This is a genomic window from Myxococcota bacterium (genome assembly GCA_041389495.1).
Classification (GTDB): domain Bacteria; phylum Myxococcota_A; class UBA9160; order UBA9160; family UBA4427; genus JAWKRT01.
The window spans coordinates 2171842-2229387 of sequence record JAWKRT010000001.1 but is presented as its reverse complement, the minus strand read 5'-3'; the positions used below and the strand labels follow the sequence as shown (position 1 = coordinate 2229387).

The 57546-nt window shown below is 73.4% G+C and carries 53 protein-coding genes (2 of these 53 cut by a window edge); 29 read left to right on the top strand and 24 right to left on the bottom strand.

The window, feature by feature from the left end:
• The 4 genes from R3E88_09875 to R3E88_09860 form a co-directional block, all read right to left on the bottom strand.
• Nucleotides 1-349 carry the beginning of a PilT/PilU family type 4a pilus ATPase gene (locus R3E88_09875; GenBank protein MEZ4216771.1) on the bottom strand. Its footprint begins 749 nt before the window's first position, so the window shows 349 of its 1098 coding nt (coding positions 1-349); it begins with the start codon at nt 347-349; the stop codon falls past the left edge of the window.
• A gap of 26 nt (nt 350-375) precedes the next feature.
• Nucleotides 376-2073, bottom strand: coding sequence for a type IV-A pilus assembly ATPase PilB (gene pilB, locus R3E88_09870; protein ID MEZ4216770.1), 1698 nt, complete (start codon nt 2071-2073; stop codon nt 376-378).
• A 95-nt stretch (nt 2074-2168) separates the two neighbouring features.
• Entirely contained in the window at nt 2169-3257 is a 1089-nt protein-coding gene (locus R3E88_09865) for a lysylphosphatidylglycerol synthase transmembrane domain-containing protein (protein MEZ4216769.1), read from the bottom strand.
• Entirely contained in the window at nt 3254-4204 is a 951-nt protein-coding gene (locus R3E88_09860) for a bifunctional riboflavin kinase/FAD synthetase (protein ID MEZ4216768.1), read from the bottom strand. Before R3E88_09860 ends, R3E88_09865 begins: the two co-directional genes overlap by 4 nt.
• A gap of 16 nt (nt 4205-4220) precedes the next feature.
• On the opposite strand from R3E88_09860, the gene R3E88_09855 reads away from it, so the two are divergent.
• Nucleotides 4221-5297, top strand: a complete 1077-nt coding sequence (locus R3E88_09855) for an LptF/LptG family permease (GenBank protein ID MEZ4216767.1) — start codon at nt 4221-4223, stop codon at nt 5295-5297.
• 26 nt (nt 5298-5323) lie between these two features.
• Here the strand turns inward: R3E88_09855 and R3E88_09850 are convergent, their stop codons facing one another.
• The 7 genes from R3E88_09850 to rsmD all read right to left on the bottom strand — a co-directional run bounded on the left by R3E88_09850 (nt 5324) and on the right by rsmD (nt 12014).
• A complete protein-coding gene (locus tag R3E88_09850) occupies nt 5324-6247 on the bottom strand; it encodes a protease modulator HflC (protein ID MEZ4216766.1) in 924 nt (307 codons plus the stop codon).
• Nucleotides 6247-7299 (bottom strand): FtsH protease activity modulator HflK, encoded by a 1053-nt coding sequence (gene hflK / locus R3E88_09845; protein MEZ4216765.1) that lies wholly within the window; start codon nt 7297-7299, stop codon nt 6247-6249. Before hflK ends, R3E88_09850 begins: the two co-directional genes overlap by 1 nt.
• Before the next feature lie 3 nt (nt 7300-7302).
• Nucleotides 7303-8088: a slipin family protein gene (locus R3E88_09840; protein MEZ4216764.1), complete on the bottom strand. Its 786-nt coding sequence runs from the start codon at nt 8086-8088 to the stop codon at nt 7303-7305.
• Nucleotides 8089-8135: 47 nt separating this feature from the next.
• Nucleotides 8136-9491, bottom strand: coding sequence for a nodulation protein NfeD (locus R3E88_09835; protein ID MEZ4216763.1), 1356 nt, complete (start codon nt 9489-9491; stop codon nt 8136-8138).
• Nucleotides 9488-10705 carry a bifunctional phosphopantothenoylcysteine decarboxylase/phosphopantothenate--cysteine ligase CoaBC gene (coaBC, locus tag R3E88_09830; protein ID MEZ4216762.1) on the bottom strand — a complete coding sequence of 406 codons (1218 nt, stop codon included), beginning with the start codon at nt 10703-10705 and terminating at the stop codon, nt 9488-9490. The genes R3E88_09835 and coaBC overlap by 4 nt, the downstream gene beginning before the upstream one ends.
• A 206-nt stretch (nt 10706-10911) precedes the next feature.
• Nucleotides 10912-11412, bottom strand: a complete 501-nt coding sequence (gene coaD / locus R3E88_09825; protein MEZ4216761.1) for a pantetheine-phosphate adenylyltransferase — start codon at nt 11410-11412, stop codon at nt 10912-10914.
• 8 nt (nt 11413-11420) lie between these two features.
• Entirely contained in the window at nt 11421-12014 is a 594-nt protein-coding gene (gene rsmD, locus R3E88_09820; protein MEZ4216760.1) for a 16S rRNA (guanine(966)-N(2))-methyltransferase RsmD, read from the bottom strand.
• 386 nt (nt 12015-12400) lie between these two features.
• Between rsmD and R3E88_09815 the strand changes: the two genes are divergently transcribed.
• From R3E88_09815 to R3E88_09805, 3 genes are all read left to right on the top strand, one after another.
• A complete protein-coding gene (locus R3E88_09815) occupies nt 12401-12640 on the top strand; it encodes a helix-turn-helix domain-containing protein (protein ID MEZ4216759.1) in 240 nt (79 codons plus the stop codon).
• A 274-nt stretch (nt 12641-12914) separates the two neighbouring features.
• The gene (locus R3E88_09810; GenBank protein ID MEZ4216758.1) at nt 12915-13256 is read left to right on the top strand and encodes a DUF5658 family protein; all 342 of its coding nucleotides are present in this window, start codon (nt 12915-12917) and stop codon (nt 13254-13256) included.
• Between the two features lie 4 nt (nt 13257-13260).
• Nucleotides 13261-13935, top strand: a complete 675-nt coding sequence (locus tag R3E88_09805; GenBank protein ID MEZ4216757.1) for a lytic transglycosylase domain-containing protein — start codon at nt 13261-13263, stop codon at nt 13933-13935.
• Between the two features lie 34 nt (nt 13936-13969).
• Here R3E88_09805 and dacB read toward each other — a convergent pair whose 3' ends face one another.
• On the bottom strand, nt 13970-15529 hold the full coding sequence (gene dacB / locus R3E88_09800; protein MEZ4216756.1) for a D-alanyl-D-alanine carboxypeptidase/D-alanyl-D-alanine-endopeptidase: 1560 nt from the start codon (nt 15527-15529) through the stop codon (nt 13970-13972).
• Nucleotides 15530-15833: 304 nt separating this feature from the next.
• Here dacB and R3E88_09795 point away from each other — a divergent pair, with 304 nt between their 5' ends.
• The 4 genes from R3E88_09795 to R3E88_09780 are packed head-to-tail and all read left to right on the top strand — an operon-like array spanning nt 15834 to nt 19868.
• Nucleotides 15834-17147, top strand: a complete 1314-nt coding sequence (locus R3E88_09795) for a nucleoside recognition domain-containing protein (GenBank protein ID MEZ4216755.1) — start codon at nt 15834-15836, stop codon at nt 17145-17147.
• A complete protein-coding gene (locus R3E88_09790; GenBank protein ID MEZ4216754.1) occupies nt 17144-18202 on the top strand; it encodes a phosphotransferase in 1059 nt (352 codons plus the stop codon). The genes R3E88_09795 and R3E88_09790 overlap by 4 nt, the downstream gene beginning before the upstream one ends.
• Nucleotides 18199-19137 carry an NDP-sugar synthase gene (locus R3E88_09785; protein MEZ4216753.1) on the top strand — a complete coding sequence of 313 codons (939 nt, stop codon included), beginning with the start codon at nt 18199-18201 and terminating at the stop codon, nt 19135-19137. The genes R3E88_09790 and R3E88_09785 overlap by 4 nt, the downstream gene beginning before the upstream one ends.
• A complete protein-coding gene (locus R3E88_09780; protein MEZ4216752.1) occupies nt 19134-19868 on the top strand; it encodes an MBL fold metallo-hydrolase in 735 nt (244 codons plus the stop codon). The genes R3E88_09785 and R3E88_09780 overlap by 4 nt, the downstream gene beginning before the upstream one ends.
• Before the next feature lie 16 nt (nt 19869-19884).
• Here the strand turns inward: R3E88_09780 and R3E88_09775 are convergent, their stop codons facing one another.
• Nucleotides 19885-21036 (bottom strand): anhydro-N-acetylmuramic acid kinase, encoded by a 1152-nt coding sequence (locus tag R3E88_09775; GenBank protein MEZ4216751.1) that lies wholly within the window; start codon nt 21034-21036, stop codon nt 19885-19887.
• A gap of 331 nt (nt 21037-21367) precedes the next feature.
• Here R3E88_09775 and R3E88_09770 point away from each other — a divergent pair, with 331 nt between their 5' ends.
• From R3E88_09770 to R3E88_09755, 4 genes are read left to right on the top strand one after another with little or no spacing between them, the layout of a single operon-like run.
• Nucleotides 21368-21631, top strand: coding sequence for a hypothetical protein (locus R3E88_09770; GenBank protein ID MEZ4216750.1), 264 nt, complete (start codon nt 21368-21370; stop codon nt 21629-21631).
• An 18-nt stretch (nt 21632-21649) separates the two neighbouring features.
• Entirely contained in the window at nt 21650-22909 is a 1260-nt protein-coding gene (locus R3E88_09765; GenBank protein MEZ4216749.1) for a glycosyltransferase family 4 protein, read from the top strand.
• Nucleotides 22878-23606 carry a methyltransferase domain-containing protein gene (locus R3E88_09760; GenBank protein ID MEZ4216748.1) on the top strand — a complete coding sequence of 243 codons (729 nt, stop codon included), beginning with the start codon at nt 22878-22880 and terminating at the stop codon, nt 23604-23606. Before R3E88_09765 ends, R3E88_09760 begins: the two co-directional genes overlap by 32 nt.
• A gap of 13 nt (nt 23607-23619) precedes the next feature.
• On the top strand, nt 23620-24954 hold the full coding sequence (locus R3E88_09755) for a glycosyltransferase family 4 protein (protein MEZ4216747.1): 1335 nt from the start codon (nt 23620-23622) through the stop codon (nt 24952-24954).
• On the opposite strand, the gene R3E88_09750 is transcribed toward R3E88_09755, so the two are convergent.
• Nucleotides 24858-25652: a methyltransferase domain-containing protein gene (locus R3E88_09750; GenBank protein MEZ4216746.1), complete on the bottom strand. Its 795-nt coding sequence runs from the start codon at nt 25650-25652 to the stop codon at nt 24858-24860. The genes R3E88_09755 and R3E88_09750 overlap by 97 nt on opposite strands.
• A gap of 73 nt (nt 25653-25725) precedes the next feature.
• Here R3E88_09750 and R3E88_09745 point away from each other — a divergent pair, with 73 nt between their 5' ends.
• On the top strand, nt 25726-26985 hold the full coding sequence (locus R3E88_09745) for a hypothetical protein (GenBank protein ID MEZ4216745.1): 1260 nt from the start codon (nt 25726-25728) through the stop codon (nt 26983-26985).
• Between the two features lie 19 nt (nt 26986-27004).
• On the opposite strand, the gene R3E88_09740 is transcribed toward R3E88_09745, so the two are convergent.
• From R3E88_09740 to R3E88_09730, 3 genes are all read right to left on the bottom strand, one after another.
• Complete coding sequence (locus tag R3E88_09740) at nt 27005-27373, bottom strand: response regulator (protein MEZ4216744.1); 369 nt, start codon at nt 27371-27373, stop codon at nt 27005-27007.
• Nucleotides 27370-29028, bottom strand: a complete 1659-nt coding sequence (locus R3E88_09735) for an ATP-binding protein (protein MEZ4216743.1) — start codon at nt 29026-29028, stop codon at nt 27370-27372. Before R3E88_09735 ends, R3E88_09740 begins: the two co-directional genes overlap by 4 nt.
• A 99-nt stretch (nt 29029-29127) precedes the next feature.
• Complete coding sequence (locus R3E88_09730) at nt 29128-29832, bottom strand: response regulator (GenBank protein ID MEZ4216742.1); 705 nt, start codon at nt 29830-29832, stop codon at nt 29128-29130.
• Nucleotides 29833-29910: 78 nt separating this feature from the next.
• On the opposite strand from R3E88_09730, the gene R3E88_09725 reads away from it, so the two are divergent.
• On the top strand, nt 29911-31392 hold the full coding sequence (locus R3E88_09725; protein ID MEZ4216741.1) for a sigma-54 dependent transcriptional regulator: 1482 nt from the start codon (nt 29911-29913) through the stop codon (nt 31390-31392).
• A 443-nt stretch (nt 31393-31835) separates the two neighbouring features.
• Nucleotides 31836-32600 carry a FliA/WhiG family RNA polymerase sigma factor gene (locus R3E88_09720; protein ID MEZ4216740.1) on the top strand — a complete coding sequence of 255 codons (765 nt, stop codon included), beginning with the start codon at nt 31836-31838 and terminating at the stop codon, nt 32598-32600.
• 37 nt (nt 32601-32637) lie between these two features.
• Here the strand turns inward: R3E88_09720 and R3E88_09715 are convergent, their stop codons facing one another.
• Complete coding sequence (locus tag R3E88_09715) at nt 32638-33378, bottom strand: Stp1/IreP family PP2C-type Ser/Thr phosphatase (GenBank protein MEZ4216739.1); 741 nt, start codon at nt 33376-33378, stop codon at nt 32638-32640.
• 328 nt (nt 33379-33706) lie between these two features.
• On the opposite strand from R3E88_09715, the gene R3E88_09710 reads away from it, so the two are divergent.
• The 12 genes from R3E88_09710 (at nt 33707) to R3E88_09655 (ending at nt 49074) form a co-directional block, all read left to right on the top strand.
• The gene (locus R3E88_09710) at nt 33707-35287 is read left to right on the top strand and encodes a response regulator (protein ID MEZ4216738.1); all 1581 of its coding nucleotides are present in this window, start codon (nt 33707-33709) and stop codon (nt 35285-35287) included.
• 169 nt (nt 35288-35456) lie between these two features.
• Nucleotides 35457-36368, top strand: coding sequence for a carboxylating nicotinate-nucleotide diphosphorylase (nadC, locus tag R3E88_09705; protein ID MEZ4216737.1), 912 nt, complete (start codon nt 35457-35459; stop codon nt 36366-36368).
• A complete protein-coding gene (locus tag R3E88_09700; protein ID MEZ4216736.1) occupies nt 36365-37378 on the top strand; it encodes a biotin--[acetyl-CoA-carboxylase] ligase in 1014 nt (337 codons plus the stop codon). Before nadC ends, R3E88_09700 begins: the two co-directional genes overlap by 4 nt.
• The gene (locus R3E88_09695) at nt 37375-38193 is read left to right on the top strand and encodes a type III pantothenate kinase (GenBank protein MEZ4216735.1); all 819 of its coding nucleotides are present in this window, start codon (nt 37375-37377) and stop codon (nt 38191-38193) included. The genes R3E88_09700 and R3E88_09695 overlap by 4 nt, the downstream gene beginning before the upstream one ends.
• Nucleotides 38194-38196: 3 nt before the next feature.
• Nucleotides 38197-40257: an elongation factor G gene (gene fusA / locus R3E88_09690; protein MEZ4216734.1), complete on the top strand. Its 2061-nt coding sequence runs from the start codon at nt 38197-38199 to the stop codon at nt 40255-40257.
• 75 nt (nt 40258-40332) lie between these two features.
• The gene (locus R3E88_09685) at nt 40333-41421 is read left to right on the top strand and encodes a hypothetical protein (GenBank protein MEZ4216733.1); all 1089 of its coding nucleotides are present in this window, start codon (nt 40333-40335) and stop codon (nt 41419-41421) included.
• Nucleotides 41421-42482 (top strand): ADP-ribosylation factor-like protein, encoded by a 1062-nt coding sequence (locus R3E88_09680; GenBank protein MEZ4216732.1) that lies wholly within the window; start codon nt 41421-41423, stop codon nt 42480-42482. The genes R3E88_09685 and R3E88_09680 overlap by 1 nt, the downstream gene beginning before the upstream one ends.
• Nucleotides 42479-44767, top strand: a complete 2289-nt coding sequence (locus R3E88_09675) for a GAF domain-containing protein (GenBank protein MEZ4216731.1) — start codon at nt 42479-42481, stop codon at nt 44765-44767. Before R3E88_09680 ends, R3E88_09675 begins: the two co-directional genes overlap by 4 nt.
• A gap of 89 nt (nt 44768-44856) precedes the next feature.
• Entirely contained in the window at nt 44857-45321 is a 465-nt protein-coding gene (locus R3E88_09670; GenBank protein MEZ4216730.1) for a nuclear transport factor 2 family protein, read from the top strand.
• A gap of 13 nt (nt 45322-45334) precedes the next feature.
• The gene (locus R3E88_09665; protein ID MEZ4216729.1) at nt 45335-46498 is read left to right on the top strand and encodes a sulfotransferase; all 1164 of its coding nucleotides are present in this window, start codon (nt 45335-45337) and stop codon (nt 46496-46498) included.
• 42 nt (nt 46499-46540) lie between these two features.
• Nucleotides 46541-47914, top strand: coding sequence for a hypothetical protein (locus R3E88_09660; protein MEZ4216728.1), 1374 nt, complete (start codon nt 46541-46543; stop codon nt 47912-47914).
• Between the two features lie 134 nt (nt 47915-48048).
• Nucleotides 48049-49074, top strand: a complete 1026-nt coding sequence (locus R3E88_09655; GenBank protein ID MEZ4216727.1) for an alcohol dehydrogenase catalytic domain-containing protein — start codon at nt 48049-48051, stop codon at nt 49072-49074.
• Here R3E88_09655 and R3E88_09650 read toward each other — a convergent pair.
• The 5 genes from R3E88_09650 to R3E88_09630 all read right to left on the bottom strand — a co-directional run bounded on the left by R3E88_09650 (nt 49071) and on the right by R3E88_09630 (nt 52998).
• The gene (locus R3E88_09650; protein ID MEZ4216726.1) at nt 49071-49325 is read right to left on the bottom strand and encodes a hypothetical protein; all 255 of its coding nucleotides are present in this window, start codon (nt 49323-49325) and stop codon (nt 49071-49073) included. The genes R3E88_09655 and R3E88_09650 overlap by 4 nt on opposite strands.
• Nucleotides 49326-49352: 27 nt before the next feature.
• Complete coding sequence (locus R3E88_09645) at nt 49353-50615, bottom strand: sulfate adenylyltransferase (GenBank protein MEZ4216725.1); 1263 nt, start codon at nt 50613-50615, stop codon at nt 49353-49355.
• A 69-nt stretch (nt 50616-50684) separates the two neighbouring features.
• Nucleotides 50685-51740, bottom strand: coding sequence for a hypothetical protein (locus tag R3E88_09640; GenBank protein MEZ4216724.1), 1056 nt, complete (start codon nt 51738-51740; stop codon nt 50685-50687).
• Nucleotides 51741-52313: a Mov34/MPN/PAD-1 family protein gene (locus tag R3E88_09635; protein MEZ4216723.1), complete on the bottom strand. Its 573-nt coding sequence runs from the start codon at nt 52311-52313 to the stop codon at nt 51741-51743. It lies immediately after the preceding gene.
• Between the two features lie 196 nt (nt 52314-52509).
• Nucleotides 52510-52998, bottom strand: a complete 489-nt coding sequence (locus R3E88_09630; GenBank protein ID MEZ4216722.1) for an Rrf2 family transcriptional regulator — start codon at nt 52996-52998, stop codon at nt 52510-52512.
• Nucleotides 52999-53097: 99 nt separating this feature from the next.
• Here R3E88_09630 and R3E88_09625 point away from each other — a divergent pair, with 99 nt between their 5' ends.
• Nucleotides 53098-53517 carry a hypothetical protein gene (locus tag R3E88_09625; protein MEZ4216721.1) on the top strand — a complete coding sequence of 140 codons (420 nt, stop codon included), beginning with the start codon at nt 53098-53100 and terminating at the stop codon, nt 53515-53517.
• A 1-nt stretch (nt 53518) separates the two neighbouring features.
• Entirely contained in the window at nt 53519-55582 is a 2064-nt protein-coding gene (locus R3E88_09620) for an ABC-F family ATP-binding cassette domain-containing protein (protein ID MEZ4216720.1), read from the top strand.
• Here the strand turns inward: R3E88_09620 and R3E88_09615 are convergent.
• A protein-coding gene (locus R3E88_09615; protein ID MEZ4216719.1) for a VacB/RNase II family 3'-5' exoribonuclease crosses the window boundary here: on the bottom strand, nt 55579-57546 show its 3' portion. It continues 123 nt past the right edge of the window; 1968 of the gene's 2091 nt are visible here — the last part of the coding sequence; the start codon falls outside the window, past its right edge — the gene reads right to left on this strand; the stop codon is at nt 55579-55581. The genes R3E88_09620 and R3E88_09615 overlap by 4 nt on opposite strands.

Below are 57546 nucleotides of genomic sequence, written 5' to 3'. Positions count from 1 at the left end.
TGACGATCGGCGGCAGATTGAGCTCTTCGAAGGTCTTGATCTTGAACGGGATCGCGCGGAAGGCGCCGGCGACGTTGCCGCGCTGCACGAAGATGTTCCCGCGGAAGCGCGACAGGCGCTGAACGCTGAACGAGAGGTCGAGCTCGTTCGTCTCCTCGAACCGGTGCTTCTGCGCGTCCGTCAGCACCGAGTAGGTGAGCTGCTTCGTCTCCTGGGGCGACAGCGGCGGCATCTTGAGCGGATGCAGCTTGCCGTCGATCCGCAGCTGCGGCGGCGACCCCGTCGTGATGTGCAGGTCGGACGCGCCCTTCTCGATCATCGCCTTCAGCAGCTGATGCATGTTCGCCATGCAGCGATCCCTTCCTCGTCGTCCGGCTAGTCCGCGCTCGAGACGCGGTAGACCTCGCCGAGGGTGGTCACCCCCTCGGCGAGCTTGTTGAGCGAGCTCCGGCGCAGGGTCAGCATCCCGCCCCGGATCGCCTCGCGCTTCAGCTCGAGGGCAGACGCCCCGTTCAGCACGAACTCCTTGAGCTCCTCGGTGAGCTCCATGACCTCGTACACGGCGACGCGCCCCTTGAAGCCGGTCTCGCTGCAGTTTCCGCAGCCGGCTCCCTTCATGGGCGTGATGCTGTTCGCCTCCTCCTCGGTCATGCCCGCCTCGACGAGCTCCTCCTTCGTCGTGACGTCGTCGACCTCCTTGCACTCCGGACAGACCCGACGCGCGAGGCGCTGGGCGACGATGCAGTTGACGGACGAAGCGACGAGGAACGGCTCGATACCCATGTTCAGGAGGCGGTTCACGGTCGAGGGCGCGTCGTTCGTGTGCAGCGTGGAGAGCACCATGTGGCCGGTGAGCGCGGCCTTGACGGCGATCTCCGCCGTTTCGAAGTCGCGGATCTCACCGACCATGATGATGTCGGGGTCCTGGCGCAGGAACGACCGCAGGGCGGCGGCGAAGTTGAGCCCGATGTCCTCGTGCATCTGGCACTGGTTGATGCCGGCGAGGTTGAACTCGACCGGGTCCTCGGCGGTCGAGATGTTCTCGGAGATCTTGTTCAGCTCGGACAGCGCCGAGTACAGCGTCGTCGTCTTTCCGGAGCCGGTCGGGCCCGTGACGAGCACCATTCCGAAGGGGCGGTGGATGCAGTCCTTGAAGACGTCGAGCTGCTGCTGCTCGAAGCCGAGCTTCGTCATGTCGAGCTGGAGGTTCGACTTGTCGAGCAGACGGAGCACCACCTTCTCGCCGAACAGCGTCGGAAGCACCGACACGCGGAAGTCCATCTCGCGGCCACGACCGAGCTTCAGCTTGATGCGGCCGTCCTGGGGAAGGCGCCGCTCCGCGATGTCGAGCTCGGACATGATCTTGATGCGCGAGATGATCGCGTTCTTGAGCTTCATCGGCGGCTTCATGATCTCGTAGAGCAGGCCGTCGATGCGGTAGCGAACGCGGAAGCTGTGCTCGTAGGGCTCGACGTGGATGTCCGACGCGTTGCGCTTGATCGCCTCGGTCAGGATCAGGTTCACGAGCTTGACGACGGGTGCGTCCTCGGCGGCACCCGCCGCCTCCGCGGCGTCGAACTCGTCGTCGTCGGTGACGACGTCGATATCCGAATCGTCGAAGTCCGCCATCACGTCGTCGAGCGACGTGCCGGCGTCGTAGTACTTGTCGAGCGTGCGCTTGATCGCGGTCTCGGACGCGACCACCGGCTGGATGTTGTAGCCGGTGAGGAACTTGATGTCGTCGAGCGCGAAGATGTTGGACGGGTCGGCGGTCGCGAGGATCAGCGTCGAGCCCGCACGGTTCACGGGGACGACGGTGTGCTTGAGGGCGACCTCTTCGGGGACGAGCGACAGGACCTCGCGATCGATGTCGAAGTCGTCGAGGTTGATCGAAGGGACGCCGTACTGCTTCGCGACGAAGTCGGTGAGCTCGGCTTCCTCGAGGAAGCCGAGCTCGGTGATCTCGGCGCCGAGTCGGCTCCCCTTCGCCGTGGCCTCGTCGCGCGCCTTCTTCAGCTGGTCCTTCGAGAGCAGGTTCTCTCGGACGAGGAGCTCACCGATCCGCTCGTTCACCGCCGACCTCTCCCAGCGCGCGGCGCGGTGCCGCCGCCCGTCCGTCGCTGCGGACACGGGCGGCGTCGCCACGAAAGCGGCGCAATCTCGGCGAGCTATCGGCGGTCGTTCGTGGGAGCTTTACCAGAGGCCGCGGTCAGCTCGGCGAAGGAGATGCCGCCGAGGCGCAGCACGACGAAGCCCTGGAGCGTGAAGCTCGCCCAGAAGACGAGCCACACGAGGAGGCCGAGCGCGAGCGACGTCGCATCGTCGACGCCGAGCGGCCGGAGCACGGCCGTGAACGCGAGCTGATAGACGCCGAAGAACCCCGGCGCAGAGGGGATCGCGACCGCGACGCCCACGGCCGCGAGCAGCAGCCACGAGACGTAGACGAGCCGGTCGGTGCTCGCGGTCACCTCGGGCGGGAGCTCGAACGCGACGAGCCCGGCGGTCATCGGGAGCGCGCCGACGAGCAGCCAGATCGTGATCGAGTGGAACAGGATCCACCACAGGTGCGTGCCGCCCGAGATCGCGGCCAGGCCCTCGGTGAAGCGCAGGAGATTCCCCGACACGAAATCGCGCGCGTCCTGCGGGAACGGTCGCATCGCCCATTCGACGCCGCGAAGGACCGCCGCCGGCGCGAAGCGCAGGGCGATCAGTCCCGCGAGCGGGACGAACCCCGTCGGAAGCAGGAGCACTGCGCCCTCGGCGAGCAGCCCATCGCCCGCGCGCGCACCGAGAAGACCGATCGACGCCCCCGCCATCAGCAGCACGCACACGATGTCGAGCACGCGCTCGAGCACCACCGTTCCGAGGATGGCCGCGCCGCGCGTGCCCGTCTCGCGCGCCAGGTACCACGAGCGGACGAACTCCCCCATTCGCAGCGGGACGAGGTTGTTCACGAGGAAGCCGACCGACTGCGCCTTGTAGAGCAGTCCGCGGGACATCGGCGCGATCGGGTTGGTGAGATGCCGCCAGCGGAGCGCGCGCAGGTAGATGCTGAGCACGTGAGCGGGAACGGAGACGACGAGCAACGTCCACAGGTCGGCGCGCCGCAGCGCGCTCGCGACCTCGCTCATCGGAACGTCCTTGGCGACGTACCAGATGCACCCGACCGTGATGGCGACGCCCAGCCACACGCGCCAGTCGGTCCAGCGCGAGCGCGGTGCTTCGGGGGCCTCGGTCGACGCGGTCGTCTCGCTCACGCGAGCCCCAGCAGCGCGCGCGCCTGCTCGACGTCGCGTGCGATCTGCGCGCGGAGCGCTTCGACGTCCTCGAAGCGCCGCTCGTCGCGGATGGCGTGCTCGAACGAGAGATCGACGCGGCGCCCGTAGAGGTCGCCGTCGAAGCCGAGTACGTGCGCCTCGGCCAGCAGCCCCTGCCCGTCGTCGAAGGTCGGACGCGTCCCCACGTTCGTCACCACGGGGAGGCGCGTCCCTCGCGCGGGCTCGCCCTCGTCGAGGAGTGCGACGTACCCCGCATACACGCCGTTGCGCGGGAGCACCTCGTTCTCGGGACGGAGGTTCGCGGTCGGGAAGCCGAGCCCGCGACCGCGTCGCTGACCCGGAAGGACGTTGCCGCGCACGCTGAAGGCGCGGCCGAGGAGCTCGCTCACCTCTTCCACCTCACCGCGCGCGAGCAGGTCGCGGATGCGCGTCGAGTTCACGTCGCGCTCTCCGACGGTCACCTCGGGAACGATCGTGACGGCAAAGCCGAGCCGCGGGCCCGTCTCCGTGAGCAGCCTCATCGACCCCTCGCGATCGCGCCCATAGTGGAAATCGTACCCGACGTAGACCTCGACCGGCCGGATCCGGGCGTGCACGTAGTCGCGCACGAACTCCTCGGGAGTGACGCGGGCGAAGCCCCGATCGAACGGCTCGAGGATGGTCACGTCGACGCCGAACGACGCCAGCAGCTCGAGCTTCTGGTCGAGCGTCGTGAGCAGGGCGGGCGCGCGCTCGGGAAAGAGCACCTTCCGCGGATGCGGGTCGAACGTGTAGACGACCGCCTCGCCCGCGTGGGCGCGCGCCCGATCGACGACGACCTCCATGATCGCGCGATGTCCGACGTGCAGACCGTCGAAGTTGCCGATCGTGAGTACGGGCCGGACGAGCACGCGCTCGAGCGCCGCCGTCCCGTGTACGACCTCCACTGCTAGACTCCCCGCCGTGCGAACCCTGTCGCGCCATCTCGCCGCGCGCTTCGTGCAGCTCTTCCTGGTCATCACCTGCATCGCCGCCCTCGCGATCGTCGTCGTCGAGCTGCTGCTCGATCTCGACGGCGTACTCGCGTGGGGCGACGGCTGGCGCGGAGCCTTCGCGTACCTCGGCCTGCGACTGGCGTCGGAGTATGCCAGCTACGTCGTTCCGGTCACGGCCTTCCTGGCGGCCTTCCTGGCGGCCGCGCAGCTCGCCTCGAGCAACGAGTGGACGGCGATGAAGGCGGGCGGCGTGTCGCTCGCGGCCGCCGCGACGCCCATCCTCGTGAGTGGCCTCGCGCTCGCAGTCGCGATGGCCGCCTTCCACGAGAGCGTCGGCCTGGAGGCGCGCCGCGCGTGGAATCGCCAACGCGACGACGCGCCGACCCTGCGCTTCCGCAACGGCGCGTTCTGGGTGCATCGCGGCCCCTGGATCTTCCGCGTCGCCGACGCGGACGAGGCCTCCGATGCACTCTTCGACGTCCGACTCTTCGAGCGCGACGCCGAGGGCGACCTCCGCCGCAGCATCGATGCGCGGAGCGCCGCCGTCGGCGAGGGCGATCGGTGGACGCTCCGGGATGCCGTCGTGCGCGAGTACCCGCCCGGCGACGCCGCGGCCCTCCCGACGGTACGGCGCGAGGATCGCCTCGAGCTCGCGATCGCAGACCCGCCCGGCCGCGCGGCGCTCCGCCCCGACGTGCGGGCGCTCTCGATCGCCGGGCTTCGCGAGTACATCGCCGCCCGCGAGGCGCGGGGCGCGGATGGATCGCGCCCGCGTGCCGCGCTCTACGGACGCGTCGCCGACTGGATCGCGATCGCGCTCCTGGTCGCGCTCGCGATCCCGATCGGCCTCGAGACGGAGCGGACGCGGAGCATCGGCCGCACGGCCTCGCTCGCGACGCTCGCGCTCGCGGTGTTCTTCGCGGTGCGGAGCGTCGGCGCGGTGCTCGCCGCACAGGCCCTCGTGCCGCCGGCCGTCGTCAGCGCGGGGCTCGTCGCCCTCCTCGCCGCCGGCGCCGGCTCGGCTCTCGCCCGCGCGCCGCGCTGACCCCGGCCCCCGGCCCTCTGCGCCGCCTAACGCCGCGCGCCCGCGTCGCGATCGAGGTAGCGGAAGAAGGAGTGATCGGGCGGCAGCACGAGCGTCGTCTCGGTGCCGAGCGTCTTGCGGTAGGCCTCGAGGCTCCGCACGAAGGCGTAGAACTCGGGGTCCTGGCCGAAGGCGTCGGCGTACGTGCGCGCGGCACCCGCGTCGCCCTCGCCCCTCGTCCGCTCGGAGAACGCGTTGGCCTCCGCGAGCGTGGCGCGCGCCTCCTTCTCGGCCTGCGCGCGCGCCTCTCGCGCGAGCCGCTCGCCGCGCACGCGCGACTCGCGCGCGATCGCGCGCTGCTGCTCGCGCATCTGCTCGTAGGCCGCCGTCAACGCCTGCGCGGGGAGATCCATCCTGTTGATCCGGACGTCCACGATCGCGACGCCCGTCTCCACGAGCTCCTCGTTCGCACGCTCGGCCATCGCGTCGAGCACCTCGGTGCGCTCGAGGAGCTGCGCGATGTCGAGGCTGCCGATCGTCTCGCCCACGAGGCCCTTGACGGACTCCTGGATGCGCGCGCGCGCCTTGTTCATGCCGTACTCCGCGTCCTCCTGGAACTGCGGGAACGCGCGGATGAACAGGCTCGGGTCGGCGATGCGCCAGACGGCGTAGTAATCGGTGCGGAGCGTCTGCCCGCCGGCGATCACGACGTCGATCGGCGTCGCGTTGAGGTGTTGCAGGCGCCGGTCCACGGTGATCACGCGGCTGAGTGGGACGGCGAGCTCCCACCCGGGCTCGGTCACGACCTTGTACTCCGTCGCCGTGACCGGCATGAGCAGCACGTTCTGCTCGAACTCGCGCGTCACGACGACGACGCTCGGGAGGTAGCCGCCGGGCAGGCGCACCTCGCTGGCCCAGATCGCGCCGACGGCCAGCGCGACCGTCGCGAGCACCAGCAGGATCGCGCGCATCACGGCGTGTCCTCCGCCGCCGCGGCGCTCGCCGCGGCGCCCGCGGTCGCGGCGGGCGCGCCGCTCCGCGCCCGCTCCGCCCCGATCGACAGCAAGGGCACGACCTGCGCGGCGCCCGGCTCGACGATCACCTTCTCCGCGGTCGGGAGGATCGACTCCATCGTCTCGAGATAGAGCCGCTCGCGCGTCACCTCGGGCGCGCGCTGGTACTCGGCGAGCAGCGCCGTGAAGCGCGCGGCCTCGCCCTCCGCCTCGACGAGCTTCGCGTCGCGGTACGCGATCGCCGCCTCCTGCACCTCGCGCGCCTGCGCCTGCGCGCGCTCGACGATCTCGCGCGCGTCGCCGCGCGCCTCCGCCTGCTTGCGCTGCTCGTCCTGGCGCGCCGCGACCACGTCGTCGAACGCGCCCTGCACGGGGGCCGGCGCCTTGGAGTCCTGGATCTCGATCTTGTCGATGCGGAACGCCGAGCGCTCGCTCGAGCCGAAGTACGCGTCGACGCGGTCCTGGAGCAGGATCTCCGCCTCGCGTTGGATCCCGGCGCGGTTCTCCCGCAGCGCCTCGTTGCCCGTGTGCTTGCCGACGACCTCGCGGAGCGCGCTCTGCGCCGCGTCGCGCAGCGTCGCCGTCGGATCGGCGAGGCCGTACACGAACGAGAACGCATCGTTCACGTAGTACTGAACCACGTAGCTCATGTTCACGATGTTGTTGTCGGCGGTCTGGATCGCGTTCTCGCCGGCCGCCGTCTCCTCGGTCAGCGCGGCGCGATCGGCGTCGAGGTACCCGAACTTCTCGCGCCGCAGCTCGCCGAGGCGGATCACCGCGTGCGACTGGATCGGACGCGGCACGTGCCAGCGCAGGCCGGCCGTCGCCTCGGTCCGCAGGTAGCGGCCGAAGCTCAACACGACGGCCGCCTCGCCGGGCGCGAGCCGATAGAAGCCCGTGTACGCCCAGCCGCCGATGACGCCGATGCTCGTGACCAGCACGAGCCAGCGGCGCACCGACCGCCCCGCCCTGCGCTCGATCTCGTCGGACGTGCCGCCCCCCCGCGCCACGGCCTACCCCTTCCCTTGCGAGTCGCCGCCGCCGCGCGTTCCGGAGAACGTGCCGTCGTAGAACGGTCGCAGGATGTCGATCGGGATCGGGAAGATCGTCGTCGAGTTGTTCTCGGTCGCGATCTCGGCGAGCGTCTGCAGGTAGCGCAGCTGCAGCGCGGACGGCTCCGTCGCGATCACGCGCGCCGCGTTCGCGAGCCGCTCCGCCGCCTGGAACTCGCCCTCCGCGTGGATGATCTTCGAGCGCTTCTCGCGCTCGGCCTCGGCCTGCCGCGCCATCGCGCGCTGCATCTCGACGGGCAGGTCGATCTGCTTCACTTCGACCGCGCGGACCTTGACGCCCCACGGCTCGGTCTGCAGATCGATGATCTCCTGCAGCTGCTGGTTGATGCGATCGCGCTCGGCGAGCAGGTCGTCGAGCTCGGCCTGGCCGCACACGCTCCGCAGCGTCGTCTGCGCGAGCTGGCTCGTGCCGTAGAGGTAGTTCTCGACCTGGATGACGGCCTTCTCGGGGTGGAGCACGCGGAAGTAGAGCACCGCGTTGACCTTCACCGAGACGTTGTCGCGCGTGATCACCTCCTGCGCCGGGATGTCCATGACGATCTCGCGCAGCGAGATGCGCACCATGCGGTCGACGCCGGGAATGATCCACTTGAGGCCGGCGGTCTTCACGCCCGCGAAGCGGCCGAGCCGGAACACGACGCCGCGTTCGTACTCGGCCAGCACCTTGAAGCCGGCGAACACGAGCGCCAGCAGCACGCCTGCAAAGATGATCGGAACCTGGATCATGCTCCCCTCCGTGGCCGCCCGTCGGGCGTCCGCCCTGCCTCGCCCCGCTACCGCTTCCGTGCGCGCCGGACCCGCAGCGCGAGCCCCTCGACGCCGACGATCTCGACCGCCTCGCCCTCGCCCACCGCGTCGTCCGACGACGCGTTCCAGTACTCGCCGCGCACGAACACCTTGCCCGTCGCGCCGACCGGCGTCGCCGCCTTGCCGACGAGCCCGATGAGTTCGTCGACGCCCGCCGTCTGCGCGGAGAACAGGCTGCGACTCAGCGCGAACACGGCGATGCCGCCAAACGCCGCGACGCCCGCCACCGCCGGCACGAGCACGGTCCAGAACGAGACGTTCAGGTCCGACTCCTCCGGCAGGTGGAAGAGCATCGAGCCTCCGAAGAGGAGGCACGCGATGCCCGCCGCGAAGAGCAGACCGAACGAAGTCACGAAGATCTCGGCGACGAGCAGCGCGATGCCGACCGCGATCAGCAGCAGGCCGGCCCACGAGAACGGCAGGATCTGCATCGCGATTCCCGTGAGCGCGAGGCACACGAGGCCCACCGCGCCGGGCACGATCAGCCCTGGATTGTTGAACTCGATGTAGAGGCCCGCGAGCCCGGCCATCAACAGGATGGCCGCGACGTTCGGGTCGACGAGGAAGGCGAAGAAGCGCTGCCCGAGCGTCATCTCGACCGGCGAGAAGCTCGCGTTCGCGAGCGAGAGCGTCACCTTCCCGCTCTTGAGCGTGACCTCGCGCCCCTCGATGCGCTCGAGGAGCTCGCGGCGCGAGTCGACCACGAGATCGATCACGTTCTTCTCGAGCGCCTCCTCGGAGTCGATCACGACGGAGTGCCGCACGGCCTCCTCGGCCCACTCGGTGTTGCGCCCGCGCTCCTTCGCGATCGTCTCGACGTACTTTGCGAGCATGTTCTCGGCCTTCTCGAGACCGTAGTCGGACGGGCCCTTGCTCTCTCCGTCCTCGTCGGTCGAGGGCTTCGGATTCGCTCCGCCGATCGAGACCGGATGCGCCGCGCCGATCGTCGTCCCCGGCGCCATCGCCGCGACGTGCGCCGCCATCGTGATGAAGACGCCGGCCGAGCCCGCCATCGCGCCGCGCGGGGTCACGTGCACGATCACGGGCACGTCGGCGTTCAGCATCCGGCCGACGATGTCCATCATCGAGGCGACGAGCCCGCCCGGCGTGTCGAGCTCGACGAGCACCGCGGCGGCGCCGCTCGCGTGCGCGTCGTCGATGGCGCCCATCAGGTAGTCGGCGGTCGCGGGGTTGATCGAAGCATCGATGCGGACGACGTGGACGACGCTCGCGGCCGCGGGGCGCGCATCCATCGCGAGCACGGCGGCCGCGCACAGGAGGATCGCGGACCGCACGCCCGCGGCGCGCACGCGACCTCTCACGCGCGGCTCCGCAGGAGCTTCTCGATGCGATCGAAGAGCTGCGCGGCCACGTCGCGCTTCGGCAGCAGCGGCAGCTCCTCGACGTCGCCCGACGGCCACACGAACGCGACCGCGTTGGTGTCGACGTCGAAGCCCGCGTCGGCGCGCGACACGTCGTTCGCGACGAGCAGGTCGCAGCCCTTGCGCGCGAGCTTGCGCTTCGCAGCGGGCAGGACGTCCTCGCTCTCGGCGGCGAAGCCCACGACGACGCGGCGCTCGCGCCCCGGCCCCGGCGCACTCACCTCGGCCAGGATGTCGGGATTGGGAACCAGCTCGAGCGTGAGCCCGGCGGCATCGCCGAGCACCTCCTTCTTGAGCTTGCGCTCCGCGCGCGCGGCCGGCCGGAAGTCGGCCACCGCCGCGGCCTTCACGACCACGTCGGCGTCGGCGAGCTCGGCGTGAACGGCGTCGCGCATGTCGAGCGCCGTGACGACGTCGACGCGCCGCACGCCCGCCGGCGTCGCGAGCGCGCACGGCGCCGCGACGAGCACGACGTCCGCCCCGCGCCGCGCCGCCTCGGCCGCGACCTCGAAGCCCATCTTTCCCGACGAGCTGTTCGAGAGGGAACGCACCGTATCGATCGGCTCGCGCGTGCCGCCCGCCGTCACGACGACGCGACGCCCCGCGAGCGAACGCGCGCCGAGCGCCCATTCCGCGTGCGCGGCGATCTCCGCGGGCTCGGCCATGCGGCCCTCGCCCTGCCAGCCGCACGCGAGCTCGCCCGAGGCGGGGCCGACGAAGCGCACGCCGCGCTCGCGCAGCACCGCGACGTTGCTCCGCGTGGCCGGATGGCTCCACATGTTCACGTTCATCGCAGGCGCGACGAGCACGGGGGCGCGGGTCGCGAGCAGGACGGCGCACACGAGGTCGTCCGCGAGCCCCTGGGCCATGCGCGCGAGCGTGTGCGCCGTGGCCGGCGCGACGACGACCAGCTCGGCCCAGTCCGCGAGCGCGATGTGGTCGATCTCGCCTTCTTCGGACGGGTCGAGGAGCTCGCTGCGAACGGGGTGTCCCGTCAGCGTCTGGAGGACGAGGGGGGAGACGAAGGACGCGGCGCCGCGCGTCGCGACGCAGCGCACTTCGTGGCCGGCGCGCCGCAGCGCGCGCACGAGCTCGGGAACCTTGTAGGCGGCGATCCCGCCGGTCGCGGCCACAAGGATGCGGCGCGGCTGCATCCACTACCCCCTGTTCCCGGACGCTGTCCCCGGACGCCGTCCCCGGACGCTGTCCCCGGACGGCCCGGACTGCGGAGCCGCGACCGGTTCCCGCGAGGACGGCGGCGAGCTTACCGGAAAAGCCCGGTCCCCCAAACGAAAGGAGCGGCTGCGCGCGTCGCGGCCGCCCGCCCGAGCGCCGCGGCGGGGCGCGTACCGCGCGCCGCCTAGCGCGGCCGGCCGAGCTTCTCGCGCAGGGCCTTCGCGACCACGCCCGGCACGAACTCGTCGATCGACACGCCGAAGCGCACCAGCTCCTTGAGCCGCGACGAGCTCACGTACAGGTACTCCTGGCTCGACATCATGAACAGGATCTCGATGCTCGGGTAGAGGTGCTTGTTCATGAGCGCCATCTCGAACTCGTACTCGAAGTCGGCGATGGCGCGCAGGCCTCGGATCACCGCCGTCGCGCCGATGCGCTTGGCGTAGTCGACCATCAGCCCGTCGAAGCTCTCGGCGCGCGCGCCCGGGTGCTCGGCGAGCACCTCGCGCAGCATCGCCATCCTCTCGTCGAGCGTGAACGTCGCGTTCTTCCCGATGTTCTCGGCGACCGCGACGATCACCTCGTCGAAGACCTCGAGACTCCGCTTGATGAGGTCGAGGTGACCGTTCGTGATGGGGTCGAAGCTCGCGGGAAAGAGCGCGAGCCGAGGCGTGGCCTTCGCCATGTCGGGATTCAGGCCCCCTTTTCGCTCGCGTCGGGCGAGCCGTCGCCGTCGTGGGTGCGCAGCAGGTCGACCGCGGTGTCGCCGTAGGCTCGCTCGCGCTCGACGATGTAGCCAACGAGCGAGCTGGCTTCGAGGGGGCTGCGGCGCGCGCGCTCGACCACCGCGAGCCCGCCGGGCGCGAGGATCGCTTCGGCGGCGAGCGCGGCGAGCGCGGGCTCGTACAAGCCAGCGTCGTAGGGCGGGTCGAGGAAGACGAGGTCGAAGCGCTCGCCGCGGCGCGCGAACGTCCGGAGCGCGCGCAGCGCGTCGCCGGGCTCGACGCGCGCGAGGCCGACGAGCCCGAGATCGTCGAGGTTGCGCCGCACGCAGGCGATGCTCGCGCGGGCGACGTCGACGAACGTCGCGTGCTCGGCCCCACGGGAAAGCGCTTCGATGCCGAGCGCGCCGCTGCCGGCGAAGAGATCGAGCACGCGTGCGCCGCCGACGTCGCCGAGCGCCGCGAAGATGGACTCGCGCACGCGGTCGGTCGTCGGCCGCACGCCGTGCGGCGGCGGACGCAGCCGCCGGCTCCGCAACGATCCGCCGATCACGCGCACCGCCACCCCATCCTTTCCATCCTTCGCGCGCGTTCACGCGTTCGCGACGTCGCCACCGGGCCGGCACTCGCACACCCGCTCCCGCATCGGCGCAGTCCCATCGTGCGCCCGTCGGCAGCGCCTTGCTAGGGCGGACGCCGCCGGTAGACTGCGCGCCGCTCCGGGGTCCGGCCTTCCGAGTGCCGCCCGCGCGCACTCCGCCCACGCGGCGCGCGCCGCGCGACGCGGCCCGGCGCACACCGGCGGCGGGGCTTCGCACACCGGGAATGTCGAATCGACGACGAGCGGCGTTGTTCGGCGCGGAGCGGACGCGACGCTCCGACGCCGGTCGGCGTCGACGTCGGGGGAGCCGCATCGGCGCGCGCGGCGGCCGCGCCGCTCGGGGGGAGCGCATGAGCGCAGACGGTTTCGATCGCTGGAAGAAGGGGCTCGCTTCTCGCATCGCGGAGGTGCGCGGTGCGCGATCGCAGCGCCAGTTCGCGCGGGACCTCGGCGTCTTCCAGCAGAACGTGAACCGCTACGAGAGCGGCACCACGCCCCACGCCGACTTCCTCGTCAGGATCGCGCTCGAGGAGGGCGTCTCTCTCGACTGGCTCCTGCTCGGCAAGGGGCGCATGAAGCGCCCGCGTTGAGTCGCTCCGCCGGGCGCGGGCCGGACCGCCCGCCCCCGCCACCCCGGCTCGCTCGCCCGGGCGCCCCCCCGGCCACCCGCGCGCTTCCCCCGGAGCGGAAGCGCCCTTCCCACCGTCCGCCGTCCCGGCGGGATCGCGCGTGCGCGTGCGCGTGCAGGGAGGCGACCCAACGCGGGAGCGGGCCTCGACTTCCGGCGCGCGCCGCGGCGCGGGGCACGCATCTTGCTCCCTGTCCCCGCAGCCCGCGCGGTGCGGGCCGGGAGACGACACCGAGATGGCCGCTGCCCGCACGCTCCTCGTCGCCGCCATCGCGCTGCTGACCGCGGCGGACCACGTCACGACGTGGCTCTGTCTGCGCGAGCCCGTGCAGGGGTGGGTCGTCGCGGAGGCGAACCCGTTTGCCGCATGGCTCTTCGCACAGACGGGGCTCGTACCCGGGCTGCTGATCGACTCGCTCGTCACGCTCGCGGCGCTCGTCTATCTCGCGACGACCACGCGCTTCGCGCCCGCACTGCGCACCGCGATGCTCGGCGTGGTCGCGGTCACGACGGCCTACGCCGTCGTCAACAACGCGTTCGCCATCGCCGAGCTCGGCATCGGGCCGTTCGGGGCCTGACACCATGCGCGAGACCCTCTTCGCGACGATGGCCCTGCTCGGGCTCGCGGTGCTCACCGGCGCCTGGCTCGACCGCAGCGACGCGGCCTCCGCCTTCGCACTCGGCGGAACGCGCACGCTGCCCGCGGTCGGCGCGGCGCCCGCGAGCGCGCGCGGCGCGGCCGACGCGCCGCCGCTCCTCTCGGCGCGCGACGTCGCCGTGGAGATCGAGGTCGCGCACTTCCTTCGCGAGCGACACAGCGGCCTCGCCGACGCCGAGATCGACGCGGTCGCGCGGACGATCGTGGTCGAGGCGCGGCGACACGACCTCGAGCCGCTGCTCGTGCTCGGACTGATCCGCGTCGAGAGCGCGGGCTACGCCTTCGCCGTCTCGCACGTCGGCGCCTACGGGCTCATGCAGATCATGCCGGCGACGGGCGCCGAGCTCGCCGCGCGCATGGACGTCGCGTGGCACGGGCCCGACACCCTCTTCGACCCGATCGTCAACGTGCGCCTCGGCACCGCCTACCTGCGCGAGCTCGTGGATCGCTATGCGGGCGACGTCGCGACGGCGCTCGCGGCCTACAACTGGGGGCCGGGGCGGATCGACCACCGCCTGCGCACGGGCGCCGACGTGCCGCAGCTCTACATCACGCAGGTCCGCGCCGCGCACGAGCAGCTGCTGACGCGCGGATCGTGACGCAGGCGGCGCAGCCGCGCGGGCCCGCTCGCGCCTAGCGTCCGCCCGCCGCCACGCTCGGCGGCGACACGAGCGCCTCGACGAACCCGTCGACCGCGCGCATCGCGTCTCGGTCGCCCGACCGGTAGCCGTTCACGAGGATCGAGAAGCGCACGCGCTCGCCGGAGGCGAGCTGGGCGAGCCCGGAGAGCGCGGTCACGCGCGTGAGCGTTCCCGTCTTCGCGCGCACCCAGCCCGCAGCGCCGGCCGCGCGGTCGGAGAGCGTGCCGTCGACGTCCGCGATGGGCATCGAGGCCATCCACTCGGGGCCGAAGGCGAAGGACGACTCGCCCGCGCGGATCGCCTGCACGAGCGCGCGAGGCGTCGCGCGGTCGTGATACGACAGGCCCGAGCCGTCGACGAGGTCGAAGCCGTCGGCGCCGACGCCGAGCGACTCGAGCCGGCGGCGCAACGCCGGGATCCCCTCGCTCCAGCTGCCGCGCGGCGCGCCCTCGCGCAGCGCGAGCTGCTTCACGAGCGCCTCGGCGATCTGGTTGTTGCTGTACTTCATGCACAGCTCGACGATCTCGGACAGCGGCCGTCCGCGATGCCGGAGCAGCTCGGTGCCCGCCGCCTCGGCGCCGTCGCGGGCCACGCGGAGCTCGCCGTCGACGCGCACGCCCGCCTGCGCGAGCTGCTCGCGCAGCACCGAGCCCGCATAGCGCGTCGGGTCGACGACGCTGCGGTAGAACGTGACGTCGTGCTCGTCCGCCGCGGCCTGGCCGCTCACGATCACGAGCTCGTTGCCCGCCGCCTCCTCGCGATCGACGCGCAGCTGCGTCTGGCGACGCGGGTCGAGCGTCACGGCGCGGTTCACGAGGCGGAGGTGGTCGACGGCCGGCGCCAGCGAGACGATCGCCGGGCTGCCGATCGCCGCGCCGGGCCGCACGACGGCGCTGAACGTTCCGTAGTTCGCGTTGAGCGCGCTCACGGGCGCGTGGTAGGCGCGCGCCGACGTCCGCCCCCACGACGGGTGCCAGAGCTCGCGGTCGAACAGCGAGTCGTCGAGCACGAGGTCGCCCCGCACGCGCCGCAGGCCGGCGCGGCGCAGGCCGTCGGCGATGCGCCACCAGTCCTCGGAGTTGAGGGCCGGGTCGCCGCCCCCCTTGAGGACGAGCGTGCCGACGGCGCCCTCGGCGTCCGGCTCGCGGTCGGCGAGCAGCAGCGTCTCGAAGCGGTGCGCCGGCCCGAACGCCGAGAGCGCGGCGAGCGACGTGAAGATCTTGGCGTTGGAGGCGGGGGTGAGTGGACGGTCCGCATCGCGCGCGAAGACGACGCGGCCGTCGGCGCCCTCGACGAGCGCGGCGACCCGCGCGCCGCGCAGGGCCTGGACGTCGAGGCTGCGTTCGAGTGCGGCGCGGAGCGCGGCGTCGCGCCCGCGCGCCGCGACGTCGTCGGCGGCCGCGGCGCCGCCGGCGGCCAGCGGGACCCACGCGAGCAGCGCGAGTGCGAGCACGCGGACGGCGGAGCGGCGGAGCCACGCCGCCGCGGCGAGCGCGCCGGTGCGGCGAGCGGGAGCGGCGAGGCCCGCGCGATCAGCCTGGGGGATCGACATGCCCGCCCGCATCGGAAGCGCCCCGCATCGAGCTGTAGGTTGTCCGCGCGTCCCGTGCGCGCCGCGATCGGCTTGACGCGTTCGAGCTTATCCGTGAGCCTCGCGGCCAGCAATCGAACGCGCTCGACGCGCGTTCAGGTCGCAGACCACCCGCGCCGATGCGGCACGCGGCGCTCCGCTGCCGCACGGTGCGACCGCCTCCTTCCCCCCGACCGGCGGTGATGCGACGACGCCGCGCGCTCTGCGCGGCGCCTCGCACGTGCGACGCAGCGCGGGCGCGAACGCGTCGGAGGGTCGGGGGCACGTGCTCAGCTGGATCTGGATCGCACTCGTCGTCGTCGCCATCGCCTACGGCGGATGGGTCGGCACGCTCGACGCGGTGAACGGCGCGCTCATCGAGTCCGCGCGCGGCGCCGTCGCGTTCGTGATCAAGATCGTCGGCGTGATGGCCATCTTCCTGGGTGCGATGCGCGCGGCCTTCGACGGCGGGTTGCGCGACCTGCTCGCGCGCGCGATCGCCCCGGCGCTCCGGCGCCTCTTCCCCGACGTCCCGCCCGACCACCCTGCGATGGGCGCGATCATCATGAACATGGCGTCGAACGCGCTCGGGCTCGGCAATGCGGCGACGCCGTTCGGCATCAAGGCGATGAAGGAGCTCGACCGCCTCAACCCGGCGCCCGGCGTCGCGTCGGACCCGATGGTCCTGTTCCTCGCGATCAACACGTCGGCCGTCGCGCTGTTCCCGCTCGGAGCGGTCACGATGCGCGCCGTCGAGGGCTCGACGGATCCGTTCTCGATCTGGATCCCGACGCTCGTCGCGTCGACGTGCTCGACCGTCGCAGGCATCGCCGCGTACTTCGCGCTCGGACGGCTTCCGATGTTCGCGGCGCCGCGCGGAGACGCGACGCGGCCGCCCGCCACCGCGGCCGACGACACCGCGGCGGATGCGCCCTCCGAGGCCGCGCCGCCCGCGCGCGCGAGCCGCGCGCAGGCAGTCGCCGCGATCGCGGCCGCGCTCCTGCTCCTCGTCGTGATGGGCCGCGACGTCGCGACCTCCGAGCTCGCCGGCCTCGCCCTCTTCAAGCAGTGGGCGACCGACTGGCTGATGCCGGTCTTCTTCGCGTCGCTCGTGCTCTTCGGGTTCGGCCGCGGCGCCTCGGTGTACGACTCAGCCGTCGAGGGCGCCAAGGAAGGCCTCGAGGTCGGTGTGCGCATCGCTCCCTATCTCGTCGTGATCCTCGTGGCCGTGGGCCTGCTGCGCGCATCGGGGGCGCTCGAGGCGATGATCGGGCTCCTGGACCCGCTGACGAGCCGCTTCGGCGTGCCCGCCGAGGTGCTCCCGATGGCGCTGATCCGCCCGCTCTCGGGAAGCGGCGCGACCGGCGTCATGGTCGAGACGATCCAGACGTACGGGCCGGACTCCTTCGTCGGCCAGCTCACCTGCGTGATCGCGGGCTCGACCGAGACGACCTTCTACGTGCTCGCCGTGTACTACGGCGCCGTCGGCGTGCGCGCGACGCGCCACACCGTGCTCGCCTGCCTGACGGCCGACTTCGCCGGGTTCGTCGGCGCGGTCGCGGCGAGCCACTGGTGGTTCGGCCAGGCGAGCGGCGGGTGACGGCGAACGACGATCCCGGCTCGCGCGTGCGCGCACTCGCCGCGCGCGCGTTCGGCGTCGAGCCAGGCGCGGTCGCGATCGAGCCGCTGCGCGCCGGGCTCGGCGCGCGTCGCTTCTTCCGCGCGCGCGCGCTCGGGACGTCGGCGCCGCGCACCGCGATCGCGCGCGTCGACATGCCGGAGGATCCGGCGCTTCGCCCGGCGGGCGTCGCGCCCGAGCCGCCGCTCGAGCCGATCCGCGCGTTGCTCGAGTCGCGCGGCCTGCCCGTTCCGCGCCGGCTCGCGCACGAGCGCGGCATCGAGCTCCTCGAGGACGCGGGCGACCTCACCCTCGAGCGCGTCGCGCGCGAGGCGCCGGCGCACGAACGCCGTGCCCTCTACGCGCGCGCCTGCGCGATCGCAGCCGAGCTCCAGCGCGTGGCACGGGCGCCGGGCGTCGCCGCCTTCGAGCGCCGCCTCGATCGCGCGCTCTTCGCCTACAAGGCCGACCAGGTCGCGACGTGGCTGCTTCCGGCGGCGTTCGGCCGCGCGGCCACCGCGGCGGAGCGGGCCGTCGTCGATCGCGCGTTCGACGAGGTCGCCGATCGCGCACTCGCCGCACCGCAGCGGCTCGCACACCGCGATTTCAAGGCGCAGAACCTCCACGTGGTCGATCGCGGCGCGGGCGCGGAGCTCGTGCTGATCGACCTGCAGGGCGCCTTCCTCGCGCCGCCCGAGTACGACCTCGTGTGCCTGCTCCGCGACCTGCACGTCGCGCTCGCCGACGAGGAGATCGCCGAGCAGCTCGCGCGCGTGCGCCCGCAGCTCCCCGACGCCCCGTCCGAGGCCGAGCTTCGCGAGCGCTTCGACCTGCTCACGCTCTCGCGCGTCGGCAAGGACACGGCGCGTTTCGTGTGGGCGGTGCGCGAGCGCGGCGACGAGCGCTACCGCGCGTACGTGCCGAACGGCGTGCGCAGCCTGCAGCGAGCCGCCGCCGCCCTCGCGACGCGCAGCCCGGCGCTCGCCGACCTCGCGGAGCTCGTCGCGCGCATTCCGGAGTCGCCGTGCGCGCGATGATCCTCGCGGCCGGCCTCGGAACGCGGATCGCGGCGCTCTCGGCGCTGCGACCGAAGCCCGCCCTGCCCGTGCGCGGCGTCCCGCTCGTCGCACACCTGCTCGAGTGGCTCGCTGCGGCGGGTGTGACCGAGGTCATCGTCAACCTGCACCACCGCGCCGACCTGATGCGCGCGGCGGCGGAGCGCTGCCGACCTCCCGGCGTCGCACTCTCGTTCAGCCCCGAGCCGGCTCCGCTCGGCACGGGCGGCGGCATCGCACGCGCGGCCGGGTTCCTGCGCGCGAGCGACCCGTCGATCGTGATCGCGGGCGACATGCTGATCGACACCCGGCTCGACGCGCTCGTCGACGCACACCGCGCGCGCGACGATGCCGCTACGCTGCTGCTGCGGTCGGACCCGCGCGCCGCCCGCTTCGGATCGATCGGCCTCGACGCGGAGGGAGTCGTGCGGCGAATCGGTGCGAGCTTCGACCTCGGCGGCGCCGTCCGCGAGGGGCTCTTCGTCGGCGTCCGGCTGTTCTCGCCGCGGGCCTTCGACGCACTCGACCGCGTCGCGGCCGCGCGCGGCGAGGACGCGGCCTTCGAGGACCTGCGCGACTGGCTGGCACCCGAGCTCGCGCGCGGCGCGCGCGACGTGCGCGGCGCGCTGCTCGCGCCGGACGAGCTCGTCTGGGAGCCCGTCGGCACCCTGCGCGAGTACCTCGACGCGAACCTCTCCCCGCCCGCGCTCTCGTACGCCCCGCACCCGCACCCGCTCGCCGGCGCGACCCGCGTCGACGGCGACGTCGTGATCGGGGACGGCGCCATCGTCGAGGGTGGTGCGCGGCTCGCGCGCGCGGTCGTGTGGGACGGTGAGCGCGTTCCGGCCTCGGTCGACGCGAGCGACGGCGTGTTCGCCGGTGGTCGTTTCCACCGCGCCGAGGAGCCTGCGGCGTGAGCGACCTCGTGTTCGTCGGGACGAGCGACGCGTTCGGCGCGGGCGGCCGCCGCCAGTCGGCCGTGCTCGTGCGCGGCGCGCGCGGCACGCTGCTCGTCGATTGCGGCGCCACGACCGGCTCGGGCCTCGCCGAGCTCGGCATCGACCGCAACGAGATCGACGCGATCGTCGTCTCGCACTTCCACGCCGACCACTTCGGAGGCATCCCCCAGCTGCTGCTCGCGGCGCGCTACGTCGACGCGCGCCGTACGCCGCTCTGGATCGCGGGCCCGCCCGAGGTCGAGACGCGCGTGCGCGCGCTCGCCGCGGCGATGGGTCACCCGCTCGACACCGCGCTCGCCTTCGACCTTCGCTTCGTCGAGCTGGCGCCCGGCCGCCCGCACGAGATCGGCCCCGCGCGCGTCGAGTCGTTCGCGACGCGCCACCAGATCGAATCGAACCCGCACGGCTACCGGATCGACGCCGGCGGCGCCTCGATCGCCTACTCGGGCGACACGGGCTGGTTCGACGCGCTCCCGCGCGCGGTCGCCGGGGCCGACCTGTTCATCTGCGAGTGCACGCAGCACGCGCGCGGGCTCGACTTCCACTTGAGTCTCGAGGAGCTCGCCGAGCACCGCCGCGAGTTCGACTGCGGGCGCATGCTGCTGACGCACCTCGGCGCCGAGATGCACGCGCGTCGCGGGAGCTGCGGCTTCGAGACCGCGGACGACGGCCTCGCGCTCCGGCTCTGACGACCGCGCCGCCTGCCTAACGTCCGATGCGCCCCGCTCCGCCGGGAACCAGGACGCCGAGCACGGCGGCGCGCCGGGCGCCGGTCGTCCGCGGCAGGTGGTTCGGCACGCCGAGCAGCGCGTTGCGCCCGAGCAGCGAGAACGCCATCGCCTCGGCGGCGTCGGCGGGGACGCCCGCGGCCTCGAACGGCTCGACGGCACAGGCGGGCATCGCCGCGGCGAGCCGCTCGAGCATGCGCGGGTTCTTCGCACCTCCGCCACCGACGAGGAGCCGCGCGGGCCGGCCCGGCAGGAGCTCGGCGCACGCGCGCGCCACCGACTCCACCGTGAACGCGAGCAGCGTGGCGAGCAGGTCGTCGAGCCGCGCAGTGCCGACCTCCGCGACGAGTGCCTGCGCCTCGGCGCGGCCGTAGCGCTCGCGGCCCGTCGACTTCGGCGGCCGTCGGCGCAGGAACTCGTCGTCGAGCAGCCGCGCGAGAAGCGCGTCGTCGACGCGCCCGCGCGCCGCGCGACGGCCGCCCGCGTCCATGCGCTCGGCACCGCCCGTGCCGCACTGCACGGCGGCGTCGAGCAGCGCGTTCGCGGGGCCGACGTCGAACGCGACGACTTCGTCCGGATCGAGCGAGGGAGGCAACCACGTCACGTTGGCGATGCCGCCGAGGTTGAGCGCGACGCGCGCCTCGCCGCGCTCGCCGAGCGCCGCGAGATGGAAGAACGGAGCGAGCGGAGCGCCCTCTCCGCCCGCCGCGAGGTCGCGCGAGCGGAAGTCGGCGACGACCGTGCAGCCGGTGCGCTCGGCGATCACGGAGGGATTCCCGATCTGGAGCGACGACGCGTGCTCGGGATGGTGCGCGACCGTCTGTCCGTGCGAGGCGATCGCATCGACGCGCGCGAGGTCGACCGAGGCTGCGCGCGCGACCGCGCGCGCGGCGTCCGCGAACCGCACCGCGAGCTCGACGTCGAGCCGCGCGAACTCGCGCAGCGCCTCGCGCGGGGCGAGCTCGCACGCGGCGAGCGCGTGCACGCGCCCTTGCAGCTCGTCGCCGAGCGGCGCCTCGACGCAGGCGAGCAGCCGGAACGGCCGCGCCGACGCGTCGTCGGGCCACTCGACGAGCGCGGCGTCGACGGCGTCGGCGGACGTTCCCGACATCAGGCCGATGACCAGCACGGCGCGGAGCATAGGCGCACGCGGAGCGCGGCGTCGCCCGCGCGCGTCGCGCCGTGCGCGCACCCGACGCGCGCGTCGGTGCCGGAGGGTGCCGGGCGCGACGCTCCGCTCCCCGCGAACGGCTAGAACGTCGGTTGGGCTCGGTTGACACGCTCGCGGCCCCCGCGCATGATCCGGCCGCCGCGCGCAGGGCCGCGGCGCCACCGCGCGCGCCGTCGACCGACGCGCTCCGCACGGCTCCGAACACGATCCGCTCGCCGGGTCTCGCGCCGCTCGGGCGGACGCGACGACCCCGCCGCCCGAGAGCGACCGAGAGAGGCCCTCCGCGGACATGAACGACGCATCGAGCACGCAAGGTTGGGCGATCTGCATCGGCGCGGCCGTGCTCGCGCTGCTGTTCGTCGCGGGCGTGTGGAGCGGCAGCTACGTCGCGCTCGCGATCCCCGTCTCGATCCTCACCCTCTTCGTGCTCGGCCTCGCCGGCTGGGTCGGCTACACGATCGCCACGGTGCGCGTCGAGCCGAGCGTCGACGCCGCGCCCGAGGCCCCGCCCGCGACGGCGGGCGACGCGCCCAGCGCGAACGCGCAGGGCTGACGGACCGGACGCGCCTCGATGCGGATCGCGCTGCTCACCTATCGCGGCAACATGTACTGCGGCGGCCAGGGCATCTATGCCTCGTACCTGGCGCGCGAGTGGCAGCGAGCCGGGCACGAGGTCCACGTCTTCGCCGGCCCGCCGCTGCCCGAGCTCGCGGACGGCATCCCGCTCCACGAGATCCCGAACGACAACGTGTTCGGCCGCGAGTGGCCCGACTTCTACGACCCGCGCAGACCGTTCTCGCTGCTCAAGCCGATGACGCTCTGGGAGCTCGGCGTGTCGCGCTTCGGCGTGTTCCCCGAGATGCAGACGTTCGGCGTGCGGCTGCTGCGTCGCTGGCCCGAGCTACAGCGCCGCCACCGCTTCGACGTCGTCTTCGACAACCAGTCGCTGTCGTGGGGGCTGCTCGGACTGCGCGCCTTCGGCACGCCCGTCGTCTCCGTCATCCACCATCCGCTGCACATCGACCGCGAGGCCGACTACGCGATCGACCCGCGGCTGGTGAAGAAGATCAAGCGCACGCTCTACTTCCCGCTGTTCATGCAGCAGCAGGTGGCGCCGCGGCTCGACCGGATCGTGACCGTCTCGGAGGCGTCGCGCGTCGAGATCGAGCGCTACTTCGGGATCCCGCAGAAGGAGGTCGAGGTCGTCTACAACGGCACCGACGCCGACCTCTTCCATCCCGTGCCGGGCGTCGCCAAGGAGACGGACCTGCTGTTCGTCGGGCGCACCGAGGACCGCAAGAAGGGCATCGGGACGATGCTCGAGGCGCTCTCGCTGCTGCCGCCGCACGTGAAGCTCAAGATCGTCGACGGGCGCATCCCGCCCGACGGCCTCGTGCCGCGACTCGCGCGCAAGTACGGCATCGAGGATCGCATCGTCGTCGTCGATCGGATGCTCGAGGTGCCCGAGCTCGTCGAGCAGTACTCGACCGCGCGCATCGCGCTCGTGCCGAGCTTCTTCGAGGGCTTCGGCTTCCCGGCGAGCGAGGCGATGGCGTGCGGTCTCGCCGTCGTCGCGAACGCCGCGGGCGCGCTGCCCGAGGTCGTCGGCACGGACGGGAGCGCCGGTCGGCTCGTTCCCGCGCGCAACGCGCGCGCGATGGCCGATGCGATCGCGGACATCCTGTCCGAGCCGGGCAAGGCGGAGCGCATGGGCGCGGCCGCGCGGCGCCGCGTGCAGTCGGTCTTCCGCTGGGACCAGGCGGCCGCGCAGCTCGCGCAGGTCTTCGAGGACACGCGGCGTGCTGCTCACCGTCGACCTCGCGCGGCTTGACGTCGGCCCGGGCCACCGGGTCCTCGACGCGGGCTGCGGCGAGGGGCGCCACTGCTTCGGCTGCCTCTCGCGCGGCGCCGCGCAGGTCGTCGGCTACGACCTCGACTTCGGCTCGATGCGCGACGCGAGCAAGCGGCTGCGCCGCGAGGCGGCGGCCTCCGGCGCGCTCGGCGAGATGATCCAGGGCGACATCTTCCGCTTGCCGTTCGAGGACGCGACGTTCGACCGCGTGATCTGCTCCGAGGTGATGGAGCACGTCCACGACTACGAGGCCGCGGCCGCGGAGCTCGCGCGCGTGACGAAGCCGGGCGGCCGCGTCGCCGTGACGATCCCGACCGCGACGAGCGAGCACCTCTACCTGCGGCTCGGCGACGAGTACTTCGAGAGTCCGGGCGGCCACATCCGCATCTTCAAGCCGCGCCAGCTCGCGCAGGGCCTCGCGAAGGCCGGGCTCGCGACGCGCGGCGTCGGCTTCGCGCACGGCTTCCACACGCCGTACTGGGTGCTTCGCTCGGTGATGCACCTGCCGAACGCCGACGAGAGCCGGCTCGTCCGCGCCTATCGTCACTTCCTGATCCGCGCGACCGCGAGCCCGCTCATGGCGCGGCTCGAGCACGCGCTCGACCGCATCTGTCCGAAGAGCCTGATCCTCTACGCGGACAAGCCCGCCGGCCGCCTCGCGGCCCGAGGCGCGTGAACCCCGCACGGCGATGACCGACCGTCCCCTGCGCATCGCGTTCGTCGCGTACCGCGGCAACATGAAGTGCGGCGGCCAGGGCGTGTACCTGTGGTTCCTGGCACGCGCGCTCGCCGCGCAGGGTCACGAGGTCGAGGTCTTCGTCGGCCCGCCCTACCCCGACGCCATGCCCTTCGCGCGCAGGGTCGTGCAGCTCCCGAACCAGGAGCTCTGGGCGAAGTGGTTCGTGCGCGACTACGCGGGCATGCGCCCGCCCGAGGGCGCGCTCCGGATGCTGACGCCGCTGCGCTTCTACGAGCTCGCCGCGAGCTACCTCGGCTTCCTGCCCGAGCCGTTCGCATTCAGCGTGCGCGCCTTCCGCGCGCTCGCCGACGAGCTGCGCCGCGGCGCGCGCTTCGACCTCGTGCACGACGTGCAGTGCCTCGGCTGGGGCCTGCTCGGGATGCTCGGGATGGGTCTGCCCGTCGTGACGACGGTGCACCACCCGCTCACGATCGACCGCCGCGCCTCGTTCGTCCGCGACACGAACCTGCGCGAGGCGATCGGCACGATGACGTTCTATCCGATCGGCATGCAGCGCACCGTGGCGCGGCGGCTCGACCGCGTGATCACGTCGTCGGAGTGGAGCGCCGAGCAGATCGCGCGCGACTTCGGCGTCGCTACCGAGCGCATCCGCAACGTCTACAACGGCCTCGACACCGACCTCTACTCGCCGGACGCCTCGGTCGCGAAGGACGCTGCGGAGCTGCTCTGCGTCGGCCGCGCGAACGACCCCAACAAGGGGATCCGGACGCTCGTCGCGGCGTTCGCCCGCTGCGACGCGCGACTGCGCCTCACGCTCGTCGACGACGACCATCCCCACAACCCCGTCTTCAAGTGGGCGCGCGAGGCGGGCGTCGCCGATCGGCTTCGCGTGACGGGCCGCGTGCCGACCGACGAGCTCGTCGCGCTGTACCGGCGCGCCGCGCTCGTCGTCGTGCCGTCGCGCACGGAAGGGTTCGGGCTGCCGGCGGTCGAGGCGATGGCCTGCGGCACGCCCGTCGTGGCGTGCGACGCGGGCGCACTGACCGAGGTGATGCGGCTCTGCGGCGGCGGGCTCGTCGTGCCACGCGACGACCCGGCCGCGCTCGCGCGCGGCATCGGCGAGCTGATGGCGGATGCGCCGCGGCGCCGCGCGCTCGCCGCGACCGCGCGCGCGCGCGTGGCCGAACGCCTGTCGTGGACGCGCATCGCGAGTGCGACGAGCGAGGTCTACGCGGAGGTGCTCGCCGAGCGGCGCGGACGGCCCGCGAGCACCACGACGTCGGCGAGCTGCGGCGCGCGCGCGGCCAGCCCGTCGAGCGCGTGAAGGAGGGCGCGCGCCGCGCCGGCGGGAAGCCGCGCGAGCAGCCGCGACCACCCGGGTACGCCCCACAGCAGCGACACGCCCTGCACGACCTCGAGCTCGAGGTGCCGCCCCGCCTGCTCGCGCATCAGGTCGAGCTCGTAGCGCGTGAAGTGGTCGCTCGGACAGTCGGAGTGGCGCCGGCCGCGCGGCCCGCCGTCGCCGCGGCGCCGCGCCGCGAGCTCGTCGAGCCAGTGGCCCGTCCGGCACGCGAGCGACTCGAAGTTCGCGATCGCGAGCACGACGCGGCCGTCCGGCCGCGCGACGCGCGCCATCTCCGCGATCGCCGCGTCGGGCCGGTCGAAGTGGTCGAGCGCGCCCTTGCAGACGACCGCGTCGAAGCTCGCGTCCGCGAACGGCAGCGCGTCGCCCCAGGCGCGCACCCAGCGCGGGAGCGGGCCTCCGCGCTCTGCGGCGAACAGCTGCGCCATGCCCGCCATGCGCGCGGACGGCTCCGCGCCGACCACGTCGCCGCCGTCGCGCGCGAGCGCGATCGAGTCCTGCCCGACGCCGCTCGCGACGTCGAGGATGCGCCGCCCGGGCGCCGACGCGGCGAGTGAGAGCGTCGCCTGCGTCATCCGCTCGAAGAGCACCTCGCTCTCGATCGAGGTGCCGGTCGGGATCACGTCGCTCATGTCCCGGTCGAGGTCGACGACGCGCATGGCGCGCGACGGTAGCCCGCAGCGCCTCCCGGGCCACGGGGCCGCGCGGTGCCACCGCGGTATGCTCGCCGCCGTGTCGAGCCCGAACGACGCGACGCCGCGCGACCGCGAGGAACCCGACGCGCCGGGCGTCACCGCGCGCCTCGGCTCCTACCGCGTCATCTATCTCGCCGTCGCCGTGTTCGCCGTCCTCTACGTGTTCACCGTGAAGGCGGCGGAGCAGGCGCTCGGCCGCTTCTTCGAGCAGCGCGTCGAGGAATCGCTGCACGTTGATCGCTTCGACGAGGCGGTGTCGGTGCAGATCCAGCGCCGCATCGAGGCCGACGTGAAGCGCTCGCCGTGGGTGCGGATCGGCGGCGTGCGCGTCGGCGTCATCGCGATCGGGCGCGACGGACGGACGCTGATCTACGGCGGCGGCCCGACGCCCGCGCCGCCCGACGCGTTCGACCTCATGAACAACCTGCGCGAGGCCGAGCGACTGCTTCCCGCGACGGCGCAGGTGAGCGTCGCGCTCCCGCACAACACCGTGCTGTCGAACGCGATCCTGCTCGTCTATGCGGCCGCGTTGATCCAGGGCCTCTTCTTCTACAACCGCCTGTCGCTGCGCCGCGAGCGCGAGGAGCTCGAGCTCGCGCTCTCCGATCGCGACGCCGCCGCCGAGCGCGCCGCGCACATCGAGGGCGAGCTCGAGGGCGTCCGCCGCCGCCTGCTCGCGGTGGAGCCCGCCGAGCGCGAGCAGGCGGACGAGATCGCGACGCTGCGCGGCGAGCGGCAGCGGCTCCAGTCCCAGCTCGCCGCGCTCGTCGCGCGCGAGGAGGAGCTGCGCGGCAAGGCGGCGCGCGCGGTCGAGCTCGACCAGGAGCGCCGCTCGCTCGAGGACCTCCTCGACGAGGCGGCGCACGACCTGGCGCAGCGCGACGACGCGATCCGCGACCTCGAGCAGCGACTCACGAAGGCCGCCAAGCGCACGCGCGCCGAGTCGAGCGCGCGCGCGCGCGACGTCGAGGCGCTCTCGCGGCGACTTCGCACGCTCTACAAGAACCTCGAGTTCGACGACCGGGCGATCGACGCCATCGTCGCGCTCGGCGACGAGAGCCTGCGCCTCAAGTGCGAGGAGAACCTGAAGCGCCTCGACGACGACGCCGAGAACGTCGCGGTCCGGCGCAAGGTCGGCGGCCTGCCGAACCACCTCGCGGTGTTCGAGCTCTCGTTCGCCGGCAAGGGACGGATCTACTACTCGAAGGGGCAGCAGCGGCGCTTCCGCGTGCGACTCGTCGGCGGGAAGGCGTCGCAGACGGACGACCTCGACACGCTGCGAAAGCTCGACGAGTGAGCGCGCGCCGCGGCCGCGCCTAACGACCCGCCGCCTCGCGCAGCGCGCGCTTGAGATCGGCGTCGTCCCAGGGCTTCGGGAGCAGCTCCCGCACCCCGAGCTCGGCGAGCCTCGCCGGCGCGACCTGCTCCGGCCAGCCCGAGATCAGCAGGCGCGCCGCGTCCGGGCGCAGCTCGCGCGCCATCGCGAGGATCTCGAGGCCGCTCGCCGTCGGCATCTTGTGGTCGGAGAGCACGACGTCGACCGGGCGCTCCTCGAGCCACTTCCGCGCCTCCTGCGGCGTCTGCGCCGTCAGGATCTCGAAGCCCTCGCGACGCAGACTGCGCCGCAGCGCGTTCAGGATGCGCTCCTCGTCGTCGACGATGAGCAGGGTCGGCGGGCCGCTCACGTCGCGCTCCCGCCGCGCTCGTCGGGCGCGACATCGTCGCCGTCGTCGACCTCGAGCGGGAGCCAGACGCGGAAGCTCGTCCCGACCCCCGGCTCGCTGTCGACGCGGATCCTCCCGCCGTGGCGCCGGACGATGTTGAAGGAGGTCGACAGCCCGAGGCCGGTGCCCGCGCCGACCTTCTTCGTCGTGAAGAACGGATCGAAGATGCGCGCGCGGTGCTCGGCCGCGATGCCCGCGCCGTCGTCCTCGACGACGAGCTCGACGCCGCCGTCGACCTCGCGCGTCGCGACGACGATGCGCCCCATCGCGCCCGTCGACCCGTGGCGCTCCTCGATCGCCTGGTAGGCGTTCACGAGCAGGTTCATCACGACCTGCTTGAGCTGCATGGCGAAGCACGGGACGCTCGGCAGGTCGCCGTAGCGCTTCTCGAGCACCACGGAGTGCTTCATCATGGTCCAGGCGATGCTCGCGGTGGAGTCGACGCACTGGTTCAGGTCGGCCGGCGCGCGCTGCCCCGTGTCCTGACGCGCGAAGTCGCGAAGGTCCTGCACGATGTGCCGGATCCGCTCCGAGCCTTCCTGCGACTCGCGCACCGCCTTGCCGAAGTCGCCGAGCACGAAGTCGACGTCGACGTCGTCCGCCGCGCGGGCGAGCGCCGCCTCGGCGCGGCGCGCATCGTCGAGGTCGCCCGCGACGACCGCCTTGCGCAGGTCCGTCACGCGCTCCCACACGCTCTCGAGGTCCGCGACGTACTCGCTCATCTGGTAGAGGTTCGCGTGGATGAACCCGGTCGGATTGTTGATCTCGTGGGCGACGCCGGCCGCGAGCTCTCCGATCGAGGCCATCTTCTCCGTCTGCAGCACCTGCTCGCGGAGCTGCTTCACCTCGCTCAGGTCCTGGAACGTCGCGACCGCGCCGCACTGCGCGCCGGCGTCGTCGAAGAGAGGCGCGCACGAGATGCCGATCGGGACGAGCGCGCCGTCCGTGCGGCGGATCTGCGTCTCCGCGCCCTGACAGCGCACGCCGCGCCGGAGCGTCTCGCCGATGCGCGTCCGCTCGGGCTCGCCCTCGAACCAGCGCCACACCGGCGCGCCCTCGAGCGCGCCGGTATCGGACCCGCCCGCGAGGATCGCCGCCGCGCTCGGGTTCGCGTAGGTCACGAGCCCGTCGCCGTCGACGACCACGAGCGCGGAGTTGAGGTCGTGGATGATGTTCTCGGTGTGCCGCTGCAGGGCGCCGATCCGCCCGGCGAGCCACTCGCGCTCGCGCCGCGACCGCGCACGACGCGTCTGCTCGAGAACGGCGTGCGGAAGGGAGTGCGCGAGCGAGCGGCCGGCCTCCACGCACTCGGCCGCGCCGGCGCGGAACGCCGCGAGCGCGTCGGCCGTGGCGCGGGCGTCGGTGACGACGACGCTCGGCACGCCGCGATCGCGCAGCGTGCGGAGGAGCGCGTCGCGCGGCGCGCCCACCAGGCGGTCGACGACGACGAGGTCGAGCGGAACGCGCGCGGCGAGATCGATACAGGCGGCGGGATCGCGGACCACGTCGAGCTCGACGTCGCCGGCGAGCCGGCGCAGCGCATCGACGACCGCGCCGTCGCGCGCCTCCGGATGGGCGACGACCGCGATCCGCACCAGTGAGGAAGAGTCGGCCACGCAATCCCCCGGATGCGCCGGACGGGCGGCCGCGCGCCCTCGGCGCGCGCCGCGTCGACGTGCATCGCGTGGGGGGGCGAGCGACGAAGCGCGGCGAAGCTACCGGATCGACCCGGCTCCACCAAGCCCGCGCGGGCCGTCGGGGGCGCCCCCCGTGCGTCCGGTGCGGACGCCGTGGGCGGCGAGCTTGCGATAGAAGGTGCTGCGGCCGATGCCGAGCCGGCGCGCCGCCGCCGTCGCATCGCCCGCGTGCTCGGCGAGCGCGCGCTCGAGCGCGCGCCGCTCGTAGGCGGCGAGCGAGAGCGGGAGCGCGGCGTCGTCGATCGGAGGCACGGGAGCGCGCGCGGCGAGCGCGCGGCGACGATGGTCGACGGCCTTGCGCACGGTGGCCCGGACGGCCTCGATGTCGTCGAACGGCTTGGCCAGGTAGTCGAACGCCCCGCGCCGCATGCACGCGACGGCGCTCTCGATGCTCGCGCTCCCCGTCATGACCACGACCGCGAGGTCGGGCTGCAGGCGCCTGGCTCGCACGAGCAGCTCGACCCCGGCGCTGGCGCCGCCCTCGAGTCCGAGATCGAGGATCAGCGCATCGATCCCCGCACCCGCGAGCCACGGGTCGAGACCCGCTCCGCTCGCGATGCAGGCGACGCGCAGCCCCTGCCCGCGCAGCACCCGCTCGAGGCTTCGCTGCCAGAGCGGCTCGTCGTCGATCACCAGTACGGAGGGAGGAGCGGCCTCGGCCGACGTCACCCGCCCGCGCACGGCATCGTCGCGAGCCTCGGTCGTCGGCGCGTCGCTCCGCATGCGGCGACTATCGGTTGCGCGTCGGGCGGCCCTTGAGCACACTGCGCGCGCCCCCCTCCGCTAGGCGGAGGTCATCCCCTGTCGCGCAATCCCTCGAGCTCTGCGAGCCCGTCGCGTCCTGCTGCTCCGGCCGCGTCGGCGACCACCCCGGCACCGCCGGCGGCACCGGGTGTCGCGCGCGTCCTCGTCGTCGACGACGAGGAGCTCTACCGACGCGCGCTCGAGCGCATCCTCTCGCGTTCGGGCCACGAGGTCATGAGCGCCGCCGACGCGACGGAGGCGCTCGCCATCGCGTCGACCCAGCGCGTCGACCTCGTGCTGTGCGACTACCGGATGCCCGGCATCAACGGCATCGAGCTGCTCCGTCAGCTGCGCGAGCTCGAGCCCGACCTGCCCTGCATCCTGGTCACCGGCCACGGCAGCGCCGAGGCGTCCGTCGAGGCGCTGCGCGCCGGCGCGTTCTGGTACCTCGAGAAGCCCTTCGACCAGGCGAACCTCGACGTCGTCCGCGGCCTCGTGCAGCAGGCGGTCGAGCACGGGCGCCTCAAGGCCGAGAACCGCGCGCTCCACGGCCAGCTCCGCGCGCGGTACAAGTTCGAGAACATCATCGGGAAGAGCGCGGCCCTGCGCGCCGTGCTCGAGACGGTCGAGAAGGTCGCCAACACCGACAGCACGGTGCTGATCACCGGCGAGAGCGGCACGGGCAAGGAGCTCGTCGCCCGTGCGCTCCACTTCAACAGCCGACGCACGACGCGGCCCTTCGTCACCGTGAACTGCGGCGCGATCCCCGAGGAGCTGCTCGAGAGCGAGCTCTTCGGGCACGTGAAGGGTGCGTTCACGGGGGCGATCGCGAGCCGCGAGGGCCGCTTCGCGGCCGCGCACGGCGGCACCATCTTCCTGGACGAGATCGGCGACATGAGCCCGACGCTCCAGGTGAAGCTCCTGCGCGTCCTGCAGGAACGCACCTTCGAGCCGGTCGGGTCGTCGAAGACGCAGCACGTCGACGTGCGCGTGATCGCCGCCACCCACCAGGACCTCGAACGGCTGATCGAGGAACGCCGCTTCCGCGAGGATCTCTACTACCGGCTGAACGTGCTCCCGATCGAGGTGCCGCCGCTGCGCGAACGTCCCGACGACGTGCCGCTGCTCGTGCACCACTTCCTCGACATCGCGAACCAGGAGCAGACGACGCGGATCGACGGCATCACCGACGCCGCGATGGAGTACCTCGTCGCCTACGACTGGCCGGGCAACATCCGCCAGCTCGAGAACATGATCGAGCGGATGGCCATCCTGCTCGGCGAAGGCGAGATCGACGTCGAGTCGCTCCCGCCCGAGGTCGCGCGCGCGCGCACGCAGGAGGCCATCGCTCCGCGACTCGGGCCCGACGGTCTCTCGTTCAACGACGTCATCGCGCAGATCGAGACCGACCTCATCCTCCAGGCGCTCGAGCAGACGCACTGGAACAAGAACCGCGCCGCGTCGTTGCTCGGGCTGAACCGCACGACCCTCCTCGAGAAGATCAAGAAGAAGGGCCTGCGCCCGACCGAGCGCGACTGACGCGCGCCCTCCTCCCGCCTCCCACAGCGGTCCTCCCGACCCTGTCCTCCGTCCAGGCTCGCGCCTGACTCGGCGGGCCCCCGAACCCCGGGGCCCGCCGAGTTCCGTTCCGTACTTCGCCCGGCCGCGGGTGACGTTTTCGCAACTCGTGCGCCGCGCGACAGTCGGGATCCCGACGCTTCTGCGCACGACGCGCCGGCCCTGCCGCCACCGTTGGCGGGGACGGCCAGCCCCTCCGATGCCCACCGAAAGCCGCTTTCCCCACGCGGAGTTGCGACTTCACGAGCGCGAAGCCGGGCGGCAGCCGGCACGCGGATCCGGCCGTTCGCGGGCGCCGTCCCGGATTTGGCACGCGCCCTGCTTCGTGGTCCTGCACGCAGCGGGGCCGGCGCCCCGACGAGGCACAGCGAATGGGTTCGCAGCTGGGGGAAAACGAGGGGGCGATGGAAGCACTGCTGACGGAGGCGCGGGACCGCGACGGCGAGATCCCGGCGGAGCTGAAGGAACAGATCGTGGTCGAGCACGGCCCTCTCATCCGGTACATCGTCAACCGGATCGCCGTGCGCCTCCCGTCGCACATCGATCTCGACGACCTGCACAACACGGGCGTGATCGGTCTGATGGACGCGATCGAGAAGTACGACCCGGAGAAGAACTGCAAGTTCAAGACGTATGCGGAGTTCCGGATCAAGGGCGCGATCCTCGACCAGCTCCGCTCGCTCGACTGGGTGCCGCGCAGCGTGCGCCAGAAGAGCCGCAAGCTCGAGCGCGCCTACGGCGAGGTCGAGCAGCGTCTCGGCCGCCAGGCGACGGACGAGGAAGTGGCCGACTCGCTCGGTCTGCAGATCGAGAAGTTCCACGAGCTGCTGAACCAGGTGCGCGGCATCTCGCTGATCAACCTCGAGGAGATCCGCGGCACGAACTCCGACGGCGATCGCTCGGGCACGTACGCCGACATCATCGAGGACGTCACCTCGGAGAACCCGTTCGCGACGCTCAAGACCGTCGAGACGAAGCAGGTCGTCGCGGACACGATCGGCACGCTCCCGGAGAAGGAGCGCCTCGTGATCTCGCTCTACTACTACGAAGATCTCAACATGAAGGAGATCGGGAACATCCTCGGCATCACCGAGTCCCGCGTCTGCCAGATCCACACGAAGGCGGTGCTCCGCCTGCGGCAGAAGCTCAAGGGTCAGGTCGACCACTGACGACGACGCGCCGCCGCGCCCGCGCGCGGCGGCGTTCTCACGCGTCGAGCCCGTCCTTCTCGTAGCGCACCATCACGACCGTGATGTTGTCCTCGCCACCGCGCTCGTTGGCCGCGGCGACGAGGCGGTCGCAGACGTCCTGCGGCTCGCCCCCCGACAGCGCGTACTCCGCGATCTCGGCGTCCTCGACGTGCGTCGTGAGGCCGTCCGAGCACATCAGGAACAGGTCGCCTTCCATCGGCGTGAGCTCGGCGAGATCGGGCTGCACGACGCGGCGGACGCCGACGGCGCGCGTCAGCACGTGGCGGTGCGGATGCTCGCGCGCCTCGGCCTCGTCGATCTCGCGACGGCGGAGCAGCTCGCCCACGAGTGAGTGATCGTCGGTGAGGCAGCGGATGCGACCGCGCCGAACGAGGTACGCGCGGCTGTCGCCGACGTGTGCGAGCGCGACGCGGTCCTCGGTGGCGAGGATCGCGACGAGCGTCGTTCCCATGCCGGCGAGCTCGCGCTTCGCCTGCGCCGCACCGTGGATGCGCCGGTTCGCGATCTCGACGGCCTGCCGGAGCTTCTCGGTGAGGCTCACGCTCGCACCGTCGAGGGCGCGGACCGCCTCGAGCGCCGCCTCGGCCGCGAGCTGGCTCGCGACCTGGCCCGCACTGTGCCCCCCCATGCCGTCGGCCACGAGGAAGAGCCCGAGGTCGGGTGCGAGCGCGTAGCGGTCCTCGTTCGCGCCGCGCCGCATCCCCACGTCGGTCGATGCAGCTGCGCGAAGGATCATCGGTGGTCCTCGTGGCTCGGAGACGGGTGCCCGGCGATGGCCGGCGCATCGGCGCGCGACGCGGGGGCCTTGATCGACGCGTCGCCCGGCCGACACCGGCGAACCATGGGCAGAAAAGGGTTCAATCGCCCGAACTCCCGAGACGATAAGCCAGCCGAGCGGTACGTTCGCGCGCCGAGGCGCGCAGGCGTTCCGCTCCGTCCGCGTCCGCGGACGCGAGGCGCGCGACGAGGCGCCGGCGTAGGAAGTCATGCAGCGACGGCGAGTGGCGTTCGCGCCCCGACCGCCGCGTCGAGGCACCGCCTCCCGGCGGCGCCGAACCGGGGGGATGATGCCCAGGACCCTGCTGCTCGCGGACGACAGCGTCGTCATCCAGAAGCTCGTCGGCTTGAGCTTCGCCAACGAGGACGTCGAGCTCATCACGGCCGACAACGGCGACGACGCGATCGCCCGCGCGCGGGAGGCGCGCCCCGACGCCGTGATCGCCGACGTCATCATGCCGGGCAAGAGCGGCTACGAGGTCTGCGAGGCGATCAAGCAGGATCCGCAGCTCGCGCACGTTCCCGTCCTGCTGCTCACCGGAACCTTCGAGGCCTTCGACGAGGAGCGCGCCGCGGCCGTCGGGTCCGCAGGCCACATCACCAAGCCCTTCGAGGCACAGGCGCTCGTCGAGCGCGTGAAGACGCTGTTCGCGGCAGCGCCCCCCGTCGCGGCGAGCGCCGCGGCCGCGGCGCCGAGTGGCTCGAAGGATCCGCTCGACGTCGACGAGGCGTTCGACTTCTTCGACGACGACGTCTCGGACCTCTCGAAGGTCGCCGAGTCCACGCCGTCGGCGCGGCCGACGACGACCGCCGACACCGACCCGCTCGCCGATCCGTTCTTCGGCGATGGCGACGCATCGATCGGCGGGCTCCCGCCGGCGGACGACCTCGACGCGGGGCTCCTCGGGAGCGACAGCACCGTCGCCCTGATGCCCGACGACGACGAGGCGGACGACGCCTCGGACTTCTCGACCGACCTCGTGAACCTCGGCGAACCCGCGCCGCCCGCGGCGACGCCCTCCGGCGCGACCACGACGCTGCTCGACGACGCCCTCGACGGCGATGCGTTCGCGTTCGAGGACGAGCCGGTCCGCGGCGCCGCCGCGTGGACGGCGACCGATTCGCCGGCCGAGACCGTGATCGCCGACTTCGGCGATGCGGGCGATCCGTTCCAGGACGCCGACGACGACGCCGGCCCCGAGTCGATGAGCGCCCTCGACGTCAGCGACCAGCTCGAGATCGGCACCGCGTCTCCCGCGCAGCCCGTCGACGCCGCGCGAACACTGCTCGCGGACGAGCTCTTCACCACGTCGCCGCGCGGAGCCGCCGTCGACCTCGACGCCGCACTCGCCGCGGACGACGCGCTCGCGAGCGTGCCGATCGCCGACGTCGAGCTCGACCCCGGAAGCTCCGCGTACGACCTCTCCTCGTCCGACCTCGGCGTGCTCGACGTCGCCGGCGCGTCGTTCGCAGGCGACGTCGAGCCGCTCGACGACGACGCCTTCGAGGCGCAGCCGATCGAGGAGGAGCCGCTCGTCGCGGCCGCGGCGCCGGCGGCATCCGCGATGCCGCAGTTCGCACCCGAGCTCGAGCCGGAGGCCGTCGCGATCGTCGACGAGCCCGAGGACGACGCCGCTCCGGCGACGGCGCGCGCGTCCGTCGACCTCACGCCGGCGCTGCGCGAGCGCCTCCACGAGACGCTCGAGAAGGTCGCGTGGGAGGCGTTCTCGGAGCTCTCCGAGCAGGTCGTGAAGCAGGTGCTCGAGCGCGTCGAGGCCATCGCGTGGGAGGTGATCCCGCAGATGACCGAGGCGCTGATCCGCGACGAGATCCGGCGCATGAAGGGCGAGGACGAGTCCGCGGACTGAGCGCGGTCGCCTGCCCCTCTCCGCACCCCGCTCGCGCACTCGCGCACCCATCGTCGGAGCCGCGCGGTCGGCCGCGGCCGGCTGCTAGGATGGCGCGCCGCCCGGCGGCAGCGCGCGCACGCCCGCATGCGCGCGCACGACCGGGCCGCACCGCCGCGGGAGGCATCGCGTGACCCGGTCGACGAGCTCGGGCGACCGCTCCGCCCCGCGCCCCGCTCTCGATCGCGAGCGCTGGATGCCGCTGCTCGCCGCGGCGATCGCCGAGGACGTCGGTACCGGCGACGTCACGAGCGAGGTCATCTTCGACGCGAGCGCGCGCACGCAGGCACGGATCGAGGCGCGCGAACGGCTCGTCGTCTGTGGCACCGCCATCGCGCGCGCCGCCTTCGAGCACCTCGACCCGAGCGTCCGCGTCGCGACGTGCCTCTCCGACGGCGAGGTCGCGGAGCCGCTCGCACCGGTGATGCGCATCGAGGGGCCGGTCCGCGCCGTGCTCGCCGCCGAGCGCACGGCGCTCAACTTCCTGGGTCGCATGTGCGGCGTCGCCACGCACACGCGCCGCCACGTCGAGGCGGTCGAGGGCACGCGCGCCGCCATCGTCGACACGCGCAAGACGCTCCCCGGCTGGCGTGCGCTCGACAAGTACGCGGTCGCCGTCGGCGGCGGAACCAATCACAGGATGGGCCTCTGGGACGGCGTGCTCCTGAAGGACAACCACGCCGCCGCGGCCGGCTCGCTCGAGGCCGCCGTCCGGCGCGCGCTCGATCGGGCTCCCGCCGGCATCCCGATCCAGGTCGAGGTGCAGTCGCACGACGAGGCGCGCGTCGCGTGCGACGCCGGCGCGACGTTCCTGCTGCTCGACAACCTCGAGCCCGACGCCATCCGCGCAATCGTCGCCGACCTCGGCGCGCGCGCGGTCCTCGAGGCGTCGGGCGGCATCACGCTCGCGAACGTGCGGCGCTATGCGGAGACGGGCGTGCACCGCATCTCGATCGGCGCCCTCACGCACTCCGCGCCGAACGCCGACCTCTCGCTCGAGATCGACGGCGACGGCGACGGCGCGCGCGGTCCCGCGGCGTGAACGCAGGGGCTGCGCGCGTACTCGCCCTGCTGCGCGGCGCATCCGGCGCCGCCTCGGGCGAAGCGCTCTCGGCGGAGCTCGGCGTCTCGCGCGCCCAGGTCTGGAAGCACATCGAATCGCTGCGGCGCCTCGGCTACGACGTGGAGGGCGAGCCGGGCGGAGGCTATCGGCTGCGGGCCGCTCCCGACCGGCTCTACGGCGAGGAGATCCTGTGCGGCCTCGACACGCGTTGGCTCGCACGCGAGATCGAGCACTTCGAGGAGATCGACTCGACGAACCGCGTCGCGACCGAGCGCGCGGCCGCCGGCGCGGCGGCGGGCTACACGGTGGTGGCCGAGGCGCAGACGGCGGGACGAGGCCGCCTCGGCCGGCGCTTCTTCTCGCCGCCGCACGCCAATCTCTACACGTCGATCGTGCTGCGCCCGCGACTCGAGCTCGCCCAGGCCCCGACGCTGATCCCGACGGCGGCGATCGCCGTCGCCGACGCGATCGCCGCGGAGCTCGGCCGCCGCGACGACGTCGAGATCAAGTGGCCCAACGACGTGCTCGTCGGCGGCCTCAAGACGAGCGGCATCCTGATGGAGCTGCAGGCCGAGGCGACGCGCATCGGCCACGCGATCCTCGGCATCGGCGTGAATCTCAACGTGGACCGCGCCGACTTCCCGGACGAGTTCCGCTCGCTTGCCACCAGCCTGCGCTCGTTCACGGGCCGTCGCATCGACCGCATCGGCTTCGCCCGACGCCTCTATAGTATTCTGGAAGCCGTGCTCGACGAGCACGCGCGCGACGGATTCCCGCCGCTTCGTGCGCGCTACGAGGCGTACTTCGCGATGGCGGGGCGCCGCGTCCGCGTGCTCGACGCGCGGCCGGACGGCGCAGGCGATGCGCAGAGCGGCGTCGTCGTCGGCATCGACGACGAGGGCGCCCTCTGGATCAAGACCGAGGACGGCGGACGTACGCGCGTGATCGCGGGCGACGTCACGCTGGCGAAGGAGAGCGACGCATCGTGAGCGACCCCGTCCTGCTCGTGATCGACATCGGCAACACGAACGTGTCGCTCGGCGTCTTCGACTACCGCCGCGGCGGCGCGCCCGCCGAGCTCTCCCATCACTGGCGCGTGAGCACGCACCGCGAGCAGACCTCGGACGAGCTCGGCGTGATGCTCCGCGCGCTCTTCACGCAGGACGGCCTCGCGACCGAGGACGTGACCGACGTGATCATGTCGAGCGTCGTGCCGCCGCTGCAGCCGATCTGGGAGCGCGTCTCGACCAAGCTCTTCGACCGGCCTCCGCTCACCGTCGGGCCGGGGATCCGCACCGGGATGCCCGTCCGCTACGAGAACCCCCACGAGGTCGGGGCCGATCGCATCGTGAACGCGGTCGCGGCCTTCGATCTCTTCCACAGCGCCACGATCGCCGTCGACTTCGGCACCGCGACGACGTTCGACTGCGTCTCGCGCAACGGCGAGTACCTGGGCGGCGCGATCTTCCCGGGCATCCACATCTCGATGGAGGCGCTCTTCGAGCGCGCGTCCAAGCTGCATCGCGTCGAGATCGTCCGGCCGCGCAGCGTGATCGGGAAGACGACGACCGCCGCGCTGCAGTCGGGCCTGCTCTACGGCTACGCGGGGCTCGTCGACTCGATGGTCGAGCGCATCAAGCCCGAGCTCGGCGACGACGTGCGCGTCGTCGCGACGGGCGGGCTCGCGGGCCGCATCTCGACCGAGGCGCGCACGATCGAGCGCGTCGAGCCCTTCCTCACGCTGCAGGGCCTGCGCCTGCTGTTCGAGAAGAACCGACCCGAGGGATCCCGCAAAGAGAGGTGACGCATGGAGCCGACGACGACGCGCAACTTCGCCCTGATCGGACACGCCTCGGACGGCAAGACGACTCTCGGCGAGGCCCTCCTCCACCGCGCGGGTGCGACGCCGAAGCCCGGCAGCGTCGACCAGGGAACGTCGGTCCTCAACACCCTGCCCGAGGAACGCGACGGGCACGCGCACACGATCACCTCGCACGTCTTCAGCTTCGACCTCGACGGCGGGCGCGTCACGCTCGTCGACACGCCCGGTCACCCGAACTTCCAGCCCGACGGTCGCATCGCGCTGCAGGCGCTCGATGCCGCCGTCGTCGTGGTGAGCGCCGTCGACGGCGCGAAGGTCGGGACGCACAAGATGCTCGGCGCGCTCGACGGGCGCGCGGCGATCGCATTCGTCAACGCGATGGACCACGAGCGCGCGGACTTCGACGCGGCCATCGCCTCGCTCGCGGCGGGCACCGACCGGCGCGTCGTCGCGCTCGGCGCACCGATCGGCGCGGGCGCCGCGCTCGAGGGAGTCGTCGAGCTCGTCGCGCAGCGGTCCTTCTCGGGCGGCGCGCCGGAGGACGTCCCGGCCGACGCCGCCGAAGAGGCCGAGACGCGACGCCTCGAACTCGTCGAGGCCGTCGCCGAGACGGACGACGCGCTGCTCGAGCACTATCTCGAGAACGGCGAGCTCGCCGACGACGAGCTGCGACGCGGGCTGGTCGCGGGCGTGCGCAGCGGCGCGCTCCTCCCGGTGATCGGCGGGAGCGCGGCGACGGGCGCGGGCGTCGACGTCCTGCTCGCGGCGATCCTCGAGCTCCTGCCGTCCGCGGCCGACCGCGGGCCGTGGGCGGCCGTCGATGCCGAGAGCGGCCGCGACACCCCGGTCGCGCCCGAGGCCTCGGCCCCCCTCGCCGCGATCGTCTTCAAGACGCTGATCGACCGCTACGCGGGCACGCTCTCGGTCTTCCGCATCGTCTCCGGCACGGTCCGGTCCGACTCCACCGTGCTCGACGCGACGACCGGCGAGAAGGTCCGCATCGGCAAGCTCTTCCGTCTGCAGGGCGACCAGCACGTCGATGCGAACGAGGCCGGCCCGGGAGAGATCGTCGCCGTCGCGAAGGTGAAGGGCATCCACACGGGCGACGTGTTGACGGCCGAGAAGGGCGGCGTGCGACTCCCCTCCCCGACCATTCCGCAAGGCGTGCTTTCGTATGCCATCTCCGCGAAATCACAGGGGGACGAGGATAAAGTCTACGCCTCGCTCGGCCGACTCGTGGAGGAGGATCCGACGCTCCAGCTCGGGCGCGAAGCCTCCACGGGCGAGTTCCTCCTGACCGGCATGGGCGAGCTCCACATCCGCACCACCGTCCACAAGCTCGCGCGGATGTTCGACTGCGAAGTCGACCTCGCGACGCCCAAGGTTCCGTATCGCGAGACGATCCTCGGAAGGGCCGAGAACGTCGAAGGCAAGCTCAAGAAGCAGTCCGGCGGCAAGGGCATGTTTGGCGTCTGCTACCTGAGCATCGAGCCCAACGCGCGGGGGGCCGGCATCGAGTTCCTCGACGAGATCGTGGGGGGCGCGATCCCGCGCAATCTGATCCCCGCCGTCGAGAAGGGCATCCACGAGGCCGCCGACGCCGGCCCGCTCGCCGGCTATCCGGTCGTCGACGTCAAGGTCCACTGCATCGACGGCAAGCACCACTCGGTCGACAGCAACGAGATGGCCTTCAAGCTGGCCGGGTCGTTCGGCTTCAAGGCGGCGCTCGAGCAGGCGCGACCCGCGCTGCTCGAGCCGATCATGAGCGCGGAGATCGTGGTTCCGGACGAGAGCGTCGGCGACATCATGGGCGACATCTCGAGCCGACGCGGCCGTGTGCAGTCGACCGAGGCGATCGGCGCGAGCACCGTCGTCCGCGCCCAGATTCCGATGGCCGAGATGCTCGAGTACGCGAGCGCCCTCACGAGCCTCACGGGCGGCAAGGGCGACTTCCACATGGACTTCTCCCACTACGACCCGTGTCCGAAGGAAGTGCAGGAGAAGGTGATCGCGAAGGCGCAGGCCGCGGCGCGGACCGACGACTGACGCGGCGCGCACGCCGCGCCGCGCTTCGCGGACGCGCGGAACGGAAGAACGAGAGCATGCGAGGGGCGGCGACGCGTGGCGAGCCAGGAAGCACCGGGACAGGAAGGACGGATCCGACTGCGGCTCTCGCCCCAGGGCGAGAAGTACGCGCGGCGCGACGCGCCGGTCGAGGCCCGGCGCATGGCCGCGCGCGGCGCGCTTCCGCTCGAGCCCCTCGAGCTCGCGACCGTCCTGTTCGCGCTCGTGCACGACCCCGACGCGCAGGTGAAAGAGACCGCGCGCGCGAGCCTCGAGAACCTGCCCGAGCACGTCCTCGACCCCGTCCTCACCGGCCCCGCGCACCCCGCCCTGCTCTCGTTCCTCGCGCGCGTGCACAAGGACGACGAGGCGCGCGCCTCGCAGATCGCCCTCAACGCGGCCGCGGACGATCGCACGATCGCGTTCCTCGCGACGCTGCCGCTGCGCGCCGTCGTCGACATCGTCAGCCAGAACCAGCAGCGCATGATGCGCTGCGAGGAGATCGTCGACGCGCTCGGGAGCAACCCGCTGACCGGGCGCGCCGTGATCGAGCGCATCCTGAGCTTCCTCGGAATGAGCCCGACGGAGGGCGAACGCGCCGACGACGCCGGGGCCGAGCTCTCCGACGACGAGGCGGAGGCCGCGATGCTCGAGCTGCTCGGCGACGAGCTCGCCGGCTTCGCGGGGCGCCTCTCGGCCGAGCACGACGACGCGATCGACGAGGAGGAGATCGCGAGCAACCTCTTCGCCGCCGTGCAGAAGATGACCGTCATGCAGAAGGTCAAGCTCGCGCGGCTCGGCGGAACGGAGGCGCGCGCGCTCCTGATCCGCGACCGCAACAAGGTCGTAGCCAGCGCCGCGATCACGAGCCCGAAGATCACCGAGTCCGAGGTCGTCTCGTACGCACAGTCGCGCGGCCTCTGCGACGAGGTCATGCGCATCATCGCCGCGAACCGGGACTGGACGAAGAGCTACCAGGTGAAGCTCGCGCTCGCGACGAATCCGAAGGTCCCGCAGGCCCAGGCGATCAGCTTCCTGAACTACCTGCAGGACAAGGAGCTCCGGACGATCATGCGGAGCCGCGACGTGCCGTCGGCCGTGTCGACGCACGCGCGGCGCATCCTGCAGAAGAAGGGAAAGCTGTGATGGCGGAGGCCACGATGAACGCGCGCATCCTCTACTGGGGAATCGCGGGCGCCGGCAAGACGACGAACCTCGAGACGATCCGCGCGAAGCTGCGCGCCGACCACCGCGGCGAGCTGCGCCGCGAGCCGACGCGCCTCGACCCGACGGTCACCTACGAGACGCTCCCCATCCAGCTCGGCGAGGTCGGCGGCGTTCCGATGTGCATCGAGGTCGTCGCCGTTCCCGACGGCGACGAACAGGCGCCGACGCGCAAGCAGCTGCTCGACGAGGTGAGCGGCGTCGTGCTCGTCGTCGACTCGACGCCGTCGCGCATGCAGCAGAACGTCGAGTCCCGCGACGAGCTCGCCGCCGCGCTCGAGAGCTACGGCCGCTCGCTCGCCGAGCTCCCCGTGCTCGTCCAGTACAACAAGCGCGACCTCGCCGACGACACGCACATCGAGCGCCTGCACCGCCGTATCGCGCTGCCGTCGGCCGCCGTGTTCGAGGCGGTCGCGACCGAGGGAACGGGCGTCCTGCAGACACTCACCACCATCAGCAAGCGCGTCGTGCGCGGCCTTCGCGACCGTCCCGCGGCCGCGAGCGAGCCCGCGCCCGCGCCGGAATCGACCGAGGGAACGGCCGACGCCGCGCCCGCGCACGAGGCCGCGCACGCCCCCGCGGAGCCGGCTCCGGTCGGCCGCCCGGCCCCCGTCTACGACCCCGATGCGCTGCTTCGCCGCGCGCGCCCCGAGGCGCCGGCGCTGTCGACGACCGAGCTCCTCGAGCAGGCGATCGAGGCCGAGGCGATCGCCGCCGACGCGGGCGCCGCGGCGCACGACGCGCTCGACCTCGAGACGCACCGCGCCTTCGACCGCCCGTACGACGCGCTCGCGAGCGAGCCGAAGCCGCCGAGCGGCTTCGCGCTCGGCGCCGACCTGCGCATCGTGTCCGTCGGCAGCGCCGCACGCGCGGGCGAGCGCGCGGTGCGCATTCCGCTCGTGCTCGGCGACGCGAGCGGCGCGACCGCGAGCCTCGCTCTCACGATCCAGCTCGATCCGCTGCTGGACGGCGGCGACGAGTGAGACGGCGCGTCGGCATCTGCGGCGCCAGCGAGGAGACGCTGCGTCTCCTCGCGCTGCTCGTCGGCAACGCCGACGTCGATGTCGTGCGCATCTACGACCCGAACCCGCGCGCGGCCGCGAGCCGCGCGCGCGCCGTCCGCCCCGAGCTCGGCGACTTCGTCGCCGCGATCGCGACGGACGACTTCGACGCCTTCGTCGCCGGCGACGCCCTGCACGCCGTCGTCGACGACGCTCCCGGTGGCGTGTCCTTCGCGCAGCGGCTCCCGAACGCGGCCGCACGCGGCATCCAGGTGCTCACGCCGCTCGCCGCGCGGCTGCTCTGGGCCTACGGCGTCGCCGCGCACGACCGCAAGTCGGAGCTCCTGCAGGCGCTCTCCGAGGTGGTCGAATCCGTCGAGCTCACCGTCGACGCGGACGAGCTGTTCACGCGCATGCTCGAGATCGCGATCGGCGTGACGGGCGCCGACGGCGGCTCGCTGATGCTCCTCGACGAGACCGCGCGCGAGCTCCGCATCCGCGTCGCGGTCGGCGTCGAGCGAGAGCTCTGGCCGAAGATCCGCGTGCCGCTCGGCGAGGGCATCGCGGGCCGCGCCGCCGCCACCGCGCGCCCGCTGCGCATCGCCGGACGGGCCGACCACGCGGACTTCCACATCGTTCGCGAGCGGCTCGACGTCGAGTCCGCGCTGTGCGTTCCGCTCGTGCACGAGGGCCGCGTGCTCGGCGTGCTGAACCTCCACCACAGCGTGCGCACGGGCCAGTTCGGCGAGGACGACCTCGCCTTCGTCGAGCAGCTCGCGCACCTCGACGCGCAGATCATCGCGCGCGCGCGCGAGCACGAGCAGCTGCGCGACCAGGCGTCGCGCTACTCGGCCGTGCGCGGCATCCACCGCATCCTGCAGGGGCCCGACCCGCTTCCCGACCGCCTGCGCGCCCTCTGCATCGACGTCGCCCAGCGCTCGGGCGGTGGCATCGCGAACCTCTACCTCCGCGAGGGCGGGAGCACCGACCTGCGCCTCGCGGCGACCTCGCTCGAGGGCGGCGGCTTCGGTGGCGAGTACCGCGTGGTGCCGGGCCAGGGCATCGACGGGCGCGTCGCCGAGACCGGCGAAGCCCGCTTCCTGCGCGACGAGCGGGGCGAGATCGAGTACGCCTCGCTCGCGCTCGCGAGCGGCACCGCCACGATCGGCGTGCTGTCCGTCCAGACCGGGAGCGGCGGGCTCGGGCGCGGCGCCGAGGGCTGGCTCCGCGAGATCGCCGCCGCGGCCGCCGAGGGCATCGCGCGCGTCGAGCGCGAGGGCCGCATGTCGGCGCGCGCGAACCGGCTGTCCGCCATCAACGAGACGGGCATGCGGATGCTCGCGGCGAGCGAGCCGAACGAGGTGCTGCGCCTCGCGACGTCGTCGCTCGCGCTGATCCTCGACGCCGAGCACGCCATCCTGCGGCTCCAGGACGACGCGTCGAAGCGCTTCGTGATCCGCTCCTACTTCGGCGCCGCCGACGGGCCGCAGCAGGAGCGCCTGTTCAAGCTCGACAAGCACGTCGCGCGCGAGACGATCCGCAAGCGCAGCGCCTATCGCGTGCTGGACACGGCCGCGCACCCGTCGCTGCGCGGGATCGCCGGCGACTGCCGCTCGCTGCTCGCCGCGCCGCTCGCGCGCGAGGGCCGCGTGATCGGCACGCTCGCCGTCTACGACAAGCTGGCCGCGGACCGCTTCTATCCGAGTCGCTTCGACAGCGACGACCTCCAGGTCTTCGCGAAGTACGCGTCCTACGTCGAGCGCGCGATCGCCGCGGCGCAGGAGCGCGCGAGCGCGCGCCAATCGCGCCACTCCGACCCCGAGACCGGGCTCCCGAACGAGACGTACCTCGCGCGCCGCCTCGGCGAGGAGATCGCGCGCGCCGAGGGGCGGGACGCGGCCCTCGCCCTGTGCATCTGCACGATCGAGAACCTCGACGAGATCCATGCCGCCGGCGGAGACGCGCTCGCGCGCCGCGTCGTCGCCCGCGTCGCGGACGCGCTGCGACGCGGCGTGCGCGACTTCGACGTCGTCGGCCGCCGCTCCGAAGCCGTGTTCGAGATCCTGCTGCCGGAGCCCGGCTCGGCGCCGGGCGACCGTGTCTACACGCTCGCGCGCGCGGTCGCCGACGCGGTCGCGAAGGACGAGACGCTGAACCGTCCGGTGCGCGTCGCGCTCGGCTTCGGCTACGCGATCCATCCGTACGACGGCGCGCAGCGCGACGCGCTCGTCGCGGCCGCGAGCCCGCCCCGCATCCGCATGGTCTGACGCTGCGCACCCGCTCCCGGGCGGCGCTCCGGATCCGCTAGGCTGCGCCCGCGCGCGCCCCGAACGGCGCGCCGACGGACGGAGCCCGCGTGGACGACCTGCGAAGACTCGTCGAGACCGACGCCATCGCGCGCCTCAAGGCGCGCTATCAGCGCTGCGTCGACACGAAGGACTACGACGGCCTCGCCACCTGCTTCACCGAGGACGCCTGCGCCGAGTACGACGGCGGGAAGTACGCGTTCGCGCCGCGCGACGCGATCATCGACTTCCTGCGGACGTCGATGCGCGACCTCGTGACGATCCACCAGGTCCACACCCCCGAGATCGACTTCGTCTCCGACACCGAGGCCACGGGCATCTGGTACCTGCAGGACATCGTCATCGCCGAGGCGGACGGCATGACGCAGCTCGGCGCCGGCTTCTATCGCGACGAGTACGTGAAGGACGACGGCGTCTGGCGCATCCGCAAGACGGGCTACGAGCGCACGTTCGACCTGTGGCAGAGCCACGCCGAGGTGCCGAAGTGGCGGCTCCGCCACCGCTGGCAGAAGTGAGGAACGCGCCGTGATGCCCTTCGACTGGCGCCTCTACCTGAAGCTGATCGGGTACTCGCTGCGCGACGCGCGGACGCCGCGTCGCGTCGGGCGCGTCCTCTTCCTCGCCCTCCTCTGCCCGTCGATCGTGCTGTTCGGATCGATCGGCATGCTCCTCGACTGGGTCTTCTTCCCGGGCCTGCGCAGCACGAAGGTCGAGAAGCCCGTCTTCGTGACGGGCCACGCGCGCAGCGGCACGTCGCTGATGGTGAAGCTCCTCTCGCGCGATCGCCGCATGGACTGGGTGATGACGTACGAGATGATCCTACCGTCGATCGTGCAGAAGCGGCTCGTGCGCTGGATCGCTGCCGTCGACGCGGAGTACCTCGGCGGCGCGCTCGCGCGGCGCGTGACGGCCTTCGAGGACCGGCTCTTCGAGAAGGGCCGCCAGATGCACCCGATGGGGCTCACGATCCCCGAGGAGGACGCGTTCCTGCTCGCGGCGACCTTCCTGCACGCGCAGATCGGCCTCTTCTTCCCCTACCAGCGCGAGATCGACGAGCTCTTCTACTTCGACCAGCGCACGCCGCGCCAGAAGCGGCGCGCGATGCGCTTCTACGCCGACTGCATCCGCCGCCACCTCTACACGAACGGCGGCACGCACCACGGCCTGACCTTCGTGAGCAAGAACCCGACGATGGTCGGCGCCCTCCTGTCGCTGCGCGAGACCTTTCCCGACGCGCGCTTCGTCGTGATGATGCGCAACCCGTACGAGACGATCCCGAGCCTGCTCAAGATGATGGTCCGCAACTGGCGCATCCTCGGCTACCAGCGCGACGAGGTCGACGAGGCGCTCCAGCTCCTCGCGAAGCAGTGCCTCTACTACTACCAGTATCCGTTCGAGGCCCTCGACGACCTCCCGCCCGAGCGGTGCGCGTGGGTGCGGTACGAGGAGCTCGTCGACGCGCCGGCCAAGACGATCGAGGCGCTCTACGCGCAGCTCGGCATCCCCATGACGCCCGACTACGCCGCCGAGCTCGAGCGCGAGGAATCGCGGTCGCGCAAGCACCGGCGCGAGCACGTGTACAGCCTCGACGAGTTCGGCCTCACGCGCGCCGAGATCCGCGACGCGCTGCCGGAGGCCTTCGAGCGCTTCGGATGGGATCCGCCCGCGCCGCGCGCGCCCGAGACGACCTGAGCGAACCCGAACCGGCGCGGGCGCCCGCGCGGCGCGAGGCCGATGCCCCGACGACTCCTCTTCGCAGCGCTCGCGGCGGGCCTCGCGGTCGCATCCTGCGAGGGCGTGGGCGCGGTCGCGTGGCGGATCGCGACCGGCGCGTGGCCGACGACCGCGCGCCTCGCCGACGCGCGCGCCGCGGTCGCCGCACCGGACGACGGCGCCGACCCGGCCCTCGCGCCGACGCCGGGCGCCGGGGTGCAGCGCGTCGGGGCCGCGGGCGGCGGGCCGCCTTCGTGGCAGGTGCTCCATCCCTACCTCGGCTTCGTCCTCCTGCCTTCCGCGACCGTGAACGAGTACGGCTTCCCGGGGTCCGCCCCGCCCTTCGCGCCGGCCACGTCGGCCACGCCGGGCGCGCCGGGCGACGCGCACTTCGCGGTCGGCGTGCTCGGCGGCTCGGTCGCCGAGCAGGTGGCGTCGCGCGGAGGTCGCGCGCTCGCGCGCGCGCTCGCCGAGCACCCGTGTCTGCGCGACCGGAATGTCGAGGTCTTCGATCTCGCGCTCCCGGGCATGAAGCAGCCGCAGCAGCTGCTCGCGCTCGCCTGGCTGCGCGCACTCGGCATGGAGCTCGACCTCCTCCTCACGCTCGATGGCTTCAACGAGGTCGTGCTGCCCGCGGTGGAGAACGAGTCGCAGCAGGTCTTCCCGTTCTACCCGCGCAGCTGGCGCCAGCAGGTCGCAGGCCTGCGCGACGTCGCGCTGATGCAGCGCGTGGGCGCGCTCGCCTACGCGGCCGAGCGCCGTCGCGCGGCCGCGCGCTGGCTCGACGCGTCGCCGCTGCGCGCGTCGCGGCTCGCCAACGCGGCGTGGCGGCTCGTCGATCGCGCCCTCGAGCGCGACGTCGCACTCCGCCGCGTCGACCTCGCGCTGCGCGAGTCCGAGAACGCCGCGCGAGAGGGCGGCTACATGGCGACCGGTCCGCAGCGACGTTATGCGAGCGACGACGAGCGCTTCCGCGACGCGGCGGCCTTGTGGAGCCGGGCGACGCGCGCGACGTCCGACCTCGCGCGCGGCGCGGGCATCCCGTCGTTCCACTTCCTCCAGCCGAACCAGCGCGTCGAAGGCAGCAAGCCGATGTCCGACGCCGAGCGGCGCACGGCGCTCCGCCCGGGCACGCCCTACGACCGTCCCGCTCGGCTCGGCTACCCGCACCTGTTCCGCGAGGGCGAGGCGCTCGCGCGCGCCGGCGTCGCGTACACGGACCTGACGCGCGTCTTCGCCGACGTCGCCGAGCCCCTCTACGTCGACGACTGCTGCCACGTCTCGGACGACGGATCGCGCCGCCTCGCGCGCGCGATGGCGGCCGTCGTGCGCGACGCGATCGGCGCCGACTGCGCGATCCGACCGGCGGGCGCGCCGCCGCCCGCCGCGCCCTAGCGCGGAGCACCGCGCGTGCGCACCGGCCCGCCTGCCCGCTCGTTCGCCTGCCGGCGCGCGGCGCCGCGCCTCGTCGGGCCGCGCGGGCTCGCATACCTTCGCGCGCCGCGACCCGCGCAGGGAGGGCGTCCCCGATGCGAGCGATGGTGCTGTCGCGGCTCGCGCCGCTCGCCGACGAGCCCGAGCCGCTCGCGCTCCGCGATCTCCCCGTTCCCGTGCCCGGCGCGGACGAGCTGCTGGTCGAGGTCGCGGCGTGCGGCGTCTGTCACACGGAGCTCGACGAGATCGAGGGACGCACGCCGCCGCCGCGTCTGCCCGTCGTCCTCGGCCACCAGATCGTCGGGCGTGTCCGCGCCGTCGGGAGCGACGCGCTCGCGGCGCGCGTCGGCGAGCGCGTCGGCGTCGGCTGGATCCACCGCTCCGACGGGAGCGCGCGCGAGAACCTGAGCCCCGCGTTCCGCGCCACGGGGCGCGACGTCGACGGAGGCTATGCCGAGTACGCGATCGCCGCGGCCGACTACGCGTTCCCGGTGCCCGACGCGTTCGACGACGCCGAGGCGGCTCCGCTCCTGTGCGCGGGCGCGATCGGCCACCGCGCGCTGCGGCTCGCGCAGATCGAGGACGGCCAGGTGCTCGGCCTGATGGGCTTCGGCGGCTCGGCGCACCTCGTGCTGCAGCTCGCCCGCCACCGCTTCCCGAACGCGCGCATCTTCGCGTTCGCGCGCGACCCCGAGGTGCGCGCCTTCGCGCTGCGCGAGGGCGCCGATTGGGCGGGCGCCACGCGCGATGCGCCTCCCGCTCCGCTCGACGCCGCGATCGACACGACGCCCGCGTGGGAGCCGGTCGTCGCGAGCCTCGCCGCGCTCGCGCCGGGCGGCCGGCTCGTCGTCAACGCGATCCGCAAGGAGGAGCGCGACAAGCGCGCGCTCCTCGATCTCTCGTACCACGAGCACCTGTGGATGGAGCGCGAGATCAAGAGCGTCGCGAACATCACCGGGAGCGACGTGCGCGAGTTCCTCGCCGAGGCGGCGGAGATCCCGATCCGTCCGCGGGTCGAGACCTATCCGCTCGAGGACGCGAACCGCGCGCTGCGCGAGCTCGCCGCGGGGCGCGTGCGCGGCGCCAAGGTGCTGCGGATCGGGGGCGCGAGCGGACGCTAGGCGTCGTCCGGACGGCGGCGCGCGACGCGCGCTCGCCCTCCGGGTTCGACGCCGTCGCGCACGCCGTCCCACGGATCGCGCGCGCCCGCGCACGCCTCGCACAGCCAGCTCGGGTCGCGGCCGCCGATCAGGCAGCCGCCGAGCACGATCTCGCCGCGCCCCGCGCTCTCGATGAGGTCCTCGCCGGGGTCGCCGTAGACGACGCGCTTCGCCCCCTCGGCCCCGCAGAGGTCACAGCGCCCTCTCGGCATCGCGCCCTCCTCGGCGCCCCCCCGACGCTAGTCGCGGTACGCCTCGATCAGGATGTCGGCGATCTCGGGCCGCATGATGCGCGGGTCGGGGCGCTCGCCGCCCTTCAGCTGCTCGCGCACCTTCGTGCCGCTCACGCTCACCGGCTTCTCGTCCGGGTGGTTCTCGGTGAGATCGACGCGCCCGAGCGATTCGTAGAACGCGGCGAAGCCGACGTTCACGGTGCCGATCCGCAGGTCGCCCTTCAGCTGCTGGAAGATCTCCTGGGCATCGAAGTCGCCCCAGATGGCGCTCCCGTCCTCGTACGGCGCGTCGGCGTGCTTGCGTCCGATGATCAGGTGGCTGAAGCCGTAGTTCTGGCGATAGATGCCGTGCATCACCGCCTCCCTGGGCCCGCCGTAGAACATCTTGATGTCGAGGCCGACGAGCTCGAAGACGTCGGCGAGCGGGTAGCCCGCCTTCTCCCAGATCTCGGGCTGCTGGTCGCCCTGCCCGAGCAGGCGGTCGCCGTGGAGCTTGCGATAGCAGCGCATGCGCATCGCGGCGGGCACGTCGTCGCCCTTGAGCTCGCCCATCAGCGGGTTGAGGAAGATGCCCGTGTAGAGCCCCTGCTTCGTGAGGTACTCGCCCGCCCACACGAGCGCGTACTCGTGGGCGCGGTGGAGCGGGTTGCGCGTCTGGAACGCGAGCGCCGCCTCGTACTTGCGGTCGGCGACGAGCGCGCGCACGACGCGCGGCGACAGCATGTACTCGCCGTACTCGCGGTTGCGCGGCTGCGGCAGCGCGCGCAGCGCGCCGCCGACGAGCTTGCCGCGCGCGTCGTTCGTCACCATGCGGCCGCCCGGATGGTCGATGCGCTCCGTGCCGTAGACGGCGGCCACGTACTTGGCCTTGTCCCAGTCGAACACCTCGGGCCCGTCGAGGATCCCCACGACGTCACCCGCCTCGTTCACGACTGCCGCGGCGCGCGCGCCCGCGAGCGCCGAGGCCTCGTCGTCCGTCGCCGGGAACGACAGCGGGATCGTCCACGCATAGCGGCCGCCCTTCGAGAGGACGACCTGCTCGTCGAGCACGCGGTGCCACGCGTCGCGCTTCATCGGACCCTCGAGCGGCGACAGCGCGCCGTCGGCGATCCGATAGACGGTGGAGAGGTCGGCATTCGTGACCCGCAGCCGCGGGAGCGACGCGGCCTCGGCGAGGAAGGCGGCGCGCTGCTTCAGGGGAACGGTGCGGTCGACGAGGGCGTCGAGGCCGCCGTGCACGGGAACCAGTTCGGCGTTCGGGGTCGTCACTTCTCCATCCTTCTCGAGTCGCATCCGACTCGTCTCGATCCGTTCGCGGCGCCGCGGCGTCGCCCGACGTCACCAGACCGGTCGCGCGACGGCGCCGTCGGTCACGAGCAGCCGGTCGCCGCTGCCGTCGACGCGCCGCACGAAGAGCCGGTGGAGCCGCGCGTCCTCGGCGACGTACGCGACGAGCCGCCCGTCCGGCGACAGCGTCGGCTCGAGCTCGTCGCGCGCGCCCGCACCGACCGCCGCGCGAACCCCGCCGTCGACGCGCATCCGCCGAAGGCGCCATCCCTTCCCGACGCGCGCGCTGTAGACGATCCACTCGCCGTCGGCGCTGAACACCGGGTCCCGGCCGCGACCGAGCGCGCGCATCGCCGCGCCCGCGTCGGGCGGCCAGCTCTGCACCGGGGCATCGGTCGGGACCGCGAAGATCGTGCGACGCGCATCTTCGTCGCGCAGACCGCGCGACGGCTCCGCCACGTCGAGCAGCAGCATATCGCCTCTGGGCGACCACCTCACGCCCTCGACGAACGCCCCCTCGGCGACGAGCCGCTCCTGCGCGTCGGCTGCGCGCCGGAGCCAGACCGTGTAGCGGGCGGGAGCGCGCTCGATGCGCGTGAACACGAGCCCGCCCCGCGGCCCGAAGTCGCCGCGCGGGTGGTCGGCCGCGCCGCGCGTGAGGGGCGCGATCTCGCGCGTCGCGACGTCGTAGGCGTAGAGCTGCCAGCGCGCGTCGATCCGACTCGTCGCGAACAGGAGGCGGCGGTGGTCGGCCGACCAGGCGAGCGGAACGGCGCCGGGCGGCGCGTCGGAGACGCGCTCGACGCGCCCGCTCGCGGGGTCGACGAGCGCGAGATGCCCCGGCCAGCGCGCCGCGGGATCGTCCGCCTCGAGCGCCTCGCCGCCGCCGAGCCAGCGTCCGAGATCGCCCGCGCGCGCCACCCCCTGGCGACGCGGGCCGCGCGCGCCGCGCTCGGCATCCGCGCGCGCCCAGGCATCCTCGTGGGTCCAGTGGAGCACGGCGATCGGCGGCTGCGCGAGCTCCTCGTCGGCGACGCCGATCGCACAGCCCGCGGCGGCCGCGAGCGCGAGGGCCGCCGCGGCGACGTGCGCGCCGCGCGCCCCCACTCAGGCGTTGCCGAGCGCGAGCGGCGCCCCGACGAAGCCGCGCGTCCGCGGATCGCGCTCGAAGATGCCGGCGTGCGTGACGCGCCCGTCCCATACCGCGAGGACGATCTGCACGGCGTCGGGGAACGGGAAGAGCGGCGCGTTCGCGAACTGCTGGTCCATCTCCGAGAGGTACACGCCCGCGCCGACGTGCGAGTGGTACACGGCCGTCACGCGATCGCCCTTCTCCTCGGCGCGCTCCTGGACGTGCAGGTAGTCGAGCTCGTTCATCCAGTAGGCCTCGCGCCCGTCGCGCGCGTAGACGTCCGGCTCGGCGCGGTGGCGCGCCGTCATCTCGTTGCGGCAGCGGTGCACGTCGCGGAAGCGCTGGTCGGCGGCGCCGGTGATGAGCCCGCAGCACTCCTCGGGAACGGCCTCGAGCGCGTGCATGCACAGCTCGTTGACGAGCAGCCCGGAGAGCCGGACCGGCGCGAGCTCGGCGCGCACCTCGATGTGCGCGCCGCGCTCGTCGCACGAGTGGATCGAGGAGCCCGTGCGCGCCGGCGCGCGGATGTCGAAGGAGTCGTCGCTCACGCCACCTGACCTCGGCCGTCGAACGGCGTGCGATCGATCGCACGCGCGGCGGGGGTGGAGCTCTCGGGTGCGACGCCGCACGTCGAGTCCGGTGGGGAGCACCGGGCTGCGTCGGCGGAACGCGCAGGCCCTGCGGGGCCCGCGCAGCATACGAAAGGCAGGGGGGCGCTGCGAGGGGGGCGCGCCTCGCCCCCGCTCAGATCTGGTACTCGTAGCCGGGCAGCAGCTCGCGCGGCACGCCCGCGCGCGCCGCGCGCCGGCACAGGTCCTCGAGCGTCGTGGCGGCGAGGACCTCGGCGAGCTCCTCGGCGAGCTCCGGCCAGAGGAACGACGGGCCGCGGTCGGCCCGCGTCCCGCCGGCGGCGAGCCCGGCCTGCGCGGCCCGCCCGCGCGGCGGCCGCGCGACCGCATCGCCGCCCGCCGCGAGCGGCCCTTCCACCGCCTCGACGATCGCGCGCAGGTCGACTTCGGCCGGGTCGCGCGCGAGCCGGTAGCCGCCGCCCGGGCCGCGCTTGCCCTCGACCAGCCCGCCCTTGCGGAGGCGCTGGAAGATCTGCTCGAGGAAGCGCGTGGGGATGCCCTGCCGTTCCCCGATCACGCGCACCTGGACCGCGTGGCCGTGCCCGTTGTACGCGATGTCGAACAGGCCGATCACCGCATAGCGCGCTTGTCGCGAGAGGCGCATGCGCGGGCGAGCATGCCCGAGCACTCCGGGCGCGCCAACCGCGCAACTGCGCCGACGGCGCCCACCGCGCCGAGCGCGCGCCGCTACCCTCGCCGCCCGATGGACGCCTCTCCCCCGCCCGCCACTCCGTCCGCCGCCGCCGCGCGCGACGCCGCGCTCGCGCGCGGCGCGCACGTCGCGGCGCTCGCCGCGCTCGCGGGGTTCGCCGTCGCGATCGCCGCGTTCGCACCCGAGGCGAGCGGCGACGAGCCGCCGCGCTCGGTCGCGACCGCGGCCGTCGCGCTCGGGCTCGCGGTCGTCGCGCTGCGGCGCGCGTCGACGTCGCCGCGCATGGGCGTGCGCGCGCGCGCCCGGCTCGCCGCACTCGCGCGCGCCGGCGCACTCGGCCTCGGCGCCGTCGCGCTCCGCATCGCCTTCGCGCACGCGGACGCGCCGACCGCGCTCATGGTCGTCGCCGCCGCGGCCGTCCTCGTCCTGCGCCCGCCCGAGCTCCCCGCGGCGCCGTCGCGCGCCGACTGACGTGCTGCTCCGGCTCGCATCGCTTGAGCGGTCGATCGCCGGCCGCGCGCTCTTCGCGGGCGTCGACCTCGACGTGCGCGCGGGCGATCGCATCTGCGTCGTCGGCCCGAACGGCGCCGGCAAGTCGACGCTCCTGCGCATCGCGGCGGGGCTCGACGCGGCCGACGGCGGCGAGGTCGTCGTGCCGCGCGGCGTGCGCGTCGGCCTGCTGCGCCAGGAGATCGACCCGCGGCGCGCGACGTCGGTGCGCGACGAGGCGGCGACCGCGCTGGCCCACCTCGACGCGCTCGAGGCGGAGATGCGCGCGCTCGAGCGCGCGATCGCGGAGGGCGGCGGCGACGTCGACGAATCCCTCGCCGAGCGGTACGACGCGGCGAGCGCGCGCTTCCACCACGCCGACGGCTTCGCGCGCGACGCGCGCGTCGACGCCGTGCTCGAGGGGCTCGGGTTCGACGGCGCGGCGCGCGCGCGCCCGCTGTCGTCGTTCTCGGGCGGCTGGCTCATGCGCGTCGAGCTCGCGAAGCTCCTCCTCTCCGAGCCCGACGTGCTGCTGCTCGACGAGCCGACGAACCACCTCGACCTGCCCGCGATCGAGTGGTTCGAATCGGTGCTCGACGGCTTCGCCGGTGCGGTCGTCGCCATCTCGCACGATCGCGCCTTCCTCCGCCGCCAGGCGCGGCGCATCGCCGAGCTCGACGGGCTCGGCCACTGCACGGTGTACGAGCACGACTACGACGGCTACCTGCGCGAGCGCGAGCGCCGCCGCGAGGAGCGCCTCGCGCTGCGCGCGCGGCAGGACCGGCAGATCGCGCACCTCGAGCAGTTCGTGGATCGCTTCCGCGCGAAGGCGACGAAGGCCCGACAGGCGCAGAGCCGGCTCAAGGCGATCGATCGCATCGAGCGCGTCGAGATCGAGCCCGAGGGCCCGCGCGGGCCGCGGCTGCGCATCCCCGAGCCGCCGCGCTCGGGGCGGGTCGTGCTGGAGCTCGAGGGCGTCGCGAAGCGCTACGGCGACCAGGTGGTCTACGACGGGCTCGACTTCGCGATCGAGCGCGGCGAGCGCGTCGCGCTCGTCGGGCCGAACGGGGCCGGCAAGTCGACGCTGCTGCGGATCGCCGCGGGCGCGCTCGCCTTCGACGCGGGCGAGCGCGCGCTCGGACACAACGTCGAGACGGCCTACTTCGCGCAGCACCAGCTCGAGGCGCTCGACGCCCGCCGCACGATCCTCGAGGAGCTCGGCGCCGACGCGTCGCTCGCCGACCACGCGCGCCTGCGCGGCCACCTCGGCGCATTCCTGTTCTCGGGCGACGACGTGCAGAAGCGCATCGGCGTCCTCTCGGGCGGCGAGAAGGCGCGCGTCGCACTCGCGAAGATGCTGCTGCGCCCGTGCAACCTGCTCGTGCTCGACGAGCCGACGAACCACCTCGACACGTCCGCCTGCGAGGTGCTCGAGCAGGCGCTCGCGAGCTATGCGGGCACCCTGCTCTTCGTGTCGCACGACCGCAGCTTCATCAACGCCATCGCGACGCGCATCGTCGAGGTGCGCCCCGGCGAGATCCGCTCCTTCCCCGGCACGTACGACGACTATCGCGCGCGGCTGCGCGAGCTCGAGCGCGGCGCGGCCGACCCGGGCGACGCAGCACCCGCGAGCGCGCCGAGCGGCGGCGCGGCGAGCGGCAGCGCGGCGAGCGGCGGCGCGGTGGCGGGCGCGCCGGCCCGCGCTGTGGCCGCCTCCGCGCCCAGCAAGCAGGAGCGCATCGCGGCGCGCGAGGCCGACAAGGCCCGGCAGCGGGCGCTCGGCTCCGCGCGGCGCCGGCTCGAGACGCTCGAGGGCGAGATCGCGGCGTGCGAGGCGCAGCTCGAGACGCTCGGACATCGCCTCGGCGACCCCGCGCTCTACGCGGGAGACGGCGACGCCGCGCGCGCCGTGACGGCGGAGCGCGATGCCTGCGCGGCGCGCTGCGACGCGCTCTATCGCGACTGGGAGCGCGCGGCCGCCGAGATCGAAGCGATCGAGGACGCCTCGCGCGACGCCGCGAGCGGCGAAGCGCCCGCGCGACGCTAGGCGCGCGCGGGTGCGCGCGGCGGTCCGAAGCGCACGCGCCCGCGGAAGGCGTCGACCTCCTCGACGCGCACGCGGATCGCGTCGCCGAGGGCGATGCGACGACCCGAGCGCTCCGCGACGAGCGCGAGCCCGTCGGACGCGAGCGCGAAGCCCGCGCCGAGGCGCGCCGCGTCGAGCATGCCCTCGACGCACGGCGCGTCGAGCGTCGCGAAGATCGCGCCGTCGATCAGCCCGGTCACGTGCGCGTCGAGCTCGTCGCCGATGCGCGACGCGAGCAGCGCGGCCTGCTTCACCTCGCGCGCGCTGCGCTCGGCCTGCTGCGCGATGCGCTCGCACACCGACGCGCGCACGCACGCGCGCTCGACGCGCTCGTCCTCGTCGCCGGGCGCGGCGCGCCCGGCGAGCACGCGGTGCACGGCGCGGTGCACGAAGAGGTCGGCGACGCGGCGGATCGGCGACGTGAAGTGCAGGTAGTGCTCGAAGCCGAGCGCGTAGTGCCCCTCGCTCTCTGTGGAATATCGCGCCTGCTTCATGGAGCGGAGCGCCGTCCAGTGCACCAGCCGCTCGAGCGGCGTCCCGACCGCGGCCGCGAGCGCCGCGACGAGCTCGCCGCGCTCGAGCGGCCCCTCCGCCGCGCGCGCGAGGAGCCCCGAGCGCGCGAGCAGATCGGCGAGCGTCGCGAGGGCGCGGTCGGCCGGCGGCGCGTGCACGCGGTGCGGCACGCGGACGTCCTGCGCATCGAGCCAGCGCGCGACCGCGCGGTTCGCCGCCAGCATCGCCTCCTCGATCGCGCGGTGCGCGACGGTCCGCTCGGCGCGCCGCGCGTCGATCGGCATGCCGTCGCCATCGAGCACGACGACGGGCTCGGGCAGCTCGAGCTCGATCGAGCCCTCGCGCAGGCGGCGCGCGCGCAGTCGCTCGGCCGCCTCGGCGAGACGCGCGATCGAGGCGCGCAGCGCGTCGTCGAGCGCGGGCGCGCCGTCGCGCGATTCCATCAGCGCCGCGGCTTCCTCGTACGCGAGGCGCGCGCGGCTGCGGAGGATCGCGCGGTGGAAGCGCGCGTCGCGCACGTCGGCCTCGGGGCCGAGCACGAGCTCGCACGCGAGCACGAGGCGGTCGACGTCGGGGACGAGCGAGCAGGCGTCGCTCGAGAGCGCGTGCGGGAGCATGGGGATCGCGCGATCGGGCAGGTAGACGCTGTTGCCGCGCCGCAGCGCCTCGCGCTCGAGCGCCCCGCCCTCCGGCACGAAGTGCGCGACGTCGGCGATCGCGACCCACAGCCGCAGCTCGCCCGCGCGCTCGCCCGGCTCGACGCAGACGGCGTCGTCGTGGTCGCGCGCGGTCGCCGGGTCGATCGTCGCGAACGGGAGCGCACGCAGGTCGAGGCGCTCGCCGGGCTCGTCGGCGCGCCCGACGGCCGCCTCGGCCTCGCGCAGCGCGGCCTCGGGAAACGCGGTGCGCAGCGAGTAGCGCCACGCGACGGCCTCGAAGTCGGCGTCGGGCTCGCCCGGACGGCCGAGCCGTCGCACGACGCGCGCGAAGCCGTCCTCGCGTCCGCGCCCGCGGCCCGCGACCGGAACGGCCTCCACGACGTCGCCGTCTTCGGCCCCGCCTCGATCGCCGCGCGCGACGCGGTGCTCGAAGGCGGCATCGCTGCCGCGCGGGGGGCGCCCGAAGGGCTCGATCACCGCGCTGCCGTCCTCGACGACGAGCCGCCCGACGATGCGCTCCCTCCCCGGCGCCACGATGCCGACGAGCTCGCCGCGCTCCTCGCCGCGCGGCCACACGAGCACGCGCTCGCCGCCGCGCGCCGTGGGCTCGGCCGCGACGCGCAGCTCGCGGCCGGCGAGCGTGCGGACGACACCCCGGCGCGCGCCTCGCGCGGCGGGCACGTAGACGCCCTCGACGAGTCCGTCCTCGCGCCGCAGCACGACGGCGCCGCGGTCGAGACGATCGACGCGGCC

Bases quoted from the DNA above. Each gene is read 5' to 3' on its own strand.
- R3E88_09815 (MEZ4216759.1), top strand. From the start codon at position 12,401: ATGAGCGCAGACGGTTTCGATCGCTGGAAGAAGGGGCTCGCTTCTCGC.
- R3E88_09720 (MEZ4216740.1), top strand. From the start codon at position 31,836: ATGGAAGCACTGCTGACGGAGGCGCGGGACCGCGACGGCGAGATCCCG.
- R3E88_09650 (MEZ4216726.1), bottom strand. From the start codon at position 49,325: ATGCCGAGAGGGCGCTGTGACCTCTGCGGGGCCGAGGGGGCGAAGCGC.
- R3E88_09840 (MEZ4216764.1), bottom strand. From the start codon at position 8,088: ATGATCCAGGTTCCGATCATCTTTGCAGGCGTGCTGCTGGCGCTCGTG.
- coaD (MEZ4216761.1), bottom strand. From the start codon at position 11,412: ATGGCGAAGGCCACGCCTCGGCTCGCGCTCTTTCCCGCGAGCTTCGAC.
- R3E88_09750 (MEZ4216746.1), bottom strand. From the start codon at position 25,652: ATGCGCGTCGTCGACCTCGACCGGGACATGAGCGACGTGATCCCGACC.
- fusA (MEZ4216734.1), top strand. From the start codon at position 38,197: ATGGAGCCGACGACGACGCGCAACTTCGCCCTGATCGGACACGCCTCG.
- R3E88_09785 (MEZ4216753.1), top strand. From the start codon at position 18,199: ATGATCCTCGCGGCCGGCCTCGGAACGCGGATCGCGGCGCTCTCGGCG.
- R3E88_09665 (MEZ4216729.1), top strand. From the start codon at position 45,335: ATGCCCTTCGACTGGCGCCTCTACCTGAAGCTGATCGGGTACTCGCTG.
- R3E88_09680 (MEZ4216732.1), top strand. From the start codon at position 41,421: ATGGCGGAGGCCACGATGAACGCGCGCATCCTCTACTGGGGAATCGCG.
- dacB (MEZ4216756.1), bottom strand. From the start codon at position 15,529: ATGTCGATCCCCCAGGCTGATCGCGCGGGCCTCGCCGCTCCCGCTCGC.
- R3E88_09630 (MEZ4216722.1), bottom strand. From the start codon at position 52,998: ATGCGCCTCTCGCGACAAGCGCGCTATGCGGTGATCGGCCTGTTCGAC.
- R3E88_09805 (MEZ4216757.1), top strand. From the start codon at position 13,261: ATGCGCGAGACCCTCTTCGCGACGATGGCCCTGCTCGGGCTCGCGGTG.
- coaBC (MEZ4216762.1), bottom strand. From the start codon at position 10,705: ATGCAGCCGCGCCGCATCCTTGTGGCCGCGACCGGCGGGATCGCCGCC.
- R3E88_09810 (MEZ4216758.1), top strand. From the start codon at position 12,915: ATGGCCGCTGCCCGCACGCTCCTCGTCGCCGCCATCGCGCTGCTGACC.
- R3E88_09660 (MEZ4216728.1), top strand. From the start codon at position 46,541: ATGCCCCGACGACTCCTCTTCGCAGCGCTCGCGGCGGGCCTCGCGGTC.
- R3E88_09730 (MEZ4216742.1), bottom strand. From the start codon at position 29,832: ATGCGGAGCGACGCGCCGACGACCGAGGCTCGCGACGATGCCGTGCGC.
- R3E88_09715 (MEZ4216739.1), bottom strand. From the start codon at position 33,378: ATGATCCTTCGCGCAGCTGCATCGACCGACGTGGGGATGCGGCGCGGC.
- R3E88_09710 (MEZ4216738.1), top strand. From the start codon at position 33,707: ATGATGCCCAGGACCCTGCTGCTCGCGGACGACAGCGTCGTCATCCAG.
- R3E88_09755 (MEZ4216747.1), top strand. From the start codon at position 23,620: ATGACCGACCGTCCCCTGCGCATCGCGTTCGTCGCGTACCGCGGCAAC.
- R3E88_09625 (MEZ4216721.1), top strand. From the start codon at position 53,098: ATGGACGCCTCTCCCCCGCCCGCCACTCCGTCCGCCGCCGCCGCGCGC.
- R3E88_09770 (MEZ4216750.1), top strand. From the start codon at position 21,368: ATGAACGACGCATCGAGCACGCAAGGTTGGGCGATCTGCATCGGCGCG.
- R3E88_09765 (MEZ4216749.1), top strand. From the start codon at position 21,650: ATGCGGATCGCGCTGCTCACCTATCGCGGCAACATGTACTGCGGCGGC.
- R3E88_09850 (MEZ4216766.1), bottom strand. From the start codon at position 6,247: ATGCGCGCGATCCTGCTGGTGCTCGCGACGGTCGCGCTGGCCGTCGGC.
- R3E88_09655 (MEZ4216727.1), top strand. From the start codon at position 48,049: ATGCGAGCGATGGTGCTGTCGCGGCTCGCGCCGCTCGCCGACGAGCCC.